Below are 57,671 nucleotides of genomic sequence, written 5' to 3' on the forward strand. Positions count from 1 at the left end.
AGCGCCTGGACCTGCTCCGCTCGGGCAAGCTGCGCCGCAGCGCCTGACGGGCTCTCAGCCCTTCGAACGACGGAACGCTCCCGCCACACGGCGGGAGCGTTCTGCAATCCCCCACCGGGTCACGCTGACCAGGGCCTCGATCACGATGCCCCGGCTCATCTTCGAGTGGCCCAGCTCGCGCTCGACGAACGTGATGGGCACCTCGACGACCCGGGCGCCCGACCTCACGGCGCGCCACGCCATGTCGACCTGGAAGCAGTACCCCTGCGACGCGACGTCGCCCAGGCCCAGCTCGCTGAGCAGGCCGGCCCGGTAGGCGCGGAAGCCACCCGTAGCGTCGCGCAGCGGGATGCCGAGGATCAGGCGCGTGTACGTGTTCGCCCCGCGCGAGAGCACGTGCCGGCTCATCGGCCAGTTGAGCACCGTGCCCCCGGGCACCCACCGCGAGCCGAGCACCAGGTCGGCGTCGGTGATGGCGTCGAGCAGGCGGGGCAGGTCCTGCGCCCGGTGCGAGCCGTCCGCGTCCATCTCGACGACAACGTCGTACCCGCGTTCCAGCGCCCAGCCGAAGCCGGCGACGTAGGCGGTGCCCAGGCCGAGCTTGCCGGCCCGGTGCAGGACGTGGATGCGGCGGGACCCGTCCTGGGCGGTCTCCCGCTCGGCGATCTTCTCCGCGAGCTCCCCGGTGCCGTCGGGCGAGCCGTCGTCGACCACCAGGACGTCGGCGTCGGGGACGTGCGTCCGCAGGCGCTCGAGGGCGCCCGGCAGGTTCTCGCGCTCGTCGTACGTGGGGACGACGACCAGCACACGCTGCGGGGAGGTCATGCTGTCTCGTTCCGGTCGGAGCGACGGACACGGTGAGCCCCGGCCGCACCGGCGAGCACCGCGCACACCGCGAGGGCGTCGATGATCCATGCGGGCCACGAACCCAGCCGCGTCGCGGGCGTCAGCGTGTCGCGCAGAGGAAGGTTAGCCACCATCTGCGCGGCGGTGAAGAGGTCCGTCTGCTGGCTGACCACGCCGTCGGGCTCGATGACGGCGCTGACCCCGACCGTGGAGATCTGCACGGTCGCGCGGCCGTGCTCGATCGCCCGGATCCGGGACATGGCGAGCTGCTGGGTCGACTCGTCGGACACGCCGAACGACGCGTTGTTCGTCTGGACCACCAGCACCTCTCCCCCGGACCGCACCGCCTCGCGCACGATGTCGTCGTAGGCCACCTCGAAGCAGATGACGTCGCCGATGCCGACGGTCCGCCCGAGGCGTTCCGACTCGAGCGGGATGTAGCCGGGCTGGGTGCCGGCGATCATGTCCCGGGTCACCAGGTCCACGGCCGACGAGAAGTGCCGGACGAACGAGCGCATCGGGATGTACTCCGCGAACGGCGCCGGGTGCTGCTTGGTGTACGTGGCGGTGACCCCGACGCCCGGCTCCCACAGCACCGCGGTGTTGTACCGGCCACCGCTGGGCGGGTACTGCACGGTGCCGACGAGCATGGGCGCGTCGACCAGGCGCGCCGCGCCGTCGATGAGGGCGGCCGCGACCTGGTCCGCCTGCGGGTCGATGTCGGTCCCGTTCTCCGGCCACAGGACGATGTCGAGCTCACCCGGCTCCACCTGGTCGAGCAGCTTGACCGTGCCCTTGACGTGGTTGTTCAGCACGGCCTGGCGCTGCCCGAAGGCGTCCAGGCCGGTGCCGGGGACGTTGCCCTGGACCGCGCCGATGCGCAGGGTGCCCGTCTGCGCCTGCGTGTCCAGCGGGATCACCAGGCCGAGCACCAGGATCGCCGCGGCGACGAGGGTCGCGACGACCAGCCGGCCGACGTACAGGCGGCGCGCGGAGAGCAGCACGACGGCCAGCAGGACACCGACCGCCACGACCGCCCCGGTCAGGAGCGGGGTGCCGCCGAGGGACGCCAGGGGCGCCAGCGGGGAGTCGGCCTGGGAGAACGCGAGCCGCCCCCACGGGAAGCCGCCGAAGGGCCACGCGGCGGCCAGCTCCTCCGTCGCGACGAACAGGATCGTGAACACGACCACCTGCAGGCCGGCGCTGCGCCACACGGCGTTGCCGCGACGGGCCCAGGCCCACGCCGCGCCGAGCAGCGCGAACATGAGCGCCTCCAGGGTGCTCAGCGCGATCCAGGGCACCTGGCCCACGGCCTCGTCGGCCCACGTGATCAGGGGGGCGACGAACGACAGCCCCCAGACCAGCCCGACCAGTGCGTTCCAGCGCGCGCTGTCACGGCGGAAGGCGAGGAACAGGAGCGCGACGCCGACGAAGGCGGCACCCCACCAGCCGGGTGCGGGGAACGCGAGGCGGGTGAGCACGCCGCCCGCGACGGCGAGGACGAGAGTCCACCAGCGGGCGGGTTCACGGGCGGGCACCCCAGGAGGGTACGTCAGCCGGCTGAGGTCCGACCGACCGGCCCGCGTGTCCTTCGTACCGGTCGGCGTGCAGGCGCACGGACCGTTGTCTACTGAACACGCGGGCCCGGTCGGAGCCCTACCCCGACCGCATCCGACAGGCCCGACGTCATCGGTGGGCATGTCTCAGCGGTGGATCTCCTGAGGAACCTACCGAGATCCACAGGCCTGTCAAGGTCGCGTCGATGCAGGTCGGAGCCGTCCCTGCAGGTCACCCGCGCACCATCGGTCCTGTCTGTACCGTTCGGCTCGGCGTGTCGTCGCGCGTGTCGTGGGAACAGGTGGAAGCGGGCGGTTCCGGTCGCTCACGAGCACTCCGCGGAGCTCGCGGAATTCACCCACTCGGACGAGCGTCCAGAACTAGAACGTGTCGTGCAGGACGACTCCGCCGCGGACCGTGCGCAGGCAGGTGGGCGGCTGCGCGTCCGCCGACATGTCCGGCAGCAGCGGGATGCCGGCCCTCGCGTCGGTGCTCCACGACGAGAAGCTGCCCTCGGCCGACTGGACCGTCAGCCGCTCGGCGCGCCAGACGGCCAGGTGCGCCGGGGAGCCCACCCGCAGCTCGCCGGCGCCGGTGTGGTCGAGTCCCGCGACCCGCCAGCCGCCGCGCGTCGAGGCGCGGAAGGCCGCCCGCGCCGAGATCCGCTGGTCGCTCGCGTGGTGCTGCACCGCCGCCCGGACGCCGGCCCACGGGTCCACGGGGGTCACGGGCGAGTCTGACCCGAAGGCCAGCGGCACGCCGGCGGCTGCGAGGTCCGCGAACGGGTTCAGGGCCGCGGCACGGCCTGCCCCGAGGCGGGTGGCGTACATGCCGTCGGCCCCTCCCCATGCCGCGTCGAACGCGGGCTGGACGCTGAGCCGGACGCCCAGCAGCACGAGGGCGGCGAGCGTCGGTGCGTCGACCATCTCGGCGTGCTCGAGGCGGTGGCCCATCCGCGCGATGGCGTCGGGACCCTCGACGTCGACCGCCGCCCGGAGCCCCAGCAGCAGCTCGTCCATGGCGCGGTCGCCGATGACGTGGAAGCCGCCCTGCACCCCGGCGCGCGTCACCGCCGTGAGGTGGTTGCAGATCTGCTCGGCGGTCAGGTAGAGCGCGCCGTCGTCGCCCGGGGCGTCGGCGTAGGGAGCCCGGACAGCGGCGGTGTGGGAGCCGAGCGAGCCGTCGACGTTGAGGTCGCCGCCGATCCCCGTGAGCCCGGGGATCGCCGCGAGGATCTCCCGCGCGTCGTCGACCGTCACGCACTGCTCGCCACGGTAGGCGGCGAGGTGCGGCAGCCCGTCGCGCGGGTCGGCGGTGAGCTCGAGCAGCTCGACCAGGCCGGCGCGCGTGTCGATCGAGGGCGCGCTGTGCTCGTGCACCGAGACGACCCCGCGCGCCGCGGCGTGCTCGAGCGCACGGCGGTACAGGGCGGTCCGGCGCTCCGGGGAGACCGTGCGGGCGGCCTCGCGGGCGGCGTGGTGGGCGTCGCGCTCGACGCGGCCGTCGAAGCTCCAGCCCGGCAGCCGGTCGAGCCCGGCGTCGCGGGACAGGGCGCTCGAGACGACGGCCGAGTGCACGTCGACGCGCGCCAGGTAGACGGGCGCGCCGCCGGCTGCGGCGTCGAGCTCCTCGCGCGTCGGCGGTCGACCCTCGGGCCAGCGCAGCTCGTCCCAGCCGAAGCCGAGGACCGGGGAGCCGTCCGGCACGTCGCGGGCTGCGCGGTGCACCGCGTCGAGGGCGTCGGCGAGCGAGTGCACGCCGCCCTCGGGCGTCAGGTCGACGCTCTCGAGGGCGAGCCCGGTCTCGAGCACGTGGACGTGCGCGTCGACGAAGCCAGGAGCCACCAGGGCGCCGTCGAGGTCGATCACCTCGTCCGCCCGGGAGACCATCCCGTCGGCCGTGTCATCCGCCCCGAGCCAGACCACCGTGCCGTCCTCGACGAGCAGTGCCTCGGCGAACGGGTCGGCGGAGGTGTGGACGGCGCCGTGGCGATAGAGGGTCGAGCTCACATCGGCACACGATAGGGCAGGTCAGGCCGCCACACCGGGCCGAGTCACCGCGCTAGACCGACGAGTAGGCCACGACCCCGTGCCGCAACGCCTCGACGGCCTGCCGTGCGGTGTCCCGGACACGCTGGTGCGGAGCCGCCTGGGACACCTGGTCGAGGACGTCGATGACCTGCTTGCACCAGCGCACGAAGTCGCCGGCGGACAGCTCGCTGCCCTTGAGCACGACGTCCAGGCTGCGTCCGGCGGCCCACCGGTGCACGGCCTCGACCAGGCCCGCGTCGAGCGGCTGGATCGTCTCGACCTTGTGCGCCGTCTCGAGGTCGTCCAGCTCCGACCAGGCCCGCACCGTCGCGTCGAGGGCCACCCCGAGGCGGCTGTTCGGCCCGCCCGGGATGCGCGGCTCGCCCTGGTCGTCCCGGCGCGAGCGGTAGACGAGCGTGGAGACCGCGGCGGCCAGGCCGGGGACGTCGAGCTCGTCGAAGACGCCCCGCCGCAGGCACTCGGCCAGGAGCAGGTCGTTCTCCGCGTAGATCCGGCGCAGCCAGCGCCCGTCGTCGGTGACCTGGAGCGCGCTGCGGCCGGCGTCGTCGGTCTGCTCCAGGTAGCCCAGGCGCTGCAGGACGTCGCAGATGCGGTCGAAGACGGCAGCGATGGAGCCGGTGCGCCCGGCGATCCGCGCGACCAGCGCGTCGTGCTCCCCCGCCAGCCGCGCCCACCGCTCCGCCCAGCGGGCGTGCTCCTCGCGGTCGGGGCAGTCGTGGCAGGGGTGCGCACGCAACCGGCGGCGCAGGGCGGCGATCTCCGCGTCGTCGGCGGCGGCCCGCTGGCCGCCCTTGGGCCGGTCGCGCCGGGTGGGTCCCCGGTCGGCGCCGACGGCCGACCGCAGAGCTGCGGCCAGGTCCCGCCGGGCCGACGGGACACGGGCGGTGAAGCCCTTGGGCACGCGCAGGAACCCGACCGTGCTCACGCCCGTCCCGACGTCGGCGACCGTGAGCCGGCGCACCTGGCGGTCGACGGTCAGGACCGTCGGTCGCGGACCGTCGAAGCCCGGCTCGCCGCCCGGGTCGATCACGACCGCGTGGCCGGAGCGCCGACCGACGGGGATCTCGAGCACGTCGCCGACGCGCAGCCCCTCGAGCGTGCGCGCGACCTCGGCCCGGCGGGCCGATGCCTCGGCGCGGGTGAGGTCCTTCTCCCGGGCCGCGATCTCCCGGCGCAGGGCCGCGTACTCGGCGAAGTCGCCCTGGTGGCACACCATCGCGCGGGCGTAGCCCTCCAGGGCCTCCGCGTGCCCCTGTGCCTGCCTGGCGAGGCCCACCACGCCCCGGTCGGCCTGGAACTGCGCGAACGACGTCTCGAGCACCTCGCGCGCGCGGTCCCGGCCCACCTGCGCGACCAGGTTGACGGCCATGTTGTACGTGGGGCGGAAGCTCGACCGCAGCGGGTACAGGCGCTTGGACGCGAGGCCGGCCAGCTGCACCGGGTCGAGGCCCGGGTGGGCGACGACCACCGCGTGGCCCTCGGTGTCAATGCCCCGGCGCCCCGCCCGCCCGGTGAGCTGCGTGTACTCCCCGGGCGTCACGTCGACGTGGTTCGAGCCGTCCCACTTGACCAGCTTCTCCATGACGACCGAGCGCGCGGGCATGTTGATCCCGAGGGCGAGCGTCTCGGTGGCGAACACCACCTTGACCAGGCCGCGGGAGAAGAGGTCCTCGACGGTCTCCTTGAACAGCGGCAGCATCCCCGCGTGGTGCGCGGCGACCCCACGGGACAGCGCGTCGCTGAACTCCCAGTACCCCAGCACGTCGAGGTCCTCGGGCGGCACGGCGGCGCACCGCTCCTCGACGACCCGCCGGATCTCCGACGACTCCGCGGGTGTGGTGAGCCGGACCCCGGCGGCCAGGCACTGCTGCACGGCGCCCTGGCAGCCGGCACGGGAGAAGATGAACACGATCGCCGGCAGCAGCCCGTCGCGGTCGAGCGCGTCGACGACCGCGAACCGGGGCGTCGGGCGCCCGCCGCCCGGCCTGCCGCCGCCGGGTCGGCCGCGGTGACCCCGGTCGTGCGGGCCGCGGCGCGGCGGCCCCTGCTCCTCGCGGTTGCTGCGCCGCAGCAGGTGCGTCAGGTCCGGGTTGATCGGGGGGTCGACGCCCGGCGCGGTCGGATCCACGTGCCCCGCGTACAGGTCGAGCAGCTCGCCGCGTACCAGGACGTGCTGACCCAGCGGGACCGGGCGGTGCTCGCTCACCACCACGGTGGTGTCGCCGCGCACGGTGGCCAGCCAGTCCCCGAACTCCTCGGCGTTGGACACGGTGGCGGACAGCGAGACCAGCTGCACGTCGTCGGTCAGGTGGATGATCACCTCCTCCCACACGGGTCCGCGGAACCGGTCCGCGAGGTAGTGCACCTCGTCCATCACGACGAAGCCGAGCCCCTGCAGCGTCGGCGAGCCCGCGTAGAGCATGTTGCGCAGGACCTCGGTGGTCATCACGACGACCGGGGCCTCCCCGTTGATGGTCGTGTCGCCCGTCAGCAGCCCGACCTTGTCCGCGCCGTAGCGGCGCACGAGGTCGGCGTACTTCTGGTTGGACAGCGCCTTGATGGGGGTCGTGTAGAACGCCTTGCGGCCGGACGCGAGCGCCAGGTGCACCGCGAACTCCCCGACGACCGTCTTGCCGGCACCCGTCGGGGCCGCCACCAGCACGCCGCTCCCGCGCTCGAGCGCCAGGCACGCCTCGACCTGGAACTCGTCGAGCGGGAAGCCCAGCAGCTCCCGGAACTGGCCGAGCTCGCTGCGGTCGACCTCGGCCCGGCGGCGGGCGGCGGCGAACCGCTCGGCGGGCGAGGGCTCGGCCTCGGGCAGGGACGGCGGGCCGGTCTTGCGGGAGCGGGACACCACAGGCACACCCTAGGCACACCGTCGGAAGGTGGCGGGCGCGCCGCGCTCAGCAGAGGACGGACAACGCCCCGGGGTCGACCGTGACCCGCAACGGGAGGGGGCCGATGCGCTCGCCGTCGGCGAAGGCCGCGGGCGGGACGGCTCCGAGCTCGGTGACCGGCTCGATGAGGACGGACCGGCTGCGCCGGACCTCGACCGACGGGTGGCCCACGTGCTTGCCCTGGTAGATGCCGGGGAAGATCTTCACGACGCCCGCTTTGCTGAACGGGCCGGCGACCACGACGTCGAGCAGACCGTCGTCGACCTGCGCGTCCGGCGCGATCTTGAGGCCACCGCCGATCCAGGGGACGTTGGCGACCGCCACGAGCGTGCCTGCCGACTCCCACACGGAGTCGTCCAGGGTCACCCGGTAGCCGAACGGGCGGAACCGACCGAGCTCCGCGGCGAGGGCCCGCACGTAGCGGCCGGAGCCCTTGGGCCAGGTCATCGCGTTGGCGCGCGCGTTGATCGCGGCGTCGAACCCGCAGCTCAGCACGCCGAGGTACCACTCGTGCGCCGCGTGCTCCGGTGAGCCCACGCGCACCGCGTCGACCCGTCGCGGGCCGTCCAGGAGACCGTGCTCGATCGCGGCGACCGAGGCCTCGACGTCCCCGCGGGGCAGGGCGAGCGTGCGGGCGATGTCGTTGCCGGTGCCGGCCGCGACGATGCCCAGCGGCAGGCCGGTGCCCGCCACGACGTTGACGCCGAGGTGCACCATGCCGTCGCCGCCGACCACGACCAGCGCGTCGAGCCCCTGCACCGCCGCGGCCCGGGCGCGGTCCGTGGCCTGCGCGAGGGTCGCCGCCGACAGGTCCTCGACCTTGTGCCCGCGCTCCCGCAGGAGCTCGTGCACCCGGCGGCCCGCCTGCGTCCCCCGGCCCCTGCCGGCCGTCGGGTTGACCACGACGCCCAGGTGGATCACGCGGTCGCCCCGCCCGGCTCGTCGTCCATCGTCCCGTCGAGGCGGGGCAGTCCGGCGGCAACCCGACGCCTGTCCACCCGACGGTCGTGCAGCACGCAGACGCCGAGCGCGACGAAGTACAGGCCGCAGATGGGCAGCGCGACCGCGAGCATCGTCATCGCGTCGGGCGTCGGCGTCATCACGGCCGCGAACACGAATGCGATCATCACGGCCCACCGCCATGCTTTTCGATACGTCGCCGCGGTGCCGATGCCGGCGAAGTTCAGCGCGACCATCACGACGGGCAGCAGGAACGCGATGCCGAACGCCAGCATGAGCCGCATGACGAAGCCGAGGTAGGTCTGCGCGTCGATGAGGTTGGTGGCGCCGGTCGGCGTGAACTCGGTCAGCAGCCGGACGGCGTTGGGCAGCGCCCACCAGGCGACGAGAGCGCCGGCCAGGAACAGCGGCACGGCGACCCCGAGGAAGCCGAACGCGTAGACCCGCTCCTTGTGGTTGAGGCCGGGCGTGACGAACGCCCAGAACTGGTAGAGCCACCAGGGGCTGGACAGGATCACGCCGAGGAAGAACGAGACCTTCACCTGGATGTCGAACGACGTGGCGATGCCCGAGAAGTTCAGCGCGATGAGGCTGCCGCGCTGCTCCGCGACGTTCACCAGGGGCTGCTGCAGGGCCGTGAAGACCGGGTCGTAGAGGAACCAGCCGATGGCCGCGCCGACGACGACGCCGATGGCCGCGAGGAACACGCGGCGGCGCAGCTCGACCAGATGTGCTCGCAGCGGCATCCGGCCGCCGGGCTCATCCCCGCGGCGGGCATTCACAGGACGGTCAGGCCTTCGGCGGGGCGTTGCCCTCGGACGGCTCGTCGACGGGCCGCACGGGGGTGCTGAGCTGCGGCTCTGCCACGGTCGGCACCACGGGGGTGACGACCACGGGGGTGACGCCGGCCGGCGGGACGCCGACGGGGGTGGTGGTCGCCGGGGCGTCCTCGGTCTTCAGGTCCTGGACCTCGTGCTTGAAGATCTTCATCGACTGGCCCACGCTCTTGGCCAGGTCGGGCAGCCGCTTCGCGCCGAACAGCAGGACGACCACGAGCAGCACGATCAGCACGTGCCATGCGCTCAGGTTTCGGATCACGTCGGGGTCCTCCGTCGGATTGTCGATGACCGTGCGATCCTACCCGCGCCACCTGGGTGTCGAGTGCTCACCACGTCAGCTCCAGTAGGCGCGCCAGCGCAGCCGCGTCGCGGTCCGCCGCGCCTCGCGCTCGACCCGGCGCTCGGCGGCCGCGGCGCGCAGCTCTGCCACCCGGGCCCGCAGCGGCTCCGGGTCGGCGAAGAGGGTCGGCCCGGTCTCGACCTCGCCACGTGCGGCCTTGAGCTCGTCCACCCGGTCCGCCAGCTGGGCCGCGACGTCCGCCGCGCGCGAGAGCTCCCGGCCGAGCGCCAGGCCCGACCGCCAGAGCCGCCGGCCGAGCAGGAACGCCCCGACCAGCGTCGCGAGCACGAGGACCGTCCAGACCGAGAACCACAGCACGGTCAGCCCACCTCCCCGTACGCGCGCAGCGCCGCCCGGGCGGCCGCCGCCACCTCCTGCGCGATGCGTGCCGGCCGGACGTCGAGCACGTCGTCGGCGACCTGGAGCACCAGGTGCCGCAGCCACGCGTGCTGCACGACCCGCAGGTCCACCTCGAACGAGCCGTCGTCGAGGTTGCGCACCGCGTCGACCGGCGTCGTCTCGGCGACCCACCGCGCGCGGCTGGTCAGGTGGAGCGTCACCAGCTCGCCCTCGGCGCCCGGGGAGAACACGTCGGCACCCTCGGGCACCTGGTGGTCCACGCTCGGCGTGTCGAGCACCGTGGCCGCCAGCACGCGGTCCACCCGGAACAGGCGCTCGCCGTCGACGAGCAGGCACCAGGCCAGCAGGTACGAGCGCTCGTCATCGGTGACCAGCCGGATCGGGTCCACGTCGCGCTCGGTCGTCACGTCGGACGCGTTCACGTACCGCAGGTGGAGCCGGCGACCGTGCCGCAAGGCCGTGGCGACCGCGGCGGCCACGTCGGGGGCCGCGTCGACCGCGAGCTGGACGTCCACGGCGGCCGCCGCGTCACCGGTGGCGGCGCTGAGCTTCGCCAGGGCCGAGCGCAGCACGGCGGCGCGCTCGGGGTCCAGGGCGTCCCCGAGCGCCGCGTCGACGGCCCGCAGGGCGGCGACGAGCGCGACGGCCTCCCGTGCCCCGAGGCGCAGCGGCCGGGTCATCCCGCGGGACTCGGTGAGGCGGACCACGCCCTGCTCGTACGAGGCAGCGTCGAAGTCGATGAGGTCGTGCGGGTAGTAGCCGGGCGTGCCGGTGACCCACAGGGTGTCGATGTCGTCCATCACCTGCCGGGTGCTCACGCCGAACTGCGACGCGATCGCCTCGACCGAGACGTCGTCGTGCCGGTCCAGGTAGGTGATCATTCCGAGCATCCGCAGGAGCCGGTCGCTGGCGCGCTCAGGCATCGGTCCGCACCCCCTGGTCGAGCGTCGCGGCCGTGCGCAGCAGGTGCAGGACCGAGTCGCGCAGGCCGGCGGGGGCGAGGACGACGACCGCGTCGCCGTAGCCGACCAGCTCCTCGGCGAGCTCCCACTCGGCGCGGAACGGCACGTGCACGAGGTCGCGATGGGCCAGGAGGGGCTCGGTCGACCAGTCCTGGTCGTCGGCGGGCTGCGGCACGGCACGCGCCCGGGGGGCGCTGGCGCGCTCGGGGAGCACGGCAAGGGTCGCGATGCGCTCCGGCCCACTCCCCCAGGTCCGCAGCGCGTCCGTCAGCTCCTGCGCGCTCGGCGCCGTGAACGACCCCGGCTCGCCGACCGTGCGCACGGCGCCCTCGACGCGGCTCAGCCGGAACGAGCGGCTGGCGCCCCGGTCCCGGTCGCGGCCGACGAGCACCCAGCCGCCACGGCGCGCGAGCAGCTTCCACGGCTCGACGGTGCGCTCGCGGACCTCGCCCGTGGTCGCTGCCCGGTAGGTGAACCGGACGGCCTGGCGCGCCTGCACCGCGTCGACCAGCGGGCCGAACGCTCCCCCGCCGGCGCGGACCCGCGGCGCGAGCCCGGCGACCAGGTCGGTGGACTCCGGCGCCTCGCCGACCGCGCGCAGCTTGGTGAGCGCACGCGTCGTGTCGGCGCGGACGGACTGGTCCTGCCAGACCTGCGCCGCCATCGCCAGCACGCCGAGCTCGGCCGCCGTCAGGTCCAGCGGCGGCAGCGCGTACGCGTCGAGGTCCACCCGGTAGCCGATGTCGTCGCCGTGGCCGGCGTCGGTGACCGTGAGGATGGGGATGCCGAGGTCGCGCAGCGTGTCCTTGTCGCGCTCGAACATCCGCTCGAAGGCGTCGTCGGACGGCGCCTCCTGGTACCCGGCCACGCTGGTGCGCACCTGCTCCTTCGTCATCCGGCCCGAGGTGTTGACCAGGGCGATGACGAGGTTGAGCAGGCGTTCGGCGGGGGCGATCTGGACGGCCATCGGGGACCACCGTAGTGGCCGGTAGCGTGGTCGCGTGATCACGTGGCGTGCGGGTGTCGTGGTGTCGCTCGGGGCCACGTGGCCCGGTGCGGCCGAGGTGACGGTGGAGCTCGAGGCTCCCGTGGGCACGGCGACCGCCGGCGACACCGTCCGTGCGCTGGCGTTCCCGTCGCTGGTCGGCAGCCCGGAGATCGGCGACCGGGTCCTGCTCAACGTGTCCGCCCTGGCGCGCGGGCTGGGCACCGGCGGGTACGCCCTGGTGATCGCCCTGCCCGACCGACCGCCCGCGGACCCGCCCGCCGGGCCCGGTCACCTGGTGAAGGCCCGGTACACCCCGCTGCAGGCGATGGTCCTGGGCGTCGACGACCAGGAGTCCCCGCACCACGAGCTGCTGCGCGAGGCCGACGACCTCGACGGCCTGCCCGTCGTCGTCGCGGACCTGCACTCGGCGCTGCCCGCGATCGTCGCCGGCGCGCGGTCCGCAGCGGCGCGCGCCGGTCGCGTGCCCCCGCGGGTCGCCTACGTGATGACCGACGGCGGCGCGCTGCCGGCGTGGTTCTCCCGGACGGTCGCGGGCCTGCGCTCGGCCGGCTGGATCGACGCCTGCGTGACCACCGGGCAGTCGTTCGGCGGCGACCTCGAGGCCGTGACGGTGCACACCGGGCTGCTGGCGGCCCGGCACGTGGTCGGCGCGGACCTCGCGGTGGTCGCGCAGGGTCCCGGCAACCTCGGCACGGGGACGCGCTGGGGCTTCTCCGGCGTCGCCGCCGGCGAGGCAGTCAACGCCGCCGCGGCGCTCGGGGGCCGGCCGGTCGCCTCGCTGCGGGTCTCGGGCGCCGACGCCCGCGAACGGCACCTCGGGGTCTCGCACCATTCGCTGACCGCGTACGGACGCGTCGCGCTGGCGTCGGCGGACGTGGTGGTCCCGCTGCTCGACGGCGAGCTCGGGCAGCGCGTCCGGGACCAGGCGGCGACACTGCGGTCGCGGCACCGCCTGGTCGACGTCCCCGCCGGGGCCGACCTGCTGGGCGCGCTCGCGGGCAGCCCGGTCCGGCTGTCGACGATGGGCCGTGGCCTCGAGCAGGACCCCGCCGCGTTCCTCGCGGCCGCCGCGGCGGGGGTGCACGCGGCGGACCTGCTCGCCTAGGGGGTGAACTCGGTCGAGGCGGGTATCACTGCCCGCCTCGCGAGGATCCTGGAGGTATCACCGGTGGCACCGTCGCCACCACCGTGAACCAGGGGGCACCGTCATGGCTGCACTGCACACCGACCTCGCCTACTCGTTCCGGCGGAACAAGGCGGTGGTCGGCGTCCGGACCGGCGCGACCGCGGTGCTCGGGCAGATCGAGGACCTGCTGGTCGCCGCCGCCACCGCCCACCGGCAACGGCGCTACACCGACGCCGTCGACGGCTACACGGCCGCCCGGCGTCTCATCTGGTCGCAGCTCGCCCCGCTGGTGACGTACGAGGAGCAGGTGGTGCTGGCGGTGGACCTGGTGCCGTCGCTGGCGTCGTACGCCGCGGAGTTCCTCAACCTGCTCCCCGTCGAGCACCCGACGGCCGGGGTACGGCCGCGCGTGGTGCCCGAGGTGGACGACGGCCCGGTGCTCGGGCTGCACTCCGCCAAGGTCGGCCGGGACGCGAGCCTCGCCGCCGCCGACCTCGAGGTCGCCCGGCAGCTGGAGTCCGTCGGCAACCCGAAGTCCGCCACGTTCTTCCGGGAGCGCGCCGCCGGCCTCGACGCCGACTTCGTCAAGCAGCTCGGGGAGAAGGACGCCCCCGCGCCGGCCGTCGACGTGCCGGGCCTGCGCCGCGTGCGGGCCGTCGGGGCGGAGGCGGCACCCACCGTCGCGCTGCGGCTGGAGCGCACCGACCTGCAGGTCAAGGACGTCATCAGCGCGACCCCGGTGGTCGACATCCCCGACGAGCTGACCGCGGCGCGCCGGTTCTACGCGGTCGAGGTCGGGGACGACGTCAAGACCCTCAAGTGGGCCGAGGGCAAGGCGCTCGACGGCGCCGACATCCTCGCGACCGTCTACGAGGGTCGCCGGGCCGTCGACGTCCTGCACGACGTGCTCATCCAGCCCGCCGGACCGGCCGACGTCGCGATCGGGCTGGCGCACGCCTGGTACTACGAGACCACCCTGGGCCTGGCCGAGGCGCACCACGCGATGGGCGAGTTCGAGCAGGCGCAGTCCTGGTACCTCGCCGCGGCCGGCTACCGGTACCTCAACCCCACGACCGAGGCACCGTACGTCTGGGCCCGGCTGGCGACGTGCTACCTCGACCAGGGGAACGTGCTGTTCCGCGCCGACGAACCGGCCCGGGCCCTCGACGTCTACGAGCAGGTGCTCGGCTCGGACGGCACCGCTCCGGCCACGTCGCTGTACACGGTCGCGGGGCTGGCCCCCGCGGCGACGCAGGCACGCGCCGTGATCGCCCACCTCGACGCGCCCGACGACATCGACCCCGCCGCGGTCAGCCCGGCGATCGCGGCCGTGATCCTCGACGTGTGGGCGCAGCTGGCGAAGATCGCCGGAGGGCTCGACTTCTGGGGTCACTGGGCGGCCAACGTCCCCCTGTGGACCTTCGACTACCTCCAGCAGGTGGCGGGCACGTTCAGCCAGCTGGCCATCGGCGCCGAGCGCGACGCCATCTCGTTCTGGGAGAAGGCCGACTCCGGCACCCTCACGCGCACGCAGCTGACCGCGAACGTCCAGCTCGCCGCCGCCGAGAAGCAGGCGGCCGACCGCCAGGTCGATGCGGCGCGCGCCGAGCTCGCGGCCTACCAGGCGGCCGAGGCCGCTGCGAACCTGCGGGCGGCCGACGCCCGGGCGAACGCGGCCGAGTACGCGAGCAAGTCCGCCAGCTGGGTGGTCCACCAGGCGCTCTCGACGCAGCTGTCCGGCGGCCAGGACGGGAAGGCCTCCCAGCTGAACCAGCTGGCCGACCAGATGATGTCCGGCTCGTACTCGATCTCCGGCGACCGCGGCACGCTCGCTGCGGCGGAGAGCCTGACGGCCGCGCGCCAGCAGCGCCAGTACGAGATCGACTCCATGAACCGGCAGGCCAACGAGCTCGACGCGGCGCGGGTGCAGGCGGCGCAGGAGCGGGCCGCCGGTCAGGCCCGCGTCGCCGCGTTCTCCGCGGGTGCTGCGGCGGCCGGCGTCCGCATGGCCGGGGCGCAGCAGCTGCTGCTCGCCTTCGACCAGCAGAGGTTCACGCCCGACGTCTGGAACGCGATGGGCGAGACGATGAACAACCTCTCCCAGCGGTACCTCGTGATGGCTCTCGACATCGCCAAGCGGATGCAGCGCGCGTACAACTTCGAGAACGACGTGCAGCTCTCGATCATCCGGCCGGACTACCAGGCGCAGACGGTCCACGGGCTGCTGGCCGCCGACTCGCTGCTGGCGGACGTGCAGTCCTTCACGTACCAGCTGATCACCTCCACCGCACCGAACCCGCAGCCCGTCCGGCAGACCATCTCCCTGTCCAGCCGCTACCCGTACCTGTTCGAGACGCAGCTGCGGCGCACCGGTCACATGGAGTTCCAGACGGCGCTCGCGGACTTCGACTCCGCCTACCCGGGCACCTACGCGGGCCGGATCGTGGCGGTCGAGGTGGAGGTCGACGGCATCGTGCCGGCGCGCGGCCTCAGCGGGACGCTGACCAACAGCGGGATCTCGCACTACCGGGTCCCGTCGGTGCTGTGGCCCGTGGGCGGCAACGGGGTCAAGCACCGCGTGCAGAACCGGGAGTCGCTGGTGCTGAGCGACTACGACCGGCGGCTCGACGCCCTGATCGTCTCCCCCGACCCCCGTCGCCGTGCGGTCTTCGAGGGCGCCGGCGTCGCGTCCAGCTGGGAGCTCGACATCCCGCCGGCGGCCAACGACCTCGACTTCGCGGCGATCCTCGACGTGCGGCTCACGTTCACCTACCAGGCGCGGTTCGACCTCGACCTGCGCGAGCGGGTGGTCGCCGAGCTCGAGGCCGCTCCCGCGGTGCACGAGCGGCAGCGTCCGTTCCCGCTGCGCTGGCTGTTCGCCGACGCGTTCTTCTCGTTCTACGAGACCGGCACGCTCGCCGTGGAGCTGGGTCGCGGGGACTTCGCGGCGACCGAGGACGCACCCACGCTGCTCAGCCTCGGCCTGACGGTGGCGTCGACGCCGCACGCGGTCGCCGGAGGCCTGGTGCTCCGGGTCGCTCCCCCGGGACGTCAGCCCGTGACCGTGACGTGCGACGCGGACGGCGTCGTCGACTCCGACGCGTTCCAGACCGCGCTGACCGCCGCGGGCCAGGGGGCGGCGATCGGCTCCTCGGCGCTCGGCCCGTGGTCGGTCCAGGTGACCGCCGCGGACAACCCAGCGCTCGTCGTCGACGGCGAGCTGGACCTGGACGCCGTCGACAACATCGCGCTCGTCCTCGGCTACTCCTTCACGCCGCGCGCCTGAGGGGCCGTCATGCCCACCGAGATCGGCTTCTCCACGCAGACCCCGTCATTGCCCAAGGGGGGCGGCACGGGCGGCCTCGGCGAGACCTTCACGCCGGACCTCTCCAGCGGCACCGGCGGGCTCGTCGTCCCGATCGACCTGCCCAACGGCCCGAACGACATCGGCCCCCGGTTGTCCCTGCGGTACGACTCGTCGGCGGCGAACGGTCCCTTCGGGCTCGGCTGGGCGCTCGCGCTGCCGAGCCTGACCCGGTCGACGGCCGGTGGTCTGCCGCGCTACGACGAGACCGACACCCTCGTGCTCGCGGGCGCCGGCCCGCTGCTCCGGACCGCGGCCGGCCTGCGGCCCGAGGTGGAGTCCGGGGAGTGGCGCGTCGCGCACGCCGACCCCGCCGCCGGTGACGCCGGTGGGTTCGTCGCGACCGACCGGTCCGGCACGCGCTTCCACCTCGGCACGTCCGCGGAGTCCCGGGTGCCCGGCGTCGGCGGCGTGCCTCTGACCTGGCTGCTCGCGCGGATCGAGGACAACCTCGGCACGTCCGCGGAGCTCACGTGGGAGGCCGACGGCGCGCAGCGGTACCTCGCCTCCGTCGCCTACGGCCCGTTCGAGGTGCGGCTCGACCACGAGCCGCGGCCCGACGTGCTGCGATGGTCGCGCGCGGGGTTCGTGCTGGTCACCGACCGACGCTGCGCGAGCGTCGAGCTGCACCTGGCCGCGCCGCCCGCGGGTGAGCCCTCCCTCGTGCGCCGCTGGTCGTTCGGGTACGCCGCCGCCGACCCGAGCGGCGTGTCTTTGCTCGCCTCGGTCACGCTCACGGGCGTCGCGGCGGACTCCTCCAGCCTGGACGCTCCGCCGCTGCGCCTCGCGTACGCGGGGGCGTCGGCCCCGAGGCTGACCGCCGTGCCCTGCCGCGACGAGAGGTCCGCACCTCCCGGGCTGGGGGCCGCCGGCGACCGCCGGTCGCGGGTCGAGCTGCTCGACTGGACCGGCAACGGTCTGCCCGACCTGGTCGAGGTGTCGCCGGGCGGGGTCACGCGCGTCTGGCCCGACGAGGCCGGGACGTGGGGACGGCCCCGGCTGGTCGGCGAGCTCCCGCAGCTCGCCGACGCGGCGGCCGGCATCGCGCTCGTCGACCTGGACGGCAACGGGTTCGCCGACCTGGTCCGCTCCGACGTCCCCGCCCGCGGCTACCAGCCCCGCGGCGCCGACGGCCTCGGGCGGCCCGTCACGTGGACGCGCGGCCCGTCGGTCGCGATCGGCGCGGCGCAGGCCCGCCTGGTCGACCTCGACGGCGACGGCCTCGGCGACCTGGTCTGGAGCAACGGGCGCGCGCTGCTGCTGGCCCGGCGCACCGAGGACGCGGCGGGTTGGGTGGAGCGTCCCGACGTGGTCCCGCAGACCCCCGACGGCCCCCCGGCCGACCTCGCCGACCCCCACGTGCACCTGGCGGACATGACCGGGGACGGCACCCCCGACGTGGTCCGGGTGGACGGCGCCGGGGTCACCTACTGGCCGCACCTCGGCCGCGGCACGTTCGGCGACGCGGTCCGGATGACGGGTGCACCGACGCTCCCCTTCGACGTCGACCCCTCCCGCGTGCTGGTGGTGGACGTCGACGGCGACGGGTCCGCGGACGTCGTCGTGCTGGGCGACGGCACGCTCACCTGGTGGCCGAACCGGTCCGGCGACGGGTTCGAGTCGCCGCGCACGGTGCGCCACCTGCCGACTGGTGCCATGGACGACGTCCGGGTGGCGGACCTGCTCGGCACGGGCGTCCCCGCCGTCGTGTGGAGCACGCCGCTGCCGTCCGGACGGGCCCGCTGGTTCGCGCTCGACCTCCTCGGGGGCGCCCGGCCGGGGCTGCTCACCTCGATCGACAACTCGGTGGGCCGGGTCACGTCCATCCGGTACACGACCTCCGCCCGCGAGTCGGAGCGCGACCGAGTGGCCGGGCAGGCGTGGACGGGCTCGTTCCCGCTGGTGCTGCCGGTGGTGGCCGGCGTGCGCGTCGCCGAGACGACCACCGGGGCGGCGACGGACACCGACTTCCGGTACCACGAGGGCCGCTACGACCCCGTTCTGCGCGAGGTCTGCGGGTTCGGGCGCGTCGAGGAGCTGACGCACGGCGACGCCCGGGTGGCTGCCGCGCTGACCACCCGCTGGTTCCACACCGGTGTCGACCCGTCGACCGGCGCGGAGCCCGGGACGGCCGCGGAGCGGCGGCGGCTGCGCGCGGTGCGCGGGCGTCTCTTCCGGCTCGAGGTCGCCGCTGGCCTTGACGACGCCGCGCCCTCCACGCCGCTGGCCGCCGGGCTCCCGCTGCACCGGATCGAGCAGACGTGGCGCGTGGACGACAGCCCGGACGCGATCACGGTGGTCCCCCGGCTGGTGCGGACCGATCGCGAGGTCCTCGAGGGCGGAGCCCTGCCGGTGGGACGCGTCGTGACCGAGCAGCTGGCCTGGGACGCCGTCGGCAACGTCGCCGAGGCCGTCGAGGCCACGTTCGAGACCGGGGCCGCGCCGACCGGGCAGCTGCACACGTACACGCAGTACGCCGTCGACCCCACCGGCCGGTTCGCCCAGCGGGCGTGCCGGATCGTCCAGACCGACGGTGCGGGCGCGCTGCTCGCCGACACCCGGACCGAGTACGACGGCCGGCCGTTCGGGCAGGTCGGGGCGCAGGGTCTGACGACCGGGCGGTCCTCGTTCGCGCTCCCCGACGAGCTCGTGGCCGACGTCTACGGCGCTGCGCAGCCGGACTGGGCCGCCCTCGGCTACGAGCACCGGGCCGCGTCCGTCCCCGCCGCCGGCGCGACCGGGACCGAGTCCGTCGCGATTCCCGCCGGCTGGTGGGTCCGCTCCGCGGAGTACACCCGGACGGTGGCGGCCGACGGCGTGGTGCACGGGACCGTCCGCAACGCGCTGGGCGCGATGACCGAGCTGGAGCTCGACCCGACCGCCTGCTATCCGGTACGGGTGCGCGACGCGGTCGGCAACGAGGTCCGCGCGACGTTCGACCTGCGCTCGTACCAGCCGCTCGAGGTCGTCGAGCCCTCGGGCGCGGTCTCGGTCGCGACGTTCGACGCGCTCGCCCGGCCGGTGCACCTGATCGAGCCCGGCGACTCCCCCGTGACCCCGACGACGGCGCACGCCTACGACACGTCCGCGCTGCCCGTCAGCGTCTCCCTCACCAGGCGGGCGGGCACGGACGCGGGTGGCGAGCTGCCCCGCCTGCGGGAGCGTCAGCTGGTCGACGGCGAGGGCCGGCTGCTGCAGCGCCGCGTGCTCGACGCGTCCGCCCCGGCGGCGGCCGGCGCCGGCCCCGAGGTCGTCCAGGTGTCCCACGCGTACGGCGCCCGCGGGCTGGTCACGGAGTCCTACCTGCCGTACCGCGCGGCCGGCCCGGCCTACGACCCGCCTGACCCGGCGCGGCCGCACTCGGTCATGGAGTACGACCCGTTGGGCCGGCTCCTGCGCGCCACCCGGGCTGACGGCGAGGTCGCCACGGTGCGGTACCTGCCCGGTCGCGTCGAGGAGTCCGACGAGGCGGGCCACCTGACGATCCGTCGCCTCGACGCCACCGGTCAGGCGGTCGCGATCGAGCAGCACCTCGACGGCCGGACGCTGACCAGCACGTTCACGTTCGCGCTGAGCGGGTCGCTGCTGGTCGAGCAGGGTCCGACGGGCGCCCGGACGGTGTTCCGCTACGACCTGCTGGGTCGCGTGCTGGCCACGGAGCGCCCGGAGGCCGCCTCGGTGATCGTGCTGGACGCCGCCGGCCGGACCGTGGAGACGCGGGCCGGGACGCACCGCGTGCTGCGCAGCTTCGACGCCGGCGACCGCCTGGTCGCGATCCGCGAGGACGACCCCGCGGCGGCCCCCGTCGCGACCTTCACGTACCACGACGCCGCCGCGCCCGCCCCGGCCGACGCCGGCGCGCACACCGCCGGAGGTCGCCTGCTCCGGGTCGACGACGAGGTCGGCAGCACCGTGCTCGACTACGACGAGCGCGGCCGGGTCGCCCGTAAGACGATGACCCGGCCCGGCTCCGACGTCCTCACGCTCCGGACGGCGTACCGGCCCGACGGGCTCACCTCGGCGGTCACGTACCCCGACGGCTCGGTGGTCGGGTACCGCTACGACGCGGCCGGTCGGCTGACGGGCATCGACGACGTCATCGTGGCCGTCGACTACGACCTCATGGATCACCGCACCCGGGTCCGGTACGCCAACGGGGTCGAGCAGACCGACACCCACGACCCGCTCACCGGCTGGCGCGCCACGTCGCGGCTCGCCGTCACCGCCGGCGCCATCGTCGACGTGCGGGACGTGACGTACACCCACGACGCCCTCGGCAACGTCGCGTCGATCACGGGGCCGACCCCCGCGCAGACCTGGGCGTACGCGTACGACGAGCTGTCGCGGCTCGTGCGCGCCGACGGCCTCGGTGCGGCCGACGGCGTGGCGCCGCCCGTGCCTCAGGTGTGGAGCTACGCGTACGACGACGCCGGCAACCTCACGACGGCCTCCGACGTCGGCCAGTACCTGTACGGCCAGGACGGCGCCGCCCCCAGCTGCGTGACCTCGGCCGGCGGCGGCCGGTACGCGTACGACGACACCGGGCACGTCACGCGCGCGCCGTGGGGCACGCACACGCTGGACGCCCGCGGGATGCTGCGCCGGGTCGCGCTCAGCACCGGCACGGTCCACCGGTACGGGTACGACCACGCCGGCCGGCTGGCCCTCCACGAGGTGTCGGGCGCGGGCGCGACGTCACGCACCTGGTCGCCCGACGGTCTGGTGAGCGTGGACGACGACGGCCTCGTCCTGCAGGTCACCGACGGCCGGGCGATCGTCGCGCGGCGCCGCGCCGTTCCGACCGGCGGTCCGGCCACGCCCGCGCGTACCCGCACGACGTGGCTGCACCGCGACCACCTCGGCTCCGTGGTGGCGCTGACGGACGGTGATGGGCAGGTGGTGCTGCGCGTGCGGTACGGGCCGTACGGGCAGGTGCTCGAGCGCACCGGCGTCGGGGCCGTGCCGCAGTCGTTCGGCACCGGGCTGGCGCCCGTCGCGCTGGCCGGTCCCGCGTCGGGCGTCGACGCGCCACCGCTCGTCCTGCTCGGTGCTCGGTGGTACTGCCCGGCGCTCGGGAGGTTCCTCTCCCCGGACCCGATGGTGACCGACGCCGCCGATCCCCTGGCCTGGAACTCCTACGCCTACTGCCGGGACAACCCGACCAGCTACATCGACCCGAGCGGGCGCGAGTTCTGGAAGATCTTCGCCGCCGTCGTGGCCACCATCGCGATCATCGCGGTCATCGTCGTCGTCTCCGTGTTCACGTTCGGCGCGGGGGCGGCGCCGTCGATCGCGCTCGGCGCCACCGGCATCTCCGTGACGTGGACCGCGGTGTTCGCGGCGACGGTCATCGGCGTCGTCGCCGGCGGCGTCATCGGGGGCATCGCGGCGGCCCGGGCGGGCGGGGACGCCGGCGACGTCGTCCTCGGAGTCCTGGTCGGCGGTGCCGTCGGCGGATGGGCAGCCTTCGGGGCGGCCATCGCGGGTCCGGCCGTCGCGGGCGGCCTCGGTCTCACCGGCGGCAGCGTTGCCGCCGGTGCGGTCGCGGGTGCCGTCACCGGGGCGATCAACGGCGCCGCGATGGGCTTCGCCAGCGGCTTCGCCGGCGGCCGCAACGGGGGCATCGGCGACATCATGGAGAAGGTGCTGGTCGGCGCGATCATCGGGCTGGTGGTCGGCGCGGCGCTCGGGGCGCTCAGCGGCCTGAAGCCTCCCGCGGGCGAGGGGCCGCTGGACTCGCTCAGGAACGCCGCCCGGGCGGACCCGAACCCGCCCCCGCCCCCGTTGGTGACCCCTCCGCCGGTGAACAGCGTCGGCCAGGCCCTGGGCGCGACGGGCGGAGGACTGGCCGGCAAGTTCGCCGGGGCACTGGTTCCGCACGTCGCCCAGGCCATCGCCGGGTTCACGGGCTCGATCGTCGCGCAGACGGTCGTCGTCGACCTGGCCTCCGGGGTCACCGCCGACCTCTGGGACGACATCCAGGCCTACGTGCGGACCCACAACATCGACCTCGGGCCGTTCAACTTCCTCAGCGGCGGGTTCTAGTCGTCCCGGGGCGTGCCGGTGTGCATCGCGACGAGCGTCGCGAGCCGCCGGGCCTCGGCGTCGGCGCGGGCTCCGTCCGCCCGCTGGATGCCCATGACGGCCAGGGTGTCGCCGTCGGCGAGGTCCAGCTGCACCCACGGCCGGCCGGACCCGAACCGCACGGACACGATCTCGGCCCACTCGAGCCGGCGGGTGAAGACGAGGTTCCGGACGGTCAGCCCGTCGTCGTCCACCCGCGCCACGACCGAGGCCTGCCGCCAGAGGAACCCCGCGATCAGACCGCCCACGATCGCGAACCCGAGCTGGTCGCCGGCCGTGAGGATCGGCAGCGCCAGCATGAGCGCCACCGTCAGGACGATCACCACGACCGCCATGGTGAGGGTGACGACGCGCGCCAGCCGGGGCCGGAACGGGGCCGTGAGATCGTCCACGGCGGTGCCGGTCAGAGCCGGCACGCGTGGATCGACGTGACGAGGATCGCGCGCGCACCGATGTCGTACAGGGAGTCCATGACGCGGTTGGTCTGGTCGCGCCGGACCATCGCCCGCACGGCCGCCCAGTCGCGGTTGTGCAGCGGGGACACGGTCGGCGACTCCAGGCCGGGCGTGATCGCGACGGCCGCGTCCACCAGCTCGAGCGGCACGTCGTAGTCCATGAGCACGTACTCGCGCGCGGTCAGGACGCCCTGGATCCGGCGCGTGAGGACGTCGAGGCCCGCGGGCTCGTCGCCGTCGGAGCGGCGCACCAGCACGGCCTCGGACCGCAGGATCGGGTCGGCGAAGATCTCCAGGCCCGCGGCGCGCAGGGTGGTCCCCGTCTCGACGACGTCCGCGATCACGTCCGCCACGCCCAGCTTGATGGCCGACTCCACGGCGCCGTCGAGGCGCACGACGCCCGAGGGGTGGATGCCCAGCGACCTCAGGTACGAGCCCACCAGCACCGGGTAGGACGTCGCGACCCGACGGCCGCCGACCTGCGCGACGTCGGTCCACTCGCCCGCCGTGCCGGCGAACCGGAACGTCGAGCGGGCGAACCCGAGCGGCAGGTGCTCCACGGCCGCGGACTCCGAGTCGAGCATGAGGTCACGGCCTGTGATCCCGACGTCGACCGTGCCCGCGCCGACGTACACGGCGATGTCGCGCGGGCGCAGGAAGAAGAACTCGACGTCGTTGTCCGGGTCGGGCAGCACGAGCTCGCGGGAGTCGCGACGCTGGCGGTACCCGGCCTCCTTGAGCATCTCGACGGCGGGCTCGGACAGGGAGCCCTTGTTCGGGACGGCGATCCTCAGCACGGTCGGTCTCCTCAGAGGTGGGTGTAGACGTCGGCGAGCGTCAGGCCGCGCGCGATCATCAGCACCTGCAGGTGGTAGAGGAGCTGGGAGATCTCCTCGGCCGTCCGCTCCTGCGACTCGTACTCCGCGGCCATCCAGACCTCGGCGGCCTCCTCGACGACCTTCTTGCCGATGCCGTGCACGCCGGTGTCCAGCTCCGCGACCGTGCCGGAGCCCGCGGGGCGGGTCACGGCCTTCTCCGAGAGCTCGGCGAACAGGGTGTCGAAGGTCTTCACGCGGGCACTCTAGACGGGTCGGGACGAAGCGCGCGCAGCGCGACCACGGTGGCGACGGCGGCCTCGGCGGCCTCGGCGCCCTTGTCCTCGTGGGAGCCCTCGAGGCCGGCGCGGTCGAGCGCCTGCTCCTCGTTGTCGCAGGTGAGCACGCCGAACCCGACGGGCACACCCGTGCGGATCCCGACGTCCGTCAGGCCCAGGGTCGCGCCCTGGCAGACGTACTCGAAGTGCGGCGTGCCGCCCCGGATCACGACGCCGAGCGCCACGACGGCGTCGGCACCGCCCGCAGCGGCGACCTGCGCGGCGACGGGCAGCTCGAACGTGCCCGGCACGCGGACGACCGTGACGTCCTCGACGTGCGCGGCGGCCAGGGCGCGCTGCGCACCGGCCAGCAGCCCGTCCATGACGACGGTGTGCCAGCTCGCGGCGACGACGACCACCTTCAGGCCGGTGCCGTCGACGGTCAGGGTGGGTGCTCCAGCACCGCTCATGCCAGGTCCTCCAGGTTCTCGAACGCGTGGTCGTCGTGGTCGGCGCCGGGTGTCGCCGGTGTCGCGTGCACGGGGGCGACCGCGATCGGCTCCCGCTCCGTCCCCGCGGGCAGGTGCAGCAGGTGGCCCATGGAGGTCGCCTTGGTCCGCAGGTACGCCTCGTTCTGCGGGGTGAGACCGACCTCGAGGCTGTGGATCTCCGCGACGTCGATCCCGTGGGCGCGCAGGCCGGCGACCTTGGCGGGGTTGTTGGTCAGCAGGCTGATGCGCTCGACGCCGAGGTCCGTGAGGATCGCCGCGGCGGCCCCGTACTCCCGCCGGTCGGCGGGCCAGCCGAGGTCCAGGTTCGCCTCGACGGTGTCCCGGCCCTCGTCCTGGAGCGCGTAGGCCGCGACCTTGGCCAGCAGCCCGATGCCGCGGCCCTCGTGCCCGCGCAGGTAGATGACGGCGCCGCCCTGCTCGGCGGCGAGCTCGAGCGCGGCGTCCAGCTGGGGCCCGCAGTCGCAGCGGGCCGAGCCGAACGCGTCGCCCGTGAGGCACTCCGAGTGCACGCGCACGACGGGTGCCGCCGCGAGCCCGGCGGTCGGGACGAGCGCGACGTGCTCGGCGCCCGTGCGCAGGTCGCGGTAGCCGTGGATCCGGAAGTCGCCGTGCTTCGTCGGCAGGTACGCGGTGTGCGTGGCGTGCACCCGGTCCTTCGGCGGCGCGGCGACCGCGACCTCGGCCGTCACGTCGTCGCCGTGCTCGATGCGCCAGGTGACGATGTCCTCGATGGTCAGCAGCACGAGCCCCTCGGCCTCCGCCAGCGCCGACGCCGCGGGCAGCCGCGTCATGGAGCCGTCGTCGTTGACCAGCTCGGCGATGGCACCGACGGGCTCGAGACCCGCGAGGCGGCAGAGGTCCACGGCGGCCTCGGTGTGGCCGGTGCGGTGCAGCACGCCGCCGGGCACGGCGCGCAGCGGCAGCACGTGCCCGGGCCGGATCAGGTCCTCGCGGCCCGACGCCGGATCGGCCAGCACGCGCAGGGTGCGGGCGCGGTCGGACGCCGAGATGCCGGTCGTCACGCCCGTGGCGGCGTCGACCGTGACCGTGTAGGCCGTGCGGCGCGGGTCCTGGCTGCTCGGCACCATCAGCGGCAGGTCGAGCGCGTCCGCGCGGGACGCCGGCATGGGTGCGCACAGGTAGCCGGACGAGTGCCGGATGGTCCAGGCGATCCACTCGGGCGTCGCCGACTGCGCGGCGAGGATGACGTCCGCCTCGTTCTCCCGGTCCGGGGAGTCGGCCACCAGCACGGGACGACCCGCCCGCAGCGCCTCGAGGGCGTCCTCGACGGTCCCGAGCCGCACGCCCGCGGGGGCGCTCATCGCAGCACCCCCGCCGCCGAGAGCAGCCGTTCGGTGTACTTGGCCAGCACGTCGACCTCCAGGTTGACCCGCGCGCCCGGCGCGAGCGTGCCGAGGGTCGTCGCCTCGAGCGTGGTGGGGATGAGGGAGACGCCGAACGACTCGTCGGTCACGTGCGTGACCGTGAGCGAGATGCCGGACACGGCGATGGAGCCCTTCTCGGCGACGTACCGCGCGAGCTCCGGGGCGAGGCCGATCTCGATGTCGTCCCAGCGCGGTCCCGGCGTGCGGCTCAGGATCGTGCCGACGCCGTCGACGTGCCCCTGCACGACGTGGCCGCCGTAGCGACCGCCGACGGCCAGGGCACGCTCGAGGTTGACCGGGCTGGAGACGCCCACGTCGCCGAGCGCGCTGCGCCGCAGGGTCTCCGGCATCACGTCGGCGAAGAACGTGCCGTCGCCGGGCAGCTCGGTGACCGTGAGGCACACGCCGGAGACGCTGATGGAGTCGCCCAGGTGGGCGTCGGAGACCACGAGCGGTCCGCGGACCCGCAGGCGCGCGTCCGTCCCGTCCGGGCCGTTCTCCAAGGCCTCGACCGTGCCGATCTCCTCGACGATTCCGGTGAACATCAGTGCGCCTCCGTGGTGCTGTGCGGGTCGACGGTCGCGACGACGAGGACGTCGGGGCCGAGCGGGATGATCGAGCGGGTGGTCAGTCGGACGGCGTCGCCGATGCTGAGGACGCCGAGGTCGGACAGGGCGGGCGGGCCTGCGCCGAGCAGGACGGGCGCGACGTAGGCGTGGACCTCGTCGACCAGCCCGGCGCGGACGAACGCGGCGGCGAGGGTCGGCCCGCCCTCGACGAGCAGGTGGCGGACCTCCCGCTCGGCGAGCACGGCCAGCACCTCCGCGGGCTCGTGCGTCCGGAGGTGGAGCAGCTCCCCGCCCGGGCCGTGCAGGCGGGCGTCCGGGGGCAGGTCGCGGTGGCCGACGACGACGCGCAGGGGCTGGTGCCCGTGCAGCTCGCCGGAGGCGTTCCGCGCGGTCAGCGACGGGTCGTCGACCAGGGCGGTGCCGGTGCCGACGGCGATGGCGTCGACCTCCGCGCGCAGGTCGTGGGCGTGGTGCCGCGAGACCTCGGACGTGATCCACCGGCTCGAGCCGTCCGCAGCGGCGATCCGGCCGTCCAGCGACGTGGCGAGCTTCAGGGTGACGAACGGCCGGCCGCGCTCGATCGACGGCAGCCACGCGCCGAGCACCGCGCGCCCCTCGTCCGTGAGCACGCCGGTCTGCACGTCCACCCCGGCGGACCGCAGGCGGGCAGCGCCGCCCGCCGCGAGGGGGTTCGGGTCGTCGACCGAGACGACCACGCGCGCCACGTCGGCCGCGATCAGCGCCTCGGAGCACGGCCCGGTGCGGCCGTTGTGGTTGCAGGGCTCGAGCGTCACGACGGCGGTGGCACCCCGCGTCGACTCGCCGCGCGCGGCGGCGTCGGCGAGTGCGGCGACCTCCGCGTGCGGCGTGCCCGCGCCGCGGTGCCAGCCCTCGCCGCGGACGTCGCCGTCCGGACCGAGCAGTACGCAGCCGACGCGGGGGTTCGGGTCGTTGGCCGGACCGCGGCGGGCGAGCTCGAGAGCGCGGCGCATCGCCGTCAGCTCGCGGTCGGTGCTGGCCATGCGTCACCTCCAGGCGCCAGGGCTCCGGGGTGAGGGCGGCAGGAAGAGTCCCGCAACCACGGCGCGACGGCGCCGCCACGTGATCCTCCCATCCGGACTTTCACCGTCGGTCCTGGAGTTCCACCAGGTCAACCGCCCGATCCTTGCGGATCGTGCGGGTCGCGGACTGTCACCGCCGGCTCGGAATTACACCGACCCCGGAGCACGTGTATGTGTTCGTACTGCGCCAACGATCATGCCACACGGCACATTCCCGCCGGGCATTCCCGCCGGTCAGGCGCCCGGGTCCGCCAGGGTGCGGAGGGCCACGATCTCGGCGGCGACGTCGGGCGCACCGTAGACGGCCGAGCCGGCGACGAACACGTTCGCGCCGGCGGCGGCGATCCGGCCGACGGTGTCGCGCGCGACTCCCCCGTCCACCTGGATCCAGGTGGCGCCGCCCGACGCGTCGAGCGCGGCCCGGGCGCGGCGGATCTTGGGGAGCATTCCCTCGATGAACGACTGCCCGCCGAAGCCCGGCTCCACCGTCATCACCAGCAGCATGTCGAACTCGGGGAGCAGGTCGAGCAGCGGCTCGACCGGCGAGGCGGGCCGCAGCGCGATCCCCGCCCGGACCCCCCTCGCGCGGAGCTCACGGGCCAGCCGGACCGGCGCCTGCGTCGCCTCCGCGTGGAAGGTGACGGACGCAGCGCCGACGGCGGCGTACTCCGGGGCCCACCGGTCGGCGTCCTCGATCATCAGGTGCACGTCGAGCGGGATCGGCGAGACCTCGGCGATCCGCTTCACCACCGGCAGGCCGAGCGTCAGGTTGGGCACGAAGTGGTTGTCCATGACGTCCACGTGCACGTAGTCGGCGGCGGAGATCGCCCGGAGGTCTCGCTCCAGGTTGGCGAAGTCGGCGGACAGGATGCTCGGGTTGATCAGTGCAGGCACCCGGCCAGCGTAGAGGGCTCAGGAGGTGCGACGAAGGAGCGTCAGGTGCATCGCGTCGGTCCCGTGCACGTGCGGCCAGAGCTGCACGTCGGTGCGGGCGTCGTCGAGCTCGACCGCGCCGCCGGGCGCGATGCCGCGGACGACGGCCCGCGCGTCGACCGCCTCGACCTCGATGCCCGCCCGGCCTGCGGCGCGGACTGCGTCCTTGACCACCAGCTGCGTCTCGACGAGGTGCGGCGAGCACGTCACGTACGCGACGACGCCACCGGGGCGGACCGCCCGCAGGGCCGACACCAGCAGGTCGCGCTGCAGCGCGCTGAGCCCGGCGAGGTCGCCCGGCGTGCGCCGCCAGCGGGCCTCGGGCCGGCGCCGCAGCGCCCCGAGCCCGGTGCAGGGCGCGTCGACCATCACGCGGTCGTACGACCCGGGCTCGTCGGTGCCGACCGTGCGGCCGTCGCCGGTGCGGACGTCCTCGACCGCGTCGGCCGGCACCGCGCGCAGCGCCTGCTCCACCAGCCGCGTGCGGTGCGGCTGCACCTCGTTGGCGACGATCCGAGCACCGCGCTCCCCCGCGACCGCGGCCAGCAGCGCCGCCTTGCCGCCGGGTCCGGCGCACAGGTCGAGCCACCGCTCGTCGGGACCGTCGAGCGGTGCCTCCGTGAGGGCCAGGGCGACCAGCTGGCTGCCCTCGTCCTGCACGCCGGCGCGACCGTCGCGGACGCTGGACAGCGCCGCCGGGTCCCCGCCGGACAGGATGACCGCGGTCGGCGCGAGGACGCCGGGTGTCCCCGTCCCGTCTCCGGCGTCGTCGACCACCTCGGCGGTCCCGGCGAGGCCCGGACGCGCGACGACGGTCACGCGGGGGGCGACGTTGTCGGCCGCCAGGAGCGCGCCGATCTCGTCGGCCGACCGACCGTTGCCGACGAGCGCCTCACGCAGCGCGCGGACCACCCACAGCGGGTGGCTCTCGACGACGGCGAGCCGGGCGAGCACGTCGTCGCCCGCGGCGTCGGCGATCCGCTGCTCCCACACCTCGGGCGACTCGCGGCCGACGGCGCGCAGGACGGCGTTGACGAACTGGGACGGTCCGGTGCCCAGCTGCTCGCGGGCCAGCCCGACCGTCTCGGAGACCGCGGCGTGCGCGGGCACCCGCATGTCGAGCAGCTGGTGGACGCCGAGCCGCAGCACGTCCAGCGCCGGTGCGTCGATCGTGTCGACCGCGCGGGCGGCTGCCTGCGCGATCACGGCGTCGTACCGGCCGCGCAGGCGCAGGGTGCCGTAGGCGAGCTCCGTGGCGAACGCGGCATCGCGTCCGGTGATCCGGCGCTCCCGGAGCAGCGGCGGCAGGACGAGGTTGGCGTAGGAGTCCGAGCCGTCGACCGCCCGCAGGACGTCGTAGGCGACCGTGCGCGCCGGGTCGCTGCCGCGGCGGCGCTGGGACGGTGCCGCCGCCGAGCGCTGCGTGCGGCCCTGCGACCGGGCCGCGCCGCGCTGCCGACCGCTCGCGTCGCGCCGGTCCTCACCGCTCATGCCGCACCTCCGAGCACCGTGGCGTCGTCGAGGCGCGCGCCCCGGGCCCAGTCCGGCGCGGCCATCGCGCGCTTGCCCTCGGGGGTCACCTCGGTCAGCAGGACCGCGTGCCCGCCGGTGCCGACCAGCACCTCGCGCTTCGTGACGCGCAGCTCGCCGGGCGCGAGGTCGTCGACGTCCGGGACGGGCACGACCGGCGCCAGTCCGAGCCGGGACCCGTCGGGCAGGGTCGTCCAGGCACCGGGCGCCGGGGTGCAGGCGCGGACCCGCCGGTCGACCGCGTGCGCCGGGTGCGACCAGCGCACCCGGGCGTCCTCGACCTCGATCTTGGGCGCGAGGCTGACCCCGTCCGTGGTCTGCGGGACCGGGCTGAGGATCCCGTCCTCCAGGGCGTCGAGCGTCTGCACCAGGAGCCCGGCCCCGGCGGTGGCCAGCCGACCGAGCAGGTCACCGGACGTGTCACGGGGGCGGATCGTCTCGGTGAGGAACCCGAACACCGGCCCCGTGTCCAGGCCCGCCTCGAGCCGGAACGTCGAGGCGCCGGTGACCTCGTCCCCGGCGATGATCGCGTGCTGGACCGGCGCCGCGCCGCGCCAGGCGGGCAGCACGGAGAAGTGCAGGTTCACCCAGCCGTGCACCGGGACGTCGAGCAGTGCCGGCGGGATCAGGGCGCCGTACGCGACGACGGGTGCCGCGTCGACGGCCAGCTCGGCCAGCCGGGCCTGGAAGTCGGCGTCGCGCGGGCGCTGCGGCGTGAGGACCTCGAGCCCGGCCTCCAGCGCGCGCGTCTTGATCTCGCTCTGCGCGGACGCCCGGCCGCGGCCCGCCCGCGCGTCCGGGCGCGTGAGCACGGCGACGACCTCGTGGCGGGACGCGAGGAGCGCCTCGAGCGACGGCACCGCGGCCGCGGGAGTTCCGGCGAAGAGCAGTCGCATGGCGTCGATCCTAGGTGCGGGAGAGCCCGACCCCGCGCGCGACGAGGTCCGCACGGAGCTGGTCCGCAGACGTGAACAGGACGGCGTCGAAGCCCGCACGGGCGGCCGCGGCGACGTTCGTGGCGGAGTCGTCGGTGAACACCGTCCGGCGCGGGTCCAGGCCGAAGCGCTCCGCGAGCAGCGCGAACACCCGGGGGTCGGGCTTCGCCACACCGACCTCGCCGGACACCAGCACGTCCTCGAGCAGCCCGATCGCGGGAGCGGCCGGCTCGGCGAGGTGGAAGGTCTCGGCCGACCAGTTGGTGAGCCCGAGCAGCCGCACACCCTGGGCCGACAGGTCGCGCACCAGCTCGGCCGAGCCCGGCACGGGCCCGACCAGCGTGTCCGCGAAGTGCTCGATGTAGAGGTCGAGCGCCGGGACGTGCACCGGGTCGCTGGCGGCGAGCGCCGACCGCGCGTCGGCCCACGACCGGCCCGCGTCCTGGTGGTGGTTGAACGCCATGAAGTCGACGTCGGCGAAGAACGCCTGGACCTCCCGGTCGGGGAGGCGCCCGGCGAACGGTCGGTACGGGTCCCACCGGACCAGCACGTTGCCGAGGTCGAAGACGACCGTGTCGATCCGCCCGTTCATCCGTCTCTCATCCCAGCTCCGTCGGGTCCAGCTGCACGCGCACGGACCCGCCCTCGCGGCGCGCGCTGCGGACCGCGAGCGAGGACGCCAGGGCCCGGGCGAGCGACGCCCCGTGGGCACGCGGCACCCGGACGATCGCCCGCACGTCCGGCTCCAGCGCACCCGCCTCGGGCTCCCCGGCCGGGACCGGACCGAGGATCTCCGCGTCCGGGACGTCCAGCCGCGCCAGCAGGGTGTCGACGGCGTCGCGCGGCCCGGTCACGGCGGCCATCCGCACGGCCGGCGGCAGCGCGAGCTCGGCCCGCTCCGCCAGCTCCCGGGAGGCGTACCCGGACGGGTCCCAGCGCACCAGCGCCTGCGTGGCCCGCTCCTCGGCGTCCCCGACGAGCACGACGACGCCGCCGTCGGTCGCGGACCGCACCAGCGCCGCGGCCGTGAGCCACCGGCGCAGCGCGTCCTCCCCCGTGCGCAGCGACGCGCCCGCGGTGCTGACCGCCGCGTCGAGCAGGAGGGCCGCCGCGTAGCCGCCGGGCGCCACCGGCTCCGCCCCGGGGGTCGAGACCACGACCGCAGGCACGTCCGTGACCGAGGCCAGCACCCCGCCCGCCGCGCGCGCGCCGGAGACCCGGACCGGGACGCCCGGGAACGCCCGACCGAGCTCCTCGGCCGTCCGCTCCGACCCGACCCGGACCGACCGCAGCGCCCCGGCGCCGCACTCGGTGCACCGCCAGTCGGTGGCCAGCCGGCCGCACCAGCCGCAGGTCGGGACTCCGGAGGCGCTGGTCAGCCCGAGCGGACCGTGGCAGACGCCGCAGCGCGCTGACGCCCGGCACCGGCCGCACGCGACCGCCGGCACGTACCCGGCGCGGGGCACCTGCACGAGGACCGGTCCGTCCGCCAGGCGGTCGCGGAGCGTCTTCCACGCCGGCGCGGGCAGGCGCGCCGCCGCGGCGGGACCCTCGCGCGCCAGCTCTACGGACGTCAGGGCGAGCACCCGCGCCGACCGGGCGCGCGTCGTCGCCCGGTCGGCGGCGACCTCCCGCGCCCAGCCGGACTCGACGAGCGCCTGCGCCTCGACGCTGCGCGCGTGCGCCGCCACGAGGAGCGCGCAGCCCTCGAGCTCCGAGCGCAGGGCCAGCACCTCACGGACGTGCGGGTAGGGCGTGCGCGGCTCGGCGTGCAGCGGGTCGCCGTCGTCCCACACGACGGCCAGCCCGAGGTCCTGCACCGGCGCGAACGCCGACGCGCGTGTGCCGACGACGACGCGCGCCTGCCCGCGCAGCGCGGCGAGGAACGACCGGTAGCGCGCGGCAGGCCCGTCGTCGGCGGCGAGCCGGACGGCTCCCCCCACCGACCCCGGTGCCCAGCGCGGGATGCCGACGTCCTCGAGCGCGCCGAGCACCCGGTCGATGTCCCGGGCGTCGGGCACCACGACGAGCGCCCCGCGACCACCGAGCACGCACGCGGCGACGGCCTGCGCGATCGCGTCGGGCCACCGCTCGCCCGCCGCGGCCGGCAGCGCGGACCAGACGGCTCGCGGCGCCCCGCCGGCCGTGAGGTGCTGCAGGAACGCCCCGCCGCCCCGGTAGGGCGTCCACGCGGTGGCCGACGACGAGGGCGCCGACGGCTCGGCGGCCGGTGGCGGCTCCTCGGCCTCCACGCGCGCGTGCCGGGCCGGGATCGCGAGGCGCAGCACGTCGTTCAGCGTCCCCGCCCACCGGTCCGCGACCGCCCGGGCCAGGCGCGCGACCTGCGGGGTGAGCACGGGCTCCGCGGAGACGACCCGCCGGATCGTCACCAGCGCGCCGTCGTGCTCGGCCTCCGCCACCCGCTCCAGCACGTACCCGTTGGCCTCCTGCGCCCCGAACCGCACCTTGACGCGCGTGCCGGGGATCGCCGTGTCCGCCAGCGTCGCGGGCACGAGGTACTCGAAGACCCGGTCGAGGTGCGCCGGCACGAGGTCCAGGCAGACGCGCGCGACCGGCAGGTGCTCGGCGACGGGCACCCCGCCGGCGACGGCCCGCGCACGGCGCCGAGGCTGCGGCAGGCCCTCGAGCATCAGCTGCTCGCCACCGCCGCTCACGTCCACGGCCTCATCACACCACCGACCGCCGACGTCGGAGCAGGTGCCTGCGCGGCAGGAACGAGCGGCGTCAGCGCACCGCGGACTGCAGGTCCGCCACGCGGTCGGTGCGCTCCCAGGTGAACTCCGGCAGCTCGCGGCCGAAGTGCCCGTACGCGGCGGTCTTGCGGTAGATGGGCCGCAGCAGGTCGAGGTCCCGCACGATCGCGGCGGGGCGCAGGTCGAAGACCTCGCGGATGGCCGCCGTCAGGCGCGCGACCGGCACGGTCTCGGTGCCGAACGTCTCGACGTACAGGCCGACCGGGTTCGCCTTGCCGATGGCGTAGGCCACCTGGACCTCGCAGCGCCGCGCCAGACCGGCTGCGACGATGTTCTTGGCCACCCACCGCATGGCGTACGCGGCCGAGCGGTCCACCTTCGACGGGTCCTTGCCGGAGAAGGCGCCGCCGCCGTGGCGGGCGATCCCGCCGTAGGAGTCCACGATGATCTTGCGGCCCGTGAGCCCGGCGTCGCCCTGCGGCCCGCCGACGACGAACGTGCCGGTCGGGTTCACCAGCAGCCGGAAGTCCGAGCTGTCGAGCCCGATCGTCTCGAGGACGGGCGCGATGACGTGCTCCGCGATCGCCGGCCGGAGCGTGGTCTCGAGGTGCACGTCGGGGTCGTGCTGGGTGGACAGGACGACGGTGTCGAGCCGCACCGCGCGGTCGCCGTCGTAGCCGATGGTGACCTGCGTCTTGCCGTCGGGACGCAGCCCCGGCACGATCCCCTCCTTGCGCACCAGCGTCAGGCGCTCGGCCAGGCGGTGCGCGAGCCAGATCGGCAGGGGCAGCAGGGTCGGCGTGTCGTCGCTGGCGTAGCCGAACATCAGGCCCTGGTCGCCGGCGCCCTGGGCGTCCAGCGGGTCGATGTCGGACCCGTCCTCGCGGACCTCGATGGCCTTGTCGACGCCGGCCGCGATGTCGGGTGACTGCTGCCCGATCGACACGGAGATGCCGCACGAGTCGCCGTCGAAGCCGATCGCCGACGAGGTGTAGCCGATGCCGCGGACCACCTGGCGGACGATCTGCGGGATCTCGACGTACGCGCTGGTGGTGACCTCGCCGGCCACGTGCACCAGTCCGGTGGTCACCATCGTCTCGACCGCCACCCGCGCCTGCGGGTCCTGCTCCAGGATCGCGTCGAGGATCGCGTCGGAGATCTGGTCGCAGATCTTGTCCGGGTGCCCCTCGGTGACGGACTCGGACGTGAACAGGCGCAGGTCGGGCTCGGTCATGGCCGACAGCGTAATGGGCGACCCGGGCGCGGGGTGTCCGATCTCAGCCGCGCGCCAGGACGGCGTCCCACACGGCGTCCGCCACCTGGTCCTTGCTGCCGCTCGCCCCGGCGACCGCCGCGCCCGTCCCGTCGAGGATCGTCACGTCGTTGGCGTCGCTGCCGAACCCGCGCCCGCCCCCGACCGCGTTCACGACCAGCAGGTCGGCACCCTTGCGGCGCGCCTTCGCCCGGCCGTGGTCCAGCACGCTGCCCGTCTCGTCGCCGGTCTCGGCGGCGAAGCCGACCACCACCTGCCCCGGCCGCAGCCGGTCGGCGGCCAGCTCGGCGAGGATGTCGGCGGTCTCGACGAGCTCGAGCACGGTCGGGGCGCCGTCGGGCTGCTTCTTGATCTTGGTCCCGCCGCTGGTCCGCGGCCGGTAGTCGGCGACGGCGGCCGCCATGACGACGACGTCGGCGTCCTTCGCCGCCGCGCGCACCGCGTCGCGCAGCTCGGCACCCGTCTCCGCCAGCACCACGTCGACGCCGGGGGGCACGGGGACGTCGATGTTCGCGGCGACGAGCGTGACGCGAGCACCCCGGGCGTAGGCCGTGCGGGCCAACGCGACGCCCTGGCGGCCCGACGAGCGGTTGCCGAGGAACCGGACCGGGTCGAGGGGCTCGCGGGTCCCTCCGGCCGAGACCACGACGTGCCGGCCGACCAGGTCACGCGGGCGGTCGGCGACCAGGGCGAGCGCCGCGGCCGCGATGTCCTCGGGGTCGGGGAGGCGCCCGAGACCCGTGTCCGTGCCGGTGAGCCGGCCGGCGGCCGGGTCGAGCACGTGCACGCCGCGGGAGCGCAGCGTCGCCACGTTCGCGACGGTGGCGGGGTGCTCCCACATCTCCGTGTGCATCGCCGGGGCGAGGAGCACCGGGCAGCGGGCCACCAGCAGGGTCGCCGTCAGCAGGTCGTCGGCCTGCCCCGCGGCGGCCCGGGCCAGGAGGTCGGCGGTCGCCGGGGCGACGATCACGAGCTCCGCCTGCTTGCCGACCGCGACGTGCGTCACCTGGTCGACGTCCTCGAAGACGTCGGTGGTCACCGGCTGGCCCGACAGGGCCTCCCAGGTCGCACGCCCGACGAACTCGAGCGCTGCCCGTGTGGGGACCACACGGACGGCGTGGCCGTCCTCACGCAGCAGACGCAGCAGCAGGACAGCCTTGTAGGCGGCGATCCCGCCCGCGACGCCGAGGACGATGCGCATGGTGGGGCGGTCAGCCCTCCGTGGCCTCGGACGTCAGCAGGCCGGCGTCGATCTCGCGCATGGCGATCGAGAGCGGCTTCTCCTGCGGGCGCGTGTCCACGAGCGGCCCGACGTACTCGAGCAGGCCCTCGTTGAGCTGCGAGTAGTAGGCGTTGATCTGGCGCGCGCGCTTGGCCGAGTACAGGACGAGCGCGTACTTGGAGTCGGCGCGCTCGAGCAGACGGTCGATGGGCGGGTCGGTGATGCCGGTGGGGGCGGCGACGGTTCCGGACACGGTGATCTCCCGTAAGTGAAAGGGGTGGGACTGGTCCCATCCTACCTGGTCGGGATGCCCATCCCGCGGACCAGCTCGTCGGTGGCCCGGTGGACGTCGTCGTTGACGATGACCTGGTCGAACTCCGCCTCGGCCGCCAGCTCCACGCGCGCGGTCGCCAGCCGACGCTCACGCTCCTCGGCGTCCTCGGTCCCGCGCCCGACCAGGCGGCGCTCCAGCTCCGCGAACGACGGCGGGGCCAGGAACACGAAGTGCGCGTCCGGCATGGACTCCCGGACCTGCCTGGCGCCCTGCAGGTCGATCTCGAGGAGGGCCGGCTTGCCGGCGGCCAGCCGCTCCTCGACGGGTCGCCGCGGGGTGCCGTACCGGTTGCGTCCGTGCACGACCGCCCACTCGAGGAGGTCGCCGCGGGACACCATCGCGTCGAACTCGTCGCCCGACACGAACAGGTAGTGCACCCCGTCGACCTCGCCGGGCCGCGGCGGCCGCGTGGTCGCGGACACCGACAGCCAGACCTCGGGATAGCGGGAGCGGACGTCGGCGGACACCGTCCCCTTGCCGACGGCGGTCGGTCCGGCGAGAACGGTCAGCCGGGCAGGCGTCGTCGTCATGGGTGGTGCGGTGCTCCTCGAGCTGAGCGGTGAGGCCCTGTCCGCCCCGAGTCGTTCACCCGAAGCGGTCGACGAGGGCCTTCACCTGGTGCGGTCCGAGACCACGGACACGCCGGGTCTCGGAGATTCCGATCTCGGAGATGATCGCACGGGCCTTGACCTTGCCGACGCCAGGGAGCGACTCGAGCAGCGCGAGGACCTTGAGCTTGCCGATCGTCTCGTCCTTCTGCCCCTGCGCGATCACCTCGGAGAGCGTTCCCTGCGAGTACTTGAGGCGATTCTTGACCTCAGCGCGGGCCTGCCGGGCTGCGGCGGCCTTCTGGAGCGCTGCCGCTCGTTGTTCGGGAGTCAGCGGAGGGAGAGCCACGCGCGTCACCTTCTCGTCGTTGGGCCGGCGATCCAGCACGCATCTACGCGGGACCGTTGGAATGAAACTAGCGAGACGCCTGGTGAACGGCAACGTGGACGGACGATCAGTCCGAAGGTCTGGCCCCGCGCCTGACCTGCACACGCGCTAAGTTGGCCCGGTCGTTGGTCGAGGAGCTGCCATGGGTCACGACACGGTGCTCGAGGGTGCGCGCGAGGCGTCGTCGCGTGGGCGCTGGGCGACCGCGTACGAGAGCTACGCCACCGCTGCGGCCCTCGACGGCCTCGGCTCCGCCGACCTGGCCGACTGGGGCGCTGCGGCCCTCCTGTGCGGTCACGACGACGAGGGCTGCGACCTGCTCGCGTCGGCGTTCGACGCGCTCGTGAGCGACGGCGAGGTGGCGAAGGCGGCCCGCTGCGCCCTGTGGGCGAGCATGAACCTCGGCAACCGTGGCCGCCTGGCGGCCATCGCCGGCTGGATGGAGCGCGGCGCACGGCTCGCGGCCGAGAACCCGGGCTCGGTCGTCCCGGGCTACCTCGCTGTGCCGCAGGCGCGTCGGGCGATCGCCGAGCAGGACACGGCGCAGGCGCTCCGGTGCTACCGGCTCGCGTCGGACGTCGCCACGCGGGTCGGGGACCGAGACCTCGGGACGCTCGCCCGGCTCGGTGAGGGCCACGTCCTCATCCTGGCGGGCGAGACGACCGCGGGCCTGGCCGCCCTCGACGAGGTCATGCTGGCCGTCACGACGGGCGGCGCGTCGGCCCTGGTGGTCGGCATCGTCTACTGCGCGGTCATCCAGCTGTGCCGCGAGGCGCTCGACCTGCGCCGGGCGCGGGAGTGGACCCACGCGCTCGACGCCTGGTGCGAGCGGCAGCCCGAGCTCGTGCCGTTCCGCGGCGCCTGCCGCGTCCACCGCTCGCAGGTGCTGCTGGAGGCCGACGACTGGGACGGTGCGCTGGTCGAGGCCGAGGGCGCTGTGCTGGCCCTGTCGCACCCGCGGCAGGCGGACCTCGGCGGCGCCTGGTACCAGAAGGCCGAGGTCCACCGGCTCCGCGGCGAGCTGTCCGAGGCGCAGGACGCCTACCGCGCCGCGCACGAGGCTGGTGCCGACCCCATGCCGGGGCTCGCGCTCGTCTGGACGGTGCTCGGCCGGGCGGCCGAGGCGCACGAGGCGCTCACGGCCCGGCTCGACGCGCCCGCGCCCTCCCCCGCGATGCTCGCCGCCGCCGTCGAGTCGGCCCTCGCCGCCGGCGACCTCGCCGCAGCCCGCCGGGCTGCGGACCGGCTCGCGCGACGGGCGCAGGGTCAGTCCTCCGGGTTGTGCGTCGACACGCTCGCGGCGTCCGCCGACGGTGCCGTGCTGCTGGCCGACGGCGACCCGCACGCCGCGCTGGCGCCGCTGGGACGAGCCGTCGACGGCTGGTTCGAGCTCGACGTGCCGTACGAGGTGGCCCGCGCGCGGGTGGCCCTCGCGGCGGCGCACCGGCTGCTCGGGGACGTCGTCGACGCCGACCTCGACGAGGAGTCCGCCCGGGCGACCTTCCGACGGCTCGGCGCGGCGACGGAGCTCGCCCGGCTGGGCGGGACGCCGTCCTCCGTGCGCTCCCGCGGCCCGCTCAGCCCGCGCGAGGTCGAGGTCCTCCGGCTCGTCGCGACCGGGCTCACGAACCGCGCGGTCGCGTCCGCGCTGACGCTGTCCGAGCGCACGGTCGCGCGGCACGTGTCGAACATCTTCGTGAAGCTCGACGTGCAGTCCCGGTCGGCGGCGACCGCCTGGGCCTACGACCACGGCATCGTCGAGCGCTCCGCCCCGTGAGCAGAACTGCCCACACCGGGGCGCCCGGCATGGGCAGGACGCCCGATGTCCGCCGCCCCCGGCCCTCCTAGCGTCGGACGCATCGACGACGACGGAGGTCAGGACCATGGACGAGCGGACGATCATCATCGGTGCCGGGCAGGCCGGGCTGGCGACGGCCTACCACCTCACCCGGCGCGGGCTGCCGTGCGTGGCCCTGGACGCGCACGACCGGGTCGGGGACAGCTGGCGCGAGCGGTACGACTCCCTGCGGCTGTTCACCCCGGCCCGGTCGGACAGCCTGCCCGGCCTGCCGTTCCCCGCGCCGGGCTGGTCGTTCCCGACCGCCGGGCAGATGGCCGACTATCTCGAGCGGTACGCCGCCGAGCTGCACCTGCCGGTGCGGACCGGGGTCAGCGTCCAGCGGGTGCGCGGGGCGAGCGGCGGCTTCCGGGTCGAGACGTCGGACGGCGAGCTGTCGTGCTCGACGCTCGTGGTGGCGGCGGGCGGCCACCGCGACGCGTGGACCCCTGCCCTCGCGACGGGCATCGATCCCGCCGTCGTGCAGCTCCACTCGACCGACTACCGGCGCCCCGGACAGCTCCCGGACGGTCCCGTCCTCGTGGTCGGCGCGTCCCACTCCGGCGCGGACCTCGCGCTGGAGCTCGCGCGGGCCGGCCACGACGTGGTCCTCGCCGGGCGGGTCCACGGCGAGCTGCCGTACGGCGGCGTGCGGGGGCGGATCTCGGCACTGCTGCTGCCGACGGTGGCCAGCCACGTGCTGACGGTCCGCACGCCCGTCGGGCGTCGGATGCAGCCGGTCGTCCGGGCCGGTGGGGCGCCGCTGCTGCGCGTGAAGCAGGCGGACCTGGCGGCGGCCGGCGTGCGGCACCTCGAGGCCCGCGTGGTCGACGTGCGCGAGGGTCGACCCGTCCTCGACGACGGGACCGTCGTGGAGGCGCGCTCGATCGTGTGGGCGACCGGGTTCCGCGACGACTTCCGCTGGGTCGAGCCGGCGCCGCTCGGCGAGGACGGCTACCCGGTGACCGAGCGCGGGATCGTGCCGTCGGTGCCTGGCCTGTACTTCGTCGGGCTGCCGTTCCAGTACGCGTTCTCGTCCGCGATGGTGCACGGGGTCGGCCGCGACGCCGAGCACGTCGCGCGGCACCTCGCCACGACCGCCGCGGGCAGGCGACCCGCGACCGCGGCGGCCTAGCCCGCGCTCAGTCCCGCAGCGCGGCGGTGGCCTCGTCGGCACCCGCCCGCGCCGCGGCGCGCAACGCCGCGACGTCGGGTCCGGCCGCCAGGACGGCGCGCGACGACGAGGCGAGCACCTGGTGCCTCGCGGGACCGAACACGGCGGCGAGCTCGGGGGCACCGGCGCCCTGCGCGCCCACGCCCGGGGCGAGCAGCGGGCCGTTGACGCGCGTGAGGTCGGTGCCGGTCCGCGACGCGGCGTCCCCGACGGTCGCGCCGACGACGAGGCCGATCGAGCCCATCGGGGTGACCCCGGCGTTCAGGGTGGCCGCGTGCGCGGCCATCGTCCCCGCGACGCTCGCGCCCGCGGGCGTCCGGGCGTGCTGCACCTCGGGCCCCTCCGGGTTGGAGGTCAGGCACAGCACGAACAGCCCCCGACCGGTGGCGAGCGCCAGGTCGACGGCCGGGTCGAGCGACCCGAAGCCGAGGTACGGCGAGACCGTGAGCGCGTCCCCGGCGAGCGGCGAGCCGTCCCGGAGGAACGCGTCGGCGTAGGCACCCATGGTCGAGCCGATGTCGCCACGCTTGGCGTCGACGATCACGAGCGTGCCGGTGTCCCGGCCGGCCGCGACCACCTCCTCCAGCACCGCGACCCCCGCGGAACCGTGCCGCTCGAAGAAGGCGGCCTGCGGCTTGACGGCTGCCACGCGTCCGCCGACCGCGTCGAGCACGGTCAGGGCGAACCGGCGCAGGCCCGAGGCGTCGTCGGGCAGGCCCCACGCCTCCAGGAGGCTCGTGTGCGGGTCGATGCCCACGCAGAGCGGCCCGTGGGCGTCCATCGCGGCCGCGAGGCGGCTCCCGAACGGCTCCGTCATGCCCGGGCCGCCGCACGCTCCTCGCGGCGCACGAGGGCCGCCGCGTCGTGCTCCTGCAGGCTGGTGACCCGGAACGGGCCGGCCTGGCGCGCCTCGATGGCCTGCACGGCCGCGCCCAGCTGCTGCACCGTGGTGACCATCGCCTTGTCGGCCGCCGTCGTCGCCGCGCGGATCTCGTAGCCGTCCGCCCGAGCGCCCTGGCCCGACGGCGTGTTCACCACCATGTCGACGGAGCCCTCGGTGATGAGGTCCACGATCGTCGGCTCCCCCGCCGCGCCGCGGCCCGAGGAGTACTTGCGGACCACCGTCGACGCGATGCCGCTGCGGTGCAGGACCGCCGCGGTGCCCTCGGTCGCCAGGATCTCGAAGCCGAGCTCCGCCAGCCGCTTGACCGGGAAGACGATCGAGCGCTTGTCGCGGTCCGCCACCGAGATGAACGCCCGGCCGCCCGTCGGCAGGCCACCGAAGGCCGCGTCCTGGGACTTGGCGAAGGCGGTCGGGAAGTCGACGTCGAAGCCCATGACCTCGCCCGTGGAGCGCATCTCCGGGCCGAGCACGGTGTCGACGACCACGCCCTCCTTGGTGCGGAACCGCTTGAAAGGCAGCACGGCCTCCTTGACGGCGATCGGCGAGCCGAGGTCGAGCACGCTCGCGTCGTCGACCGGCAGGATCCCCATCGCGCGCAGGTCGGCGATCGAGCGGCCCGCCATGACCAGCGCCGCGGCCTTGGCCAGCGAGACGCCGGTCGCCTTGGAGACGAACGGGACGGTCCGCGACGCGCGGGGGTTGGCCTCGAGGACGTAGAGCACGTCGGAGACCAGCGCGAACTGGATGTTGAGCAGCCCGTGCACCCCCACCCCGCGCGCGATCGCCTCGGTGGACAGCCGGATGCGCTCAAGCTCGGACGTGGACAGCGTCACCGGCGGCAGCGTGCAGGCCGAGTCGCCGGAGTGGATCCCGGCCTCCTCGATGTGCTCCATGACGCCGCCGAGGAACAGCTCCGTGCCGTCGAAGAGCGCGTCGACGTCGATCTCGATGGCGTCGTCGAGGAACCGGTCGATGAGCAGCGGCGGCAGCGTGCCCGCCCGGCCCCCGTCGGCGGCGTTGTCGAGCGCGCGCTGGACGTACTCGTTCAGCTGGTGCTCGTCGTAGACGATCTCCATGCCGCGGCCGCCCAGCACGTAGGACGGGCGGACGAGGACCGGGAAGCCGATCCGGCGGGCGGTGTCGCGCGCGCCGGCCTGCGTCGTCGCGGTGCCGAAGGCCGGCGCCGGCAGGCCTGCGGCCTCGAGCACCTTGCCGAACTCCCCGCGGTCCTCGGCGGCGTCGATGGCGGCCGGCGACGTGCCGAGGATCGGCAGGCCGGCGTCGGCGAGACGCTGCGCGAGCGAGAGGGGCGTCTGGCCGCCGAGCGTGACGATGAGGCCCTCGACCGGGCCGGCGGCGAGCTCGGCCTGGTAGACCTCGAGGACGTCCTCGAACGTCAGGGGCTCGAAGTACAGCCGGTCGGAGGTGTCGTAGTCCGTCGAGACCGTCTCCGGGTTGCAGTTGATCATCACCGTCTCGAACTCGCCCTTGAGGGCCAGCGCGGCGTGCACGCACGAGTAGTCGAACTCGATGCCCTGCCCGATGCGGTTGGGGCCCGAGCCGAGGATGAGGATCGCCGGGCGGGTGCGCGGGGCGACCTCCGTCTCCTCGTCGTAGGTGGAGTAGTGGTACGGCGTGCTCGCGGCGAACTCGGCGGCGCAGGTGTCCACCGTCTTGAAGACCGGGCGCAGGCCGACCGCGTGACGGGCCCGCCGCACGGCGTCCTCCGAGGTGCGGCGCAGGCTGGCCACCTGCGCGTCCGACAGGCCGTGCCGCTTCGCGTGCAGGAGCACCTCGCGGGTCAGGGCGTCGGCCGTGCGGGTCTGCTCGGCCACCTCGTTGATGAGCTGGACCTGGTCGAGGAACCACGGGTCGATGCCCGTGAGCTCGTAGACCCGCTCGAGGCTGACGCCGGAGCGCAGCACCTGCTGCACGTCGACCAGGCGGTGCTCGGTGGGCCGGGAGATCGTCGCGACCAGGGCCTCGAGGGCGTCACCGGCGAGGGCGTCGCCGGCCCAGTGGAACACCGAGCCCTTCTTGTCGAGGGACCGCATCGCCTTGCCGAGCGCCTCGGAGAAGTTGCGGCCGAGCGCCATGGCCTCGCCGACCGACTTCATGGTGGTGGTCAGCGTGTCGTCGGCGGCCGGGAACTTCTCGAACGCGAAGCGCGGGACCTTGACGACGACGTAGTCGAGCGTGGGCTCGAACGACGCCGGCGTGGAGCCGCCCGTGATGTCGTTGGGGATCTCGTCCAGCGTGTAGCCCACGGCCAGCTTCGCGGCGATCTTCGCGATCGGGAAGCCGGTCGCCTTCGACGCGAGGGCCGAGCTGCGCGACACGCGCGGGTTCATCTCGATGACGACGATGCGGCCCGTCGACGGCTCGATGGCGAACTGGATGTTGCAGCCGCCGGTGTCGACGCCGACCTCGCGGATGACCGCGATGCCGATGTCGCGCAGCCGCTGGTACTCGCGGTCGGTCAGGGTCAGCGCCGGGGCGACCGTGACCGAGTCGCCCGTGTGCACCCCGACCGGGTCGACGTTCTCGATCGAGCAGACGACCACGACGTTGTCGTGCTTGTCACGCATGAGCTCGAGCTCGTACTCCTTCCAGCCGAGGATCGACTCCTCCAGGAGCACCTCGGTGGTCGGCGAGTAGTGCAGGCCCTGCCCGGCGATGCGGCGCAGGTCGGCCTCGTCGTAGGCGATGCCCGAGCCCAGCCCGCCCATGGTGAACGACGGTCGGACGACGACCGGGTAGCCGAGGTCCTCGACGGCTGCCAGCGCGTCGTCGATGGTGTGCACGATCGCGGAGCGGGCGCTCTCGGCGCCGCAGACCTCCACGACCTCCTTGAACTGCTCGCGGTCCTCGCCCTTCTGGATCGAGGCGATGTTGGCGCCGATCAGCTCGACGTCGTACTTCTCCAGCACCCCCGCCTCGTCCAGCGCGATCGCGGCGTTGAGCGCGGTCTGGCCGCCCAGCGTCGGCAGGATCGCGTCGGGGCGCTCCTTGGCGATGATCGTGGTGAGGACCTCGGTGGTGATCGGCTCGACGTACGTGGCGTCGGCGAACTCCGGGTCGGTCATGATCGTGGCCGGGTTGGAGTTGACCAGGATGACCCGCAGGCCCTCCTCCTTGAGCACGCGGCAGGCCTGCGTCCCGGAGTAGTCGAACTCGCAGGCCTGGCCGATGACGATCGGGCCGGACCCGATGACCAGGACGCTGTGGATGTCTGTGCGCCGGGGCATCAGGCGGCACCCTTCTCTGAGGTCATGAGATCGACGAAGCGGTCGAAGAGGTACGCGGCGTCGTGCGGGCCCGCCGCGGCCTCGGGGTGGTACTGGACCGAGAACGCGGGCAGGTCGAGCGCCTGCAGGCCCTCGACGACGTCGTCGTTGAGGTCGACGTGGCTCACGACGACCCGGCCGTAGCGGCCGCCGTCGTGCGGCGCGACGGACTCGCCGTCGAGCGGGGCGTCGACCGCGAAGCCGTGGTTGTGGGCCGTGATCTCGACCTTGCCGGTCGCCCGGTCCATCACCGGCTGGTTCACGCCGCGGTGGCCGTAGCCCAGCTTGTAGGTGCCGTAGCCGAGCGCGCGGCCCAGCAGCTGGTTGCCGTAGCAGATGCCGAAGAACGGGATCCGGCGGTCCAGCACGTCGCGCAGCAGGTCGATCTCGTGCGTGGCGGCGGCCGGGTCGCCCGGTCCGTTGGAGAAGAACACGCCGTCGGGCTCGGTCGCCAGGACGTCGTCGATGGTCGCGCTCGAGGGCAGCACGTGGACGCGGATCCCCCGCTCGGCCATGCGCTGCGGGGTCATCGCCTTGATGCCGAGGTCCACCGCGGCGACCGTGGCGACGTGCTCGCCCACCGGCTCGACCACGTAGGCCTCGTCGGTGGACACCTCGCCCGCCAGGTCGGCGCCGGCCATCAGCGGCGCGGCCAGCACGTCGTCGAGCAGCTCGTCGTCGCGCCGGCGCTCGCCGTCGGCGTCCAGCAGGGCCGCGCCCGAGAAGATGCCCGCGCGCATGACCCCGCGCTCGCGCAGGTGCCGGGTCAGGGCGCGGGTGTCGATCGCGCTGATCCCGACGATGCCCTGCGCGACGAGGTCGTCGTCGAGCGTCCGTCGCGACCGCCAGTTCGACGCGCGCCGGGCGGGGTCGCGCACCACGTAGCCGGCCACCCAGATCTGCGCCGACTCGTCGTCCTCGTCGTTCACGCCGGTGTTGCCGATGTGCGGAGCCGTCATCACGACGATCTGCCGGTGGTACGACGGGTCGGTCAGCGTCTCCTGGTAGCCGGTCATGCCGGTGTTGAAGACGATCTCGCCCAGCGTGGAGCCTTCGGCGCCGTAAGGGAGGCCGGTGAAGGTCCGGCCGTCCTCGAGCACGAGTACTGCCTCGGTCATGAGTTCTCCTCCTGCGCGGGCGCGGAGCCCGTGGTCAGCGTCGTGAGTGCGTCGACGAGCCGCTGGTGGTCGGCGGCGTGCTTCGGCCGGAGGCCGGTGTCGAGGCCGCGGGGATCGGCAGGGTCGGCCTGCCAGGTCAGGACGACGAGGCCCTCTCCCCCGACGACCTTGCCCGCCATCCCCGGGGCGGACCCAGCGGACCGGACGGCCGCGGCGGGGACGAACAGGTCGGTCGAGCCCTGGCGCGTGATCTGCACGCCCGCGTCGAAGACGCTGACCTGCGCGGGGCTGCGCACGCCGAGGCCCTGGGTGGTGACGCGGTCGAGCCAGTCGCCGGAACGGGTCGTCGACACGTACACGGCGTCGATCGGCGCCAGCCGCTCCGCGCCTAGGCCCTCGGGCGTCACGGGCAGCGAGGGGACCAGGGCGGCCGTCCGCCGGGTGCGCGCCTGCCAGCCCGCGCGCATGCCCCAGTAGGCGAGAAGGACGACACCGACCAGGACGACGACCGAGACCGCCTGGCGGCTCACGAGGAGACCACCACGCTCTCGTCGCACGCCGAGCCGTCCATGACCGTCGCGCGGCCGCGCAGCCACGTGGCGATGACGCAGCCCGACAGCTCCTTGCCGCGGAACGGCGAGTTGACGCTGTGCGTGGCCTGCTCCTCCGGCACGACGACCCGGCGGATGCCCGGGTCGACCAGCGTGAGGTTGGCGGGCTCCCCCACCGCGATCGGCCGGCCGTGGTCGCTCACGCGCCCGATGCGGGCCGGCGCGGTGGACAGCACGCGGGCGACGTCCGCCCACGTCATCCGGCCGGTGTCGACCATCGTCTCCTGGACCACCGAGAGCGCCGTCTCCAGCCCGGTCATGCCGAACGCGGCGGCGCCCCACTCGCAGTCCTTGTCCTCGCGCGTGTGCGGCGCGTGGTCGGTGGCGACGATGTCGATCGTGCCGTCGGCCAGACCCTCGCGGACCGCCTCGACGTCGCGCTGGGTCCGCAGCGGCGGGTTGACCTTGAACACCGGGTCGTACCCGCGGGCCAGCTCGTCGGTGAGCATCAGGTGGTGCGGCGTCACCTCGGCGGTGACGTCGATGCCGCGGGACTTGGCCCAGCGGATGATCTCCACCGAACCCGCCGTGGACAGGTGGCAGACGTGCAGCCGCGAGCCGACGTGCTCGGCCAGCAGCACGTCGCGGGCGATGATCGCCTCCTCGGCGACCGCGGGCCAGCCGGCCAGGCCCAGCTCCGCGGACACGACGCCCTCGTGCATCTGGGCGCCCTCGGTGAGCCGCGGCTCCTGGGCGTGCTGCGCGATGACCCCGTCGAAGGCCTTGACGTACTCGAGCGCCCGCCGCATCACGACCGGGTCGTGCACGCACTTGCCGTCGTCCGAGAACACCCGGACCTGCGCGGCCGACTCGGCCATGGCACCCAGCTCGGCCAGCCGCTCGCCCTCGAGCCCCACCGTGACGGCCCCGACCGGACGCACGTCCGCCCAGCCGGCGTCGCGACCGAGCCGCCAGACCTGCTCGACGACGCCCGCCGTGTCCTGCGTCGGCGTCGTGTTCGCCATCGCGTGCACGGCCGTGAAGCCGCCCATCGCCGCGGCGCGCGTGCCGGAGCGGACCGTCTCAGCGTCCTCGCGGCCGGGCTCGCGCAGGTGGGTGTGCAGGTCGACCAGGCCGGGCAGCAGGATCAGCCCGCTGCCGTCGATGACCACCGGGTTGTCGGCCTTCGCCTCGGCGTCGGGCCCGATCGCCGCGATGATGCCGTCGGCGAGCAGCACGTCGGTCGTGCCGTCGCCCAGCGGGCTCACGTCCCGCAGCAGGTAGTTCCTGGTCACGCATCCACCTTCGTCTCGTCGGTCGTGCTCGACGCCGCTCGAGCGGGGGCGTCGCCGCCCGCGAGCAGCAGGTACAGGACGGCCATGCGGACCGCCACGCCGTTGGCCACCTGCTCGACGATCACGGCGCGCGCGGAGTCCGCCGCGTCGGCGGAGATCTCCAGGCCGCGGTTCATCGGGCCCGGGTGCAGCACGATCGCGTGCTCCGGCAGCATGGCCAGGCGCCGGGCGTCCAGGCCGTAGCGGCGGGTGTACTCCAGCGGGCTGGGGAAGAACCCGCCGCCCGCGCTCGACATCCGCTCCCGCTGGACGCGCAGCATCATGATCGCGTCAGGCTTCTCGTCGGCGATCACCTCGTCCAGGTGGTACGACACACGGGCGGGCCAGGCGCCCACCCCGACGGGCAGCAGGGTCGGCGGCGCGACCAGCACCACCTCGGCGCCGAGCGTGTGCAGCAGCTGCACGTTGGACCGCGCGACGCGGCTGTGCAGCACGTCCCCGACGATCGCCACCCGCAGGCCGGCCAGGTCGCGCCCGGTGACGTCCCCGGGGCCGACCAGGTGCCGGCGCAGCGTGAACGCGTCGAGCAGCGCCTGCGTCGGGTGCTGGTGCATCCCGTCGCCGGCGTTGATGACCGCGCCGTGCGTCCAGCCGCTCGTCGCCAGCGTGTGCGGGGCGCCCGAGGCGTGGTGCCGGATGACGACCGCGTCGGCGCCCATCGCCTGCAGCGTGAGGGCCGTGTCCTTGAGCGACTCGCCCTTGGACACGCTGGAGCCCTTGGCCGAGAAGTTGATGACGTCCGCCGACAGCCGCTTGGCGGCGGTCTCGAACGAGATGCGGGTGCGGGTGGAGTCCTCGAAGAAGAGGTTGACCACGGTGCGTCCCCGCAGCGTCGGCAGCTTCTTGATCTCCCGGGCCTGCGTCGCGGCCATCGAGCCGGACGTGTCGAGGATCCGGACGGCGTCAACCACGTCGAGGTCGGCGGTGGACAGCAGGTGCTTCATCGCACCCCTCCCTCGATGAGGACGGCGTCGCGCCCGTCGATCTCCTCGAGCAGCACGCGCACGCGCTCGCTGGTGGAGGTGGGCAGGTTCTTGCCGACGTAGTCGGCGCGGATGGGCAGCTCGCGGTGCCCGCGGTCGACCAGCGCGGCGAGCTGCACCGCGCGAGGCCGGCCGAGGTCGTTGATCGCGTCGAGAGCGGCGCGGATGGTGCGGCCCGAGTAGAGGACGTCGTCCACCAGCACCACGACCTTGCCGTCCAGCCCGCCGCCGGGGACGTCCGTGGCGCCGATGGTCCGGGTGGGGTGCTGCGCGAGGTCGTCGCGGTACATCGTCACGTCGAGGCTGCCGACGAGGTGGTCGCGGTCCAGGCCGGGCTCGACCGCGACGAGGCGGTCCGCCAGGCGGCGGGCGAGCGGGAGCCCGCGGGTGGGGATGCCCAGCAGGACGACGTCGGCGCCGCCCTTGTTGCGTTCGAGGATCTCGTGCGCGATGCGCGTGAGGGCCCGGCTGATCTCCGGGGCGCCGAGGACCACGTTGGCGTCGTCGTCGACTGTGTCCGTGGCGGGCGTGGGCGTGGGCGTGCTCATCAAGCAAACTCCTTCCCCGCCTCACTGGACGGGCCTTAAAGGAATGTCTCTCGAGCGCTCACCCTACCGCGCGGGAGCGGTGCCCCCGACGCGGCGTCCGTCACTGCCGGGACGGGTCGATCGCCGCCGCCAGCACCTGGATGAGCAGCGGGTGGACGATCTCGCCCGGCAGCGCCTCGAGGGTCGCCATCACGCCGGCGAGCTCGTCGGGGAGCCCCTCGGTGAGCACCCGGCCGGCCAGCGACGGGTCCGGGACCGCGGCGGGCAGCCCGCGCACGGCGTCCGCCGCGGCGACGAGCACCCGGACCAGGTCCTCGACGACGACGTCCGTCACGGCCGTGACCGTGAGGTGCGCCGTGCGGGGCAGGGGCGCGCCGTCGGGCTGGGCCATCGCGGGCTGCGCCTGGAGCAGCCAGCCGCGCCGCCGGACCTCGTCGATGAACGTGAACGGGTCCACGCGCTCGGTCTCAGGCACGGACTCGTCGGTCGCCAGCGCGATGAGCGGACCGGTGGGTGACCCGACGACCCGCAGCCCTCGGATGTCGCCCGCGGCGGCCAGCAGGCGGTCGGTCGCGCGACGCGTCGCCGCGACGAGCTCGGCGAGCCCGTCCGTGCCGAGCACCTCGAGCACCGCCCACGCGGCGGCCATCGAGCCGGCACCGCGCGAGCCGAGCATCGTCGGGTTCACCACGGGGTAGCCCGGCCAGGCCGTCGTCGCGAAGTACTGGGCGCGGTGCCGGTCGCGGGCGCGGTAGAGCACGACCGAGGCGCCCTTCGGCGCGTAGCCGAACTTGTGCAGGTCCGCGGAGATCGACGTGACACCCGGCACCGCGAGGTCCCACGGCTCCGTGATGCCGCCCCACCAGGGCAGCACCCAGCCGCCGACGCAGGCGTCCACGTGGCACGCGACGCCCCGCTCGGCGGCCCCGGCAGCCACCTCGACCACCGGGTCGATGGCGCCGAACGGGTAGCTCGGTGCGCTGACGACGACCAGCGCGGTGCGCTCGTCGACCCGCGCGAGGACGTCCGCCGCGGTCGGGGTCCCCGTCGCGGGGTCCACCGGGACCGGCACCACGTCGAGGTCGAGGTAGTGAGCGGCCTTGTGGAACGCCGGGTGGGCGGTCGTCGGGAGCACCAGGGTCGGCCGCGCGTGCGCCCGCTCCGGGTCCGCCGCGCGCCACAGGTCCCGGGCCGACTTCACCGCGAGCATGCAGGACTCGGTGCCGCCCGACGTGATCGATCCGACCGTGTCCGCGTCGCCGTGCAGCACGTCGCGCGCGAACGCGACCAGCCGGCTCTCGAGTGCCGCGACGGACGTGAACGTCGTCGGGTCCAGGCCGTTGACCGGCAGGAACAGCCGGACCGCCTCCGCGGCGACCTCGTCGAGGTCGGCACGGCCCGGGTCGTAGACGTACGACAGCACGCGTCCGCCGTGCGTCGGCGGGTCCTGCGCGCGCAGGCCCCTCAGGTCCGCAAGAACCTCGGCGGCGGGACGGGCGTCGGTGCTCATCGGTGCTTCTCCTCGATCGAGGCGACGGGGCCGGCGTCGACGACGGCCTCCGACAGGGGGTAGCGGGACAAGGGCAGCAGGCTCAGCACGACGAGGGCCGCGGGCAGCACCGAGAACGCGACGGCGATGCCCGTCAGCGCGGTGCTCGGCTGGGCGGCCAGCTGGTCGCCGGTCCGCGAGACGAAGCCGGTCGCGGCGAGCATGCCGAGCACGAGCGTCGGGCCGACCGCGAGGCCGGCGGTCTCCCCCGCCGTCCACACGCCCCCGAGCACGCCGGCCCGGTCCTCGCCGCGATCGCGGGCGTCCACCGCCACGACGTCGGGCAGCATGGCCAGGGGGTACAGCTGCATCCCCGCGTACGCGACGCCGGCGAGGGCGACCGAGACGTAGACCCAGCCGCCCGGGGCCCAGCGCATGGGCAGCAGCGACAGGGCCGCGACCGCGAACAGCAGGGACGCGCCCACGAGCGCCCTCCGCTTGCCCACCCGCCGGGAGAGCCTCGTCGCGACGGGCATGACGAGCAGCGCGGGCGCGACGAGCGCCACGAAGAGGTACGTCACCGCCCCCTCGGAGCCCAGCGTGTACGTCGCGACGTACTGCGCGCCGGCGAGCATCGCGCCCGTCGCCAGGGCCTGCAGCAGGAACGTGGACAGCAGCCGGCGGAACGCGGGGCTCTCGCGCAACGCGGCGAGGCCCAGGCGGAGCGCGTCGCCCCGACGCTCCACGCGGGGTCCGACGGGCTCCTCGGCCGCGACCGCGACCGCGGCACGGCGGGGCGCGCCCCACCACGCGGCGAGCATGCCGAGCCCGATCACCACGCCGCCCACCAGCCCCATCACCGCGTAGCCGGCGCGTCCGCCCCCGACGGCGTCCCGGACCAGCGGGCCACCCGCGCCGAACGCGAGGATCGCGACCGCCAGGACCGCGATGCGCGGCGCCAGCAGCCGGGTCCGCGACTGGTAGTCCGGGGCGATCTCCGCCGGCAGCGCGATGTACGGCACCTGGAACACGCTGAACGAGGTCGCCGCCGCCACGAACGCGACCACCACCCACGCGGCGGCCGACGACCCCTCCAGCGCGCGGGGCGTGACGAACACGGCCGCGAAGAGCAGGGGCATGGTCAACGCCCCCGTGAGAAGGAACCGACGCCGGCTGCCGTGCCGGGCGGCCGACCGGTCCGACGCCGCACCGATGAACGGGTCGATCACCACGTCCCAGAGCTTGGGGACGGTCACGACGAGGCCGGCGAGGCCGGCCGCGACGCCGAGGGTGTCCGTCAGGTAGTAGGCCAGCACCAGGCCGGGGAGCGTGCCGAAGCCGCCGGTCCCGACCGACCCGAGTGCGTAGCCGACGACGGTCCGGCGCGGGAGCCGCACGGCGGTGGAGGGCGAAGTCACGCCGCCATGGTGCCAGCACGCGGAGCCCGCAGCGGCCATCGGCGAGCATCTCCCGTCACCCGGATGCCACGTCATCCCCGGGCACCGGGATGACGATGTCCCATTCGTGCTCGGAACCGTTCCTACCTGGGTCACCGTGCTGCAGCTGCTCGCTGCAGGTCTGGTGGGTGGCTTCTGCGTCCTCCAGTGGGTGTGGTGGCGGGGCGAGGTGCGCCCGGCGAGCGCCGCGTGGTCGCTGGCGTGGTCCGTCGACATGGCGCTGGTGCTGCTGGCCGGCGGCCTGTTCGCCCTGACCACGCCCGGCAGCGTCCGCGACGCGCTCGTGTACGTGCACGCGCAGCTCATCGCCGGCTTCCTGGTCATCGCGATCCCGGCCACCCGCGCGATCGCCGGCGGACCCAAGGTCCGGTACTGGATGTGGGCCGCCTGCGCCCTGTTCCTGGCCCGCGCCGTGCTGTGGTGGGTGCCGCTCGACCGGCTCGTCGCCGACGCCTCCGTCGTCCGGGCCGGGCTCCTGCTGGTGCCGACCGCCGTGGTGGTCTCCTACGTGGTCGTCGCGGTCGGACGCACCCAGCTCACGGCGTTCGGCTCGTTGCTGGTGGTCGCCGGCGCCGAGTCGCTCGCCATCTTCACCGCCGGCGTCCTCCTGCTGGACAGCGCGGTGGGCGCGATGTGCGCCGCGCTGTGGGCGATCCCGCTCGCCGTCGGCATCGAGGTGCTGGCGCTCAACCGTCTGCGGGACGCGCAGGACGCAGCCGCACGGCAGAACCAGATGCGCGACGCGCTGGCCCGGCTGGCCAACGCCGCGTGGTTCGTCAAGGACGCCGACGGCCTGCTGGTGACGGCCCGCGACGAGGCCCGCACGATCCTGCGGGACCCGAGCCTCGAGGGCTCGCTGCGGCCCATCGCCCGCGACCGCTTCGTCACCGAGCTCTTCTCCTCCGACAAGATCGAGCACACGCCGCAGGCCCGCACGTTCCTCATCGACCTCGCGCAGATCGTGTCTGCCGCCGCCGAGCGCTACCAGCTGAGCGAGCGCCTGCACACGACCGCGTTCGCCGACCCCCTGACCCGCCTGCCCAACCGGCGCGCCGTCGAGGAGCACCTGCTCGCCGTGCTCGACCGGGCCAACGTCGAGCGCACCCGGGTGTCCCTGGTCTACTGCGACCTCGACGGGTTCAAGCGCGTCAACGACTCCTACGGCCACGCGCACGGCGACGCCCTGCTGGTCCGGGTCGCCGACTACCTGCGCTCCGCCCTCCCGGAGCGCGAGTCGTTCGTCGGCCGCGTCGGCGGGGACGAGTTCGTCATCGTGCTGGCCCGCGCGCCGCAGGACGTCGACCTCGTCGCGATCGCCCGGGCCATGCGCGAGGGGTTCATCGACCGCACCGGCGGCAGCCGCCCCGCCCGCCTCACCGTCGGCGTGGCGACGTGGGTGCCCGGCGACGTCGTCGACGCCGACGCCCTCGTCCGGCACGCCGACACCGCCATGCTCGAGGCGAAGCGCTCCCGGTCCGGCTTCCGCGTGTTCGACCGGGCCCTGCGCCGCCGCGTCGAGGCCGAACGGCACCAGCGCGCGGCGCTCGAGGCCGCCGTCACGGCCGGCCACTTCACCGCGTACTTCCAGCCGATCGTCGACGCCGAGACCCTCGAGATCGTCCAGGTCGAGGCGCTCGCCCGCTGGGACCACCACGGTCACCTCATCCTGCCCGCCGACTGGCTCGAGCTGGCCGAGGAGTCGGGCCTGATCGTGCCCATCGGCCTCGAGGTGATGAGCCAGGCCCGGCGCGCGCTCGAGCGGTTCCAGGTGCCCGTGTCCGTCAACGTCGCCGCCCGTCAGCTGGCCGAGCCGGACGCGCTCGAGCAGATCGAGACCGCCTGGGGGGACGCGTTCTGGGAGCACCTGACCCTCGAGATCACCGAGAGCGCCCTGGTCCGCACGTCGTCGGCCGTCCCCGTCCTGTCCGAGCTGCGGGCCCGTGGCGCTCGGATCGCCGTGGACGACTTCGGCACCGGCTACAGCTCGCTGGCTCGCATCGCCCGCCTGCCCGTCGACGAGCTGAAGATCGACCGCTCGTTCGTGCGCGACATGGGCACCGAGCGCGGCCGCGGGGTCGTCCGGGCCATCGTCGCCCTGGCACACACCCACGGCCTGTCGGTGGTCGCCGAGGGTGTCGAGACGCCCACGCAGCTCACCGCGCTCGCCGAGATGGGCGTGACCCGGGTGCAGGGGAACTTCCTCGGGCGCGCGGCGCCGAACCTCCCGGTGCGCGGCCCGCGGCCGAGCACCGGCGCGACGGCCGTGGTCGCTGAGGCCGGGCGCTCGCTGCGCTCGGTGCCGACGCCGATCTCGGGCCGCGACGAGGGTCGCCTGGCGATGCCTCGCCGCATCTGACGGCACTCCTGCTGCTCCCGCTCCGGGAACGACGAAGCCCGCACCCCCGAAGGCGTGCGGGCTTCGCAGTCGGTCGGGTCAGGCGAGCAGCGTCGGCTTGAGGTCCACGATGCGGCCGAGCAGGCCGTTGACGAACTGCGGGGACTCGTCCGTGGACAGCGAACGCGCCAGCTCCACGGCCTCGTCGACCGCGACCGCGTCGGGCACGTCGTCGTTGTAGAGGACCTCCCACGTGCCGATGCGCAGCAGCGCCCGGTCGACGGCCGGCATGCGGTCGATCGTCCAGCCGTGCGCGTGAGTCGCCAGCAGCTCGTCGATGCGGTCCTGGCGCGCGATGACGCCCTCGACCAGGTCGACCGAGTACTGCGGGAGCGACGTCTCGGCGCCGGGCTCCGCGATGCGGTCCGCGAGCAGCGTCACGGGGTCGATGCCGCGCTGGTCGGCCTCGAACAGGACGTCGAGGGCCCGCTTGCGGGCCTTGGTGCGGGCACCCACCTCAGTCGTTCACACGGCCCAGGTAGCTACCGTCGCGGGTGTCCACCTTGACCTTCGTGTTGGACTCGAGGAACAGCGGCACCTGGATCTCGTAGCCGGTCTCGAGGGTCGCGGGCTTGGTCCCCGCCGACGAGCGGTCGCCCTGCAGGCCCGGCTCGGTGTACGTGACCTCGAGGACCACCGACGGCGGCAGCTCGACGTAGAGCGGGACGCCCTCGTTCGTCGCGACCATCGCGTTCTGGTTCTCCAGGAGGAAGTGGGCGACGTCGCCGACGGTGGTCTCCGAGATGTGGATCTGGTCGTAGTTGTCCGTGTCCATGAACACGAAGTCCGTGCCGTCCTTGTACAGGTACTGCATGTCGCGCTTGTCGACGTTGGCCGTCTCGACCTTCAGACCGGCGTTGAACGTCCGGTCGACGACCTTGCCGGACAGGACGTTCTTCAGCTTGGTGCGGACGAAGGCGCCACCCTTGCCGGGCTTGACGTGCTGGAACTCGATCACGGTCCACAGCTGTCCGTCGATCTTGAGCACGGTGCCGTTCTTGAGGTCGTTGGTGGTCGCCACGATCGTCGCTTCCTGTCGAGAGAGATTCTGCGCGGTCCGCCGGGGGGCGCTCCCATGGGGTGTGCGCGGCATCGACGGCCGCAGACCGCCGACCATCGTACCGTGCGGTCGCGGTACCTCCGCGCTCAGGGAGCGGCGTCGACCGCGGCCGGGCTCGGCGTCCGCAGCACGACGACCAGCACGGCGAGGAGCGCGACCGTCCCCGCGACCGCCTGGATGCCATACGGCACGACGTACGGGGCGAGGGTCACCAGCGGTGTCGCCGCGACCGCGGGGACCCGCCAGCGGCGGACCGAGGCGGCAGCCGACGTCCACGTCCACAGGAGCACGACGACCTGCAGCGGCGCGCAGTAGTAGGGGAAGCGCACGGGATCCAGCAGCAGGCGCACGGCGAGGATCGCGACGACGACGGCCAACGGGTCGGCGCTCGGTCGGCGGGCCAGCACCGACGCGACCACGACCACGGCCGCGGCCTGAGCCACCCGGAAGCCCCAGCCGAGCGGAGCGGCCGTGTCGACGAGCAGCGAGACCGTGGACGGCCCGCTGACGGCCCACCGGAAGTCGAAGGTGCGGACGTCCCCCCACAGGAGGAACGGTCCGTACAGGCCGATCGCGATGACCCCGGCCGCGACGGCGTTCGTGAGCGCGGTGGTGCGCCGGCGACACAGCAGGACCAGCGGCAGCCCGAGCACCGCCCAGAGCTTGGTCCCCATCGCCAGTCCCAGCACGACCCCGCCGGACCACCGTCGACCGTCCGCACAGTCGAGCGCAGCGAGCGCGAGCGCCAGGCCGAGCGCGATCTCCTCGGCGTGACCCATCAGTGTCGCCTCTGCCAAGGACCCCGCACCGAGCAGGACAGCGGTGACGACCCACCGCGCAACGGCTGGCGAGGCGCCCCCGCGCCTCGCCGCACGACCGGCGACCACCTGCGCGAGGACGAGGACGAGGACCGCCTGGACGGCGCCGAGCAGGAAGGGCGCGGAGACACCCACCAGGTCGGCGACGCGTGCGACCACGCCGGCGAGCAGGATCCCGAGCGGTCCCAGCTGGAGCCCCGGATCGGCGAAGACGTCCAGCGCCCCGGGCCCCGTCATGCGGCGGCCCGCCGCGAGGAACAGGAAGACGTCGCTGTCCGGGTTGGCCGCCCCCTGCACGCCGAAGACGACGAACGCGAGCGGGAGGGCCGTCCACGGCCGCCGCCAGACCCACCGTCCGGCACCCGCCAGGCGGGGGCGCGCGCGCCCGAGCTCCGCGAGCTCGCGGCCGATCCGGGGGGCGAGCGCGTCACGCCCGGGCATCGGCAGGTCGACCGTCGGCGGCACGGACGTCAGCTCCTCGCGGTGGTGTGGCTCCGCCTAGTTGCTTCGGTCGACGGGCGCCCGAAGTTGAGGTTCCGTGCCCGACCGTCAGGCGCGGGCGGCGATCGCCTCGAGCGCCAGGCGGTAGCCCTGGACGCCGAAGCCCGCGACCGTGCCCGTGGCCACCGGGCCGATCACGGAGAGGTGGCGGAACGCCTCGCGCGCGTACGGGTTGGACAGGTGCACCTCGACCAGCACGAGCCCGGCGTGGGTCACCTGCGACGCGGCATCGCGCAGCGCGTAGGAGTAGTGGGTGAACGCCGCCGGGTTGAGGGCGACGTGCGCGCGGGTGTCGACGGCCTCGTGGATCCAGCCGACCAGCACGGACTCGTCGTCCGTCTGCCGGACCTCGACGTCCAGGCCGAGCTCGGTGGCCCACCCGCTGACGGCGGCGACCAGGTCCGCGTGCGTCGCGGAGCCGTACACCTCGGGCTCGCGGGCCCCCAGGCGACCGAGGTTGGGACCGTTGAGCACCAGCACGCGCGTCATGCCGGAGAGCCTAGGCGACGGGTCCGCTGGTCAGAGGGAGATCGCACGCGACGGGGCCGGTGCGCCCTCGCTCAGCTCGGCGTACGCCGCGGCCAGGAGCGTCGGGTCCGGGCCCTCGAGCCGCACCGGCTTGCCGATGTCCTCGAGCACGACGAACCGGAGCAGGTCCCCGCGCGTCTTCTTGTCGCGGCGCATGGCCGCGAGCAGCCGGTCCCACCGGTCCCCGCGGTACGTCACGGGCAGCCCGAGCGACGTGAGGATCGAGCGGTGCCGGTCGACGACCTCGTCGGGGAGCCGGCCGGCGAGGCGGGCGAGCTCGGCCACGTAGACCATGCCCACCGACACCGCGGCGCCGTGC

48 protein-coding genes and 1 riboswitch (2 of these 49 only partly in view) are annotated in these 57,671 nt (G+C 74.5%); of the genes, 7 read left to right on the plus strand and 41 right to left on the minus strand.

The window, feature by feature from the left end; all coding sequences use genetic code 11:
• On the plus strand, positions 1 to 47 hold the final stretch of the coding sequence (locus AC1DWH_RS01555; RefSeq protein ID WP_055914529.1) for an RNA polymerase-binding protein RbpA. Its footprint begins 298 nt before the window's first position; 47 of the gene's 345 nt are visible here — the last part of the coding sequence; the start codon falls outside the window, past its left edge; its stop codon occupies positions 45 to 47.
• A gap of 7 nt (positions 48 to 54) precedes the next feature.
• Here the strand turns inward: AC1DWH_RS01555 and AC1DWH_RS01560 are convergent, their stop codons facing one another.
• The 10 genes from AC1DWH_RS01560 to AC1DWH_RS01605 form a co-directional block, all read right to left on the minus strand.
• Positions 55 to 825, minus strand: a complete 771-nt coding sequence (locus AC1DWH_RS01560; RefSeq protein WP_477092187.1) for a polyprenol monophosphomannose synthase — start codon at positions 823 to 825, stop codon at positions 55 to 57.
• On the minus strand, positions 822 to 2,384 hold the full coding sequence (gene lnt / locus AC1DWH_RS01565; RefSeq protein ID WP_456844078.1) for an apolipoprotein N-acyltransferase: 1,563 nt from the start codon (positions 2,382 to 2,384) through the stop codon (positions 822 to 824). The genes AC1DWH_RS01560 and lnt overlap by 4 nt, the downstream gene beginning before the upstream one ends.
• 399 nt (positions 2,385 to 2,783) lie before the next feature.
• Positions 2,784 to 4,412, minus strand: a complete 1,629-nt coding sequence (locus AC1DWH_RS01570; RefSeq protein WP_477092188.1) for an amidohydrolase — start codon at positions 4,410 to 4,412, stop codon at positions 2,784 to 2,786.
• Positions 4,413 to 4,464: 52 nt separating this feature from the next.
• Positions 4,465 to 7,317: a DEAD/DEAH box helicase gene (locus AC1DWH_RS01575; RefSeq protein WP_477092189.1), complete on the minus strand. Its 2,853-nt coding sequence runs from the start codon at positions 7,315 to 7,317 to the stop codon at positions 4,465 to 4,467.
• A gap of 40 nt (positions 7,318 to 7,357) precedes the next feature.
• Entirely contained in the window at positions 7,358 to 8,272 is a 915-nt protein-coding gene (locus tag AC1DWH_RS01580; RefSeq protein ID WP_477092190.1) for a diacylglycerol/lipid kinase family protein, read from the minus strand.
• Complete coding sequence (gene tatC / locus AC1DWH_RS01585; protein ID WP_477092191.1) at positions 8,269 to 9,057, minus strand: twin-arginine translocase subunit TatC; 789 nt, start codon at positions 9,055 to 9,057, stop codon at positions 8,269 to 8,271. Before tatC ends, AC1DWH_RS01580 begins: the two co-directional genes overlap by 4 nt.
• A gap of 43 nt (positions 9,058 to 9,100) precedes the next feature.
• Positions 9,101 to 9,409 (minus strand): Sec-independent protein translocase subunit TatA, encoded by a 309-nt coding sequence (gene tatA, locus AC1DWH_RS01590; RefSeq protein ID WP_456844073.1) that lies wholly within the window; start codon positions 9,407 to 9,409, stop codon positions 9,101 to 9,103.
• 75 nt (positions 9,410 to 9,484) lie between these two features.
• Complete coding sequence (locus AC1DWH_RS01595) at positions 9,485 to 9,808, minus strand: hypothetical protein (RefSeq protein ID WP_477092192.1); 324 nt, start codon at positions 9,806 to 9,808, stop codon at positions 9,485 to 9,487.
• A 2-nt stretch (positions 9,809 to 9,810) separates the two neighbouring features.
• On the minus strand, positions 9,811 to 10,773 hold the full coding sequence (locus AC1DWH_RS01600) for a helix-turn-helix transcriptional regulator (RefSeq protein ID WP_456844071.1): 963 nt from the start codon (positions 10,771 to 10,773) through the stop codon (positions 9,811 to 9,813).
• Positions 10,766 to 11,779: a helix-turn-helix transcriptional regulator gene (locus tag AC1DWH_RS01605; RefSeq protein WP_456844070.1), complete on the minus strand. Its 1,014-nt coding sequence runs from the start codon at positions 11,777 to 11,779 to the stop codon at positions 10,766 to 10,768. Before AC1DWH_RS01605 ends, AC1DWH_RS01600 begins: the two co-directional genes overlap by 8 nt.
• A gap of 34 nt (positions 11,780 to 11,813) precedes the next feature.
• On the opposite strand from AC1DWH_RS01605, the gene AC1DWH_RS01610 reads away from it, so the two are divergent.
• The 3 genes from AC1DWH_RS01610 to AC1DWH_RS01620 all read left to right on the plus strand — a co-directional run bounded on the left by AC1DWH_RS01610 (position 11,814) and on the right by AC1DWH_RS01620 (position 22,356).
• Positions 11,814 to 12,926: a DUF3866 family protein gene (locus AC1DWH_RS01610; RefSeq protein WP_477092193.1), complete on the plus strand. Its 1,113-nt coding sequence runs from the start codon at positions 11,814 to 11,816 to the stop codon at positions 12,924 to 12,926.
• Between the two features lie 103 nt (positions 12,927 to 13,029).
• Entirely contained in the window at positions 13,030 to 16,233 is a 3,204-nt protein-coding gene (locus tag AC1DWH_RS01615; RefSeq protein ID WP_477092194.1) for a Tc toxin subunit A-related protein, read from the plus strand.
• A gap of 9 nt (positions 16,234 to 16,242) precedes the next feature.
• On the plus strand, positions 16,243 to 22,356 hold the full coding sequence (locus AC1DWH_RS01620; RefSeq protein WP_477092195.1) for a toxin TcdB middle/N-terminal domain-containing protein: 6,114 nt from the start codon (positions 16,243 to 16,245) through the stop codon (positions 22,354 to 22,356).
• Here the strand turns inward: AC1DWH_RS01620 and AC1DWH_RS01625 are convergent.
• The 17 genes from AC1DWH_RS01625 to mihF form a co-directional block, all read right to left on the minus strand.
• A complete protein-coding gene (locus AC1DWH_RS01625; protein ID WP_477092196.1) occupies positions 22,353 to 22,811 on the minus strand; it encodes a PH domain-containing protein in 459 nt (152 codons plus the stop codon). The two genes, AC1DWH_RS01620 and AC1DWH_RS01625, sit on opposite strands and share 4 nt — an antisense overlap.
• Positions 22,799 to 23,647 carry an ATP phosphoribosyltransferase gene (gene hisG, locus AC1DWH_RS01630; protein WP_477092197.1) on the minus strand — a complete coding sequence of 283 codons (849 nt, stop codon included), beginning with the start codon at positions 23,645 to 23,647 and terminating at the stop codon, positions 22,799 to 22,801. Before hisG ends, AC1DWH_RS01625 begins: the two co-directional genes overlap by 13 nt.
• Before the next feature lie 11 nt (positions 23,648 to 23,658).
• Complete coding sequence (locus AC1DWH_RS01635) at positions 23,659 to 23,922, minus strand: phosphoribosyl-ATP diphosphatase (protein ID WP_456844064.1); 264 nt, start codon at positions 23,920 to 23,922, stop codon at positions 23,659 to 23,661.
• Positions 23,919 to 24,413, minus strand: a complete 495-nt coding sequence (gene ribH, locus AC1DWH_RS01640; RefSeq protein ID WP_477092198.1) for a 6,7-dimethyl-8-ribityllumazine synthase — start codon at positions 24,411 to 24,413, stop codon at positions 23,919 to 23,921. The genes AC1DWH_RS01635 and ribH overlap by 4 nt, the downstream gene beginning before the upstream one ends.
• The gene (gene ribB / locus AC1DWH_RS01645) at positions 24,410 to 25,777 is read right to left on the minus strand and encodes a 3,4-dihydroxy-2-butanone-4-phosphate synthase (RefSeq protein WP_477092199.1); all 1,368 of its coding nucleotides are present in this window, start codon (positions 25,775 to 25,777) and stop codon (positions 24,410 to 24,412) included. Before ribB ends, ribH begins: the two co-directional genes overlap by 4 nt.
• Complete coding sequence (locus AC1DWH_RS01650) at positions 25,774 to 26,385, minus strand: riboflavin synthase (protein ID WP_456844061.1); 612 nt, start codon at positions 26,383 to 26,385, stop codon at positions 25,774 to 25,776. Before AC1DWH_RS01650 ends, ribB begins: the two co-directional genes overlap by 4 nt.
• Positions 26,385 to 27,431 carry a bifunctional diaminohydroxyphosphoribosylaminopyrimidine deaminase/5-amino-6-(5-phosphoribosylamino)uracil reductase RibD gene (ribD, locus tag AC1DWH_RS01655; RefSeq protein ID WP_477092200.1) on the minus strand — a complete coding sequence of 349 codons (1,047 nt, stop codon included), beginning with the start codon at positions 27,429 to 27,431 and terminating at the stop codon, positions 26,385 to 26,387. Before ribD ends, AC1DWH_RS01650 begins: the two co-directional genes overlap by 1 nt.
• Positions 27,432 to 27,507: 76 nt before the next feature.
• Positions 27,508 to 27,640, minus strand: a riboswitch (FMN riboswitch).
• A 64-nt stretch (positions 27,641 to 27,704) separates the two neighbouring features.
• Positions 27,705 to 28,364 (minus strand): ribulose-phosphate 3-epimerase, encoded by a 660-nt coding sequence (rpe, locus tag AC1DWH_RS01660; RefSeq protein WP_477092201.1) that lies wholly within the window; start codon positions 28,362 to 28,364, stop codon positions 27,705 to 27,707.
• Between the two features lie 18 nt (positions 28,365 to 28,382).
• Positions 28,383 to 29,894, minus strand: a complete 1,512-nt coding sequence (locus AC1DWH_RS01665) for an RsmB/NOP family class I SAM-dependent RNA methyltransferase (RefSeq protein ID WP_477092202.1) — start codon at positions 29,892 to 29,894, stop codon at positions 28,383 to 28,385.
• Positions 29,891 to 30,829, minus strand: coding sequence for a methionyl-tRNA formyltransferase (gene fmt, locus AC1DWH_RS01670; RefSeq protein WP_477092203.1), 939 nt, complete (start codon positions 30,827 to 30,829; stop codon positions 29,891 to 29,893). Before fmt ends, AC1DWH_RS01665 begins: the two co-directional genes overlap by 4 nt.
• A gap of 10 nt (positions 30,830 to 30,839) precedes the next feature.
• A complete protein-coding gene (locus AC1DWH_RS01675; protein ID WP_477092204.1) occupies positions 30,840 to 31,460 on the minus strand; it encodes an HAD family hydrolase in 621 nt (206 codons plus the stop codon).
• A gap of 7 nt (positions 31,461 to 31,467) precedes the next feature.
• A complete protein-coding gene (locus AC1DWH_RS01680; protein WP_477092723.1) occupies positions 31,468 to 33,519 on the minus strand; it encodes a primosomal protein N' in 2,052 nt (683 codons plus the stop codon).
• Between the two features lie 94 nt (positions 33,520 to 33,613).
• Complete coding sequence (gene metK, locus AC1DWH_RS01685; RefSeq protein ID WP_477092205.1) at positions 33,614 to 34,816, minus strand: methionine adenosyltransferase; 1,203 nt, start codon at positions 34,814 to 34,816, stop codon at positions 33,614 to 33,616.
• Positions 34,817 to 34,859: 43 nt separating this feature from the next.
• On the minus strand, positions 34,860 to 36,056 hold the full coding sequence (gene coaBC, locus AC1DWH_RS01690; protein WP_477092206.1) for a bifunctional phosphopantothenoylcysteine decarboxylase/phosphopantothenate--cysteine ligase CoaBC: 1,197 nt from the start codon (positions 36,054 to 36,056) through the stop codon (positions 34,860 to 34,862).
• Positions 36,057 to 36,066: 10 nt separating this feature from the next.
• A complete protein-coding gene (gene rpoZ / locus AC1DWH_RS01695) occupies positions 36,067 to 36,330 on the minus strand; it encodes a DNA-directed RNA polymerase subunit omega (protein ID WP_028046344.1) in 264 nt (87 codons plus the stop codon).
• 41 nt (positions 36,331 to 36,371) lie between these two features.
• A complete protein-coding gene (gmk, locus tag AC1DWH_RS01700) occupies positions 36,372 to 36,941 on the minus strand; it encodes a guanylate kinase (RefSeq protein ID WP_477092207.1) in 570 nt (189 codons plus the stop codon).
• Positions 36,942 to 36,996: 55 nt separating this feature from the next.
• Positions 36,997 to 37,308, minus strand: coding sequence for an integration host factor, actinobacterial type (mihF, locus tag AC1DWH_RS01705; RefSeq protein ID WP_013771131.1), 312 nt, complete (start codon positions 37,306 to 37,308; stop codon positions 36,997 to 36,999).
• 181 nt (positions 37,309 to 37,489) lie between these two features.
• Here mihF and AC1DWH_RS01710 point away from each other — a divergent pair, with 181 nt between their 5' ends.
• Both AC1DWH_RS01710 and AC1DWH_RS01715 read left to right on the plus strand, forming a co-directional pair.
• Complete coding sequence (locus tag AC1DWH_RS01710) at positions 37,490 to 39,124, plus strand: LuxR C-terminal-related transcriptional regulator (RefSeq protein WP_477092208.1); 1,635 nt, start codon at positions 37,490 to 37,492, stop codon at positions 39,122 to 39,124.
• A gap of 106 nt (positions 39,125 to 39,230) precedes the next feature.
• On the plus strand, positions 39,231 to 40,319 hold the full coding sequence (locus tag AC1DWH_RS01715) for a flavin-containing monooxygenase (protein WP_477092209.1): 1,089 nt from the start codon (positions 39,231 to 39,233) through the stop codon (positions 40,317 to 40,319).
• 7 nt (positions 40,320 to 40,326) lie between these two features.
• Here AC1DWH_RS01715 and pyrF read toward each other — a convergent pair whose 3' ends face one another.
• From pyrF to AC1DWH_RS01760, 9 genes are all read right to left on the minus strand, one after another.
• Positions 40,327 to 41,175: an orotidine-5'-phosphate decarboxylase gene (gene pyrF / locus AC1DWH_RS01720; RefSeq protein WP_477092210.1), complete on the minus strand. Its 849-nt coding sequence runs from the start codon at positions 41,173 to 41,175 to the stop codon at positions 40,327 to 40,329.
• A complete protein-coding gene (gene carB, locus AC1DWH_RS01725; protein WP_456846343.1) occupies positions 41,172 to 44,510 on the minus strand; it encodes a carbamoyl-phosphate synthase large subunit in 3,339 nt (1,112 codons plus the stop codon). Before carB ends, pyrF begins: the two co-directional genes overlap by 4 nt.
• The gene (gene carA / locus AC1DWH_RS01730) at positions 44,510 to 45,667 is read right to left on the minus strand and encodes a glutamine-hydrolyzing carbamoyl-phosphate synthase small subunit (RefSeq protein WP_477092211.1); all 1,158 of its coding nucleotides are present in this window, start codon (positions 45,665 to 45,667) and stop codon (positions 44,510 to 44,512) included. The genes carB and carA overlap by 1 nt, the downstream gene beginning before the upstream one ends.
• On the minus strand, positions 45,664 to 46,197 hold the full coding sequence (locus AC1DWH_RS01735; protein WP_477092212.1) for a PH-like domain-containing protein: 534 nt from the start codon (positions 46,195 to 46,197) through the stop codon (positions 45,664 to 45,666). The genes carA and AC1DWH_RS01735 overlap by 4 nt, the downstream gene beginning before the upstream one ends.
• The gene (locus tag AC1DWH_RS01740; RefSeq protein WP_477092213.1) at positions 46,194 to 47,513 is read right to left on the minus strand and encodes a dihydroorotase; all 1,320 of its coding nucleotides are present in this window, start codon (positions 47,511 to 47,513) and stop codon (positions 46,194 to 46,196) included. Before AC1DWH_RS01740 ends, AC1DWH_RS01735 begins: the two co-directional genes overlap by 4 nt.
• Positions 47,510 to 48,517 carry an aspartate carbamoyltransferase catalytic subunit gene (locus AC1DWH_RS01745; protein ID WP_477092214.1) on the minus strand — a complete coding sequence of 336 codons (1,008 nt, stop codon included), beginning with the start codon at positions 48,515 to 48,517 and terminating at the stop codon, positions 47,510 to 47,512. The genes AC1DWH_RS01740 and AC1DWH_RS01745 overlap by 4 nt, the downstream gene beginning before the upstream one ends.
• On the minus strand, positions 48,514 to 49,104 hold the full coding sequence (pyrR, locus tag AC1DWH_RS01750) for a bifunctional pyr operon transcriptional regulator/uracil phosphoribosyltransferase PyrR (protein WP_477092215.1): 591 nt from the start codon (positions 49,102 to 49,104) through the stop codon (positions 48,514 to 48,516). Before pyrR ends, AC1DWH_RS01745 begins: the two co-directional genes overlap by 4 nt.
• A gap of 100 nt (positions 49,105 to 49,204) precedes the next feature.
• On the minus strand, positions 49,205 to 50,614 hold the full coding sequence (locus tag AC1DWH_RS01755) for a pyridoxal phosphate-dependent decarboxylase family protein (RefSeq protein WP_477092216.1): 1,410 nt from the start codon (positions 50,612 to 50,614) through the stop codon (positions 49,205 to 49,207).
• Positions 50,611 to 52,011, minus strand: coding sequence for an MFS transporter (locus AC1DWH_RS01760; RefSeq protein ID WP_477092217.1), 1,401 nt, complete (start codon positions 52,009 to 52,011; stop codon positions 50,611 to 50,613). The genes AC1DWH_RS01755 and AC1DWH_RS01760 overlap by 4 nt, the downstream gene beginning before the upstream one ends.
• A gap of 106 nt (positions 52,012 to 52,117) precedes the next feature.
• Between AC1DWH_RS01760 and AC1DWH_RS01765 the strand changes: the two genes are divergently transcribed.
• On the plus strand, positions 52,118 to 54,406 hold the full coding sequence (locus tag AC1DWH_RS01765) for a putative bifunctional diguanylate cyclase/phosphodiesterase (RefSeq protein ID WP_477092218.1): 2,289 nt from the start codon (positions 52,118 to 52,120) through the stop codon (positions 54,404 to 54,406).
• A 78-nt stretch (positions 54,407 to 54,484) separates the two neighbouring features.
• On the opposite strand, the gene nusB is transcribed toward AC1DWH_RS01765, so the two are convergent.
• The 5 genes from nusB to aroB form a co-directional block, all read right to left on the minus strand.
• Complete coding sequence (gene nusB, locus AC1DWH_RS01770; protein ID WP_456845826.1) at positions 54,485 to 54,901, minus strand: transcription antitermination factor NusB; 417 nt, start codon at positions 54,899 to 54,901, stop codon at positions 54,485 to 54,487.
• 1 nt (position 54,902) lies between these two features.
• Positions 54,903 to 55,466: an elongation factor P gene (gene efp / locus AC1DWH_RS01775; RefSeq protein ID WP_456845827.1), complete on the minus strand. Its 564-nt coding sequence runs from the start codon at positions 55,464 to 55,466 to the stop codon at positions 54,903 to 54,905.
• Between the two features lie 125 nt (positions 55,467 to 55,591).
• Entirely contained in the window at positions 55,592 to 56,788 is a 1,197-nt protein-coding gene (locus tag AC1DWH_RS01780) for a glycosyltransferase 87 family protein (protein ID WP_477092219.1), read from the minus strand.
• 84 nt (positions 56,789 to 56,872) lie between these two features.
• Positions 56,873 to 57,313, minus strand: coding sequence for a type II 3-dehydroquinate dehydratase (gene aroQ / locus AC1DWH_RS01785; protein ID WP_477092220.1), 441 nt, complete (start codon positions 57,311 to 57,313; stop codon positions 56,873 to 56,875).
• A 30-nt stretch (positions 57,314 to 57,343) separates the two neighbouring features.
• On the minus strand, positions 57,344 to 57,671 hold the 3' portion of the coding sequence (aroB, locus tag AC1DWH_RS01790) for a 3-dehydroquinate synthase (protein WP_477092221.1). The gene runs 797 nt beyond the window's last position; the window shows 328 of its 1,125 coding nt (coding positions 798-1,125); the start codon falls outside the window, past its right edge; its stop codon occupies positions 57,344 to 57,346.

The sequence above is a fragment of the Cellulomonas sp. P2_F12 genome (genome assembly GCF_056403775.1).

Coding starts and splice junctions, on each gene's coding strand:
- fmt (WP_477092203.1), bottom strand. CDS start 30,829: ATGCGACTGCTCTTCGCCGGAACTCCCGCGGCCGCGGTGCCGTCGCTC.
- AC1DWH_RS01755 (WP_477092216.1), bottom strand. CDS start 50,614: ATGAGCACCGACGCCCGTCCCGCCGCCGAGGTTCTTGCGGACCTGAGG.
- AC1DWH_RS01710 (WP_477092208.1), top strand. CDS start 37,490: ATGGGTCACGACACGGTGCTCGAGGGTGCGCGCGAGGCGTCGTCGCGT.
- ribB (WP_477092199.1), bottom strand. CDS start 25,777: ATGAGCGCCCCCGCGGGCGTGCGGCTCGGGACCGTCGAGGACGCCCTC.
- gmk (WP_477092207.1), bottom strand. CDS start 36,941: ATGACGACGACGCCTGCCCGGCTGACCGTTCTCGCCGGACCGACCGCC.
- ribD (WP_477092200.1), bottom strand. CDS start 27,431: ATGGCCAGCACCGACCGCGAGCTGACGGCGATGCGCCGCGCTCTCGAG.
- tatC (WP_477092191.1), bottom strand. CDS start 9,057: ATGCCGCTGCGAGCACATCTGGTCGAGCTGCGCCGCCGCGTGTTCCTC.
- carA (WP_477092211.1), bottom strand. CDS start 45,667: ATGACCGAGGCAGTACTCGTGCTCGAGGACGGCCGGACCTTCACCGGC.
- AC1DWH_RS01560 (WP_477092187.1), bottom strand. CDS start 825: ATGACCTCCCCGCAGCGTGTGCTGGTCGTCGTCCCCACGTACGACGAG.
- ribH (WP_477092198.1), bottom strand. CDS start 24,413: ATGAGCGGTGCTGGAGCACCCACCCTGACCGTCGACGGCACCGGCCTG.
- AC1DWH_RS01665 (WP_477092202.1), bottom strand. CDS start 29,894: ATGAGCGGTGAGGACCGGCGCGACGCGAGCGGTCGGCAGCGCGGCGCG.
- coaBC (WP_477092206.1), bottom strand. CDS start 36,056: ATGCGCATCGTCCTCGGCGTCGCGGGCGGGATCGCCGCCTACAAGGCT.
- AC1DWH_RS01715 (WP_477092209.1), top strand. CDS start 39,231: ATGGACGAGCGGACGATCATCATCGGTGCCGGGCAGGCCGGGCTGGCG.
- metK (WP_477092205.1), bottom strand. CDS start 34,816: ATGACCGAGCCCGACCTGCGCCTGTTCACGTCCGAGTCCGTCACCGAG.
- pyrR (WP_477092215.1), bottom strand. CDS start 49,104: ATGAGCACGCCCACGCCCACGCCCGCCACGGACACAGTCGACGACGAC.
- AC1DWH_RS01605 (WP_456844070.1), bottom strand. CDS start 11,779: ATGGCCGTCCAGATCGCCCCCGCCGAACGCCTGCTCAACCTCGTCATC.
- AC1DWH_RS01680 (WP_477092723.1), bottom strand. CDS start 33,519: ATGCTCGAGGGCCTGCCGCAGCCTCGGCGCCGTGCGCGGGCCGTCGCC.
- AC1DWH_RS01675 (WP_477092204.1), bottom strand. CDS start 31,460: ATGAACGGGCGGATCGACACGGTCGTCTTCGACCTCGGCAACGTGCTG.
- AC1DWH_RS01745 (WP_477092214.1), bottom strand. CDS start 48,517: ATGAAGCACCTGCTGTCCACCGCCGACCTCGACGTGGTTGACGCCGTC.
- AC1DWH_RS01615 (WP_477092194.1), top strand. CDS start 13,030: ATGGCTGCACTGCACACCGACCTCGCCTACTCGTTCCGGCGGAACAAG.
- AC1DWH_RS01620 (WP_477092195.1), top strand. CDS start 16,243: ATGCCCACCGAGATCGGCTTCTCCACGCAGACCCCGTCATTGCCCAAG.
- aroQ (WP_477092220.1), bottom strand. CDS start 57,313: ATGACGCGCGTGCTGGTGCTCAACGGTCCCAACCTCGGTCGCCTGGGG.
- AC1DWH_RS01600 (WP_456844071.1), bottom strand. CDS start 10,773: ATGCCTGAGCGCGCCAGCGACCGGCTCCTGCGGATGCTCGGAATGATC.
- pyrF (WP_477092210.1), bottom strand. CDS start 41,175: ATGACGGAGCCGTTCGGGAGCCGCCTCGCGGCCGCGATGGACGCCCAC.
- carB (WP_456846343.1), bottom strand. CDS start 44,510: ATGCCCCGGCGCACAGACATCCACAGCGTCCTGGTCATCGGGTCCGGC.
- AC1DWH_RS01650 (WP_456844061.1), bottom strand. CDS start 26,385: ATGTTCACCGGAATCGTCGAGGAGATCGGCACGGTCGAGGCCTTGGAG.